This is a genomic window from Catenovulum maritimum, assembly GCF_001050375.1.
GTDB classification, from domain to species: domain Bacteria; phylum Pseudomonadota; class Gammaproteobacteria; order Enterobacterales; family Alteromonadaceae; genus Catenovulum; species Catenovulum maritimum.
Genome location: NZ_KQ130502.1, coordinates 1 through 57,671, shown reverse-complemented (window position 1 = coordinate 57,671; position 57,671 = coordinate 1). Strand labels below are relative to the sequence as shown.

42 protein-coding genes and 1 pseudogene (1 of these 43 running past the window's edge) are annotated in these 57,671 nt (G+C 37.1%); 30 read left to right on the top strand and 13 right to left on the bottom strand.

What is annotated here, in order from left to right; genetic code table 11:
* Positions 1-698 carry the 3' portion of a calcium/sodium antiporter gene (locus tag XM47_RS15950; protein ID WP_048694734.1) on the top strand. The gene continues 262 nt to the left of window position 1, outside the view, so the window shows 698 of its 960 coding nt (coding positions 263-960); its start codon lies beyond the left edge, outside the window; the stop codon is at positions 696-698.
* A 435-nt stretch (positions 699-1,133) separates the two neighbouring features.
* On the opposite strand, the gene XM47_RS15945 is transcribed toward XM47_RS15950, so the two are convergent.
* Positions 1,134-2,702 (bottom strand): sulfatase family protein, encoded by a 1,569-nt coding sequence (locus XM47_RS15945; protein WP_048694732.1) that lies wholly within the window; start codon positions 2,700-2,702, stop codon positions 1,134-1,136.
* Positions 2,703-3,190: 488 nt separating this feature from the next.
* Between XM47_RS15945 and XM47_RS15940 the strand changes: the two genes are divergently transcribed.
* Complete coding sequence (locus XM47_RS15940; RefSeq protein ID WP_048694730.1) at positions 3,191-4,201, top strand: LacI family DNA-binding transcriptional regulator; 1,011 nt, start codon at positions 3,191-3,193, stop codon at positions 4,199-4,201.
* A gap of 256 nt (positions 4,202-4,457) precedes the next feature.
* On the top strand, positions 4,458-5,852 hold the full coding sequence (locus tag XM47_RS15935; RefSeq protein WP_048694727.1) for an MFS transporter: 1,395 nt from the start codon (positions 4,458-4,460) through the stop codon (positions 5,850-5,852).
* Between the two features lie 52 nt (positions 5,853-5,904).
* Here the strand turns inward: XM47_RS15935 and XM47_RS15930 are convergent, their stop codons facing one another.
* Complete coding sequence (locus tag XM47_RS15930; protein WP_048694724.1) at positions 5,905-6,813, bottom strand: LysR family transcriptional regulator; 909 nt, start codon at positions 6,811-6,813, stop codon at positions 5,905-5,907.
* 146 nt (positions 6,814-6,959) lie between these two features.
* On the opposite strand from XM47_RS15930, the gene XM47_RS15925 reads away from it, so the two are divergent.
* The 7 genes from XM47_RS15925 (at position 6,960) to XM47_RS15895 (ending at position 12,084) form a co-directional block, all read left to right on the top strand.
* Positions 6,960-7,451 carry a DoxX family protein gene (locus tag XM47_RS15925; RefSeq protein ID WP_048694722.1) on the top strand — a complete coding sequence of 164 codons (492 nt, stop codon included), beginning with the start codon at positions 6,960-6,962 and terminating at the stop codon, positions 7,449-7,451.
* 43 nt (positions 7,452-7,494) lie between these two features.
* Positions 7,495-8,454 (top strand): glutathione S-transferase family protein, encoded by a 960-nt coding sequence (locus tag XM47_RS15920; protein ID WP_245623486.1) that lies wholly within the window; start codon positions 7,495-7,497, stop codon positions 8,452-8,454.
* A gap of 541 nt (positions 8,455-8,995) precedes the next feature.
* Positions 8,996-10,126 (top strand): serine hydrolase domain-containing protein, encoded by a 1,131-nt coding sequence (locus XM47_RS15915; RefSeq protein WP_048694718.1) that lies wholly within the window; start codon positions 8,996-8,998, stop codon positions 10,124-10,126.
* 88 nt (positions 10,127-10,214) lie between these two features.
* Positions 10,215-10,544, top strand: coding sequence for a type II toxin-antitoxin system PrlF family antitoxin (locus XM47_RS15910; RefSeq protein WP_048694715.1), 330 nt, complete (start codon positions 10,215-10,217; stop codon positions 10,542-10,544).
* 14 nt (positions 10,545-10,558) lie between these two features.
* Complete coding sequence (locus tag XM47_RS15905; protein ID WP_048694749.1) at positions 10,559-11,017, top strand: type II toxin-antitoxin system YhaV family toxin; 459 nt, start codon at positions 10,559-10,561, stop codon at positions 11,015-11,017.
* 35 nt (positions 11,018-11,052) lie between these two features.
* Positions 11,053-11,712, top strand: coding sequence for an RHS repeat-associated core domain-containing protein (locus XM47_RS19425; RefSeq protein WP_245623485.1), 660 nt, complete (start codon positions 11,053-11,055; stop codon positions 11,710-11,712).
* A 12-nt stretch (positions 11,713-11,724) separates the two neighbouring features.
* Positions 11,725-12,084, top strand: coding sequence for a hypothetical protein (locus XM47_RS15895; RefSeq protein ID WP_048694710.1), 360 nt, complete (start codon positions 11,725-11,727; stop codon positions 12,082-12,084).
* A gap of 235 nt (positions 12,085-12,319) precedes the next feature.
* Here the strand turns inward: XM47_RS15895 and XM47_RS15890 are convergent, their stop codons facing one another.
* Genes XM47_RS15890 through XM47_RS15880 form a run of 3 tightly spaced genes read right to left on the bottom strand, consistent with a single transcriptional unit; the run spans position 12,320 to position 18,598 of the window.
* Positions 12,320-13,546 carry a DUF1552 domain-containing protein gene (locus XM47_RS15890; protein WP_048694708.1) on the bottom strand — a complete coding sequence of 409 codons (1,227 nt, stop codon included), beginning with the start codon at positions 13,544-13,546 and terminating at the stop codon, positions 12,320-12,322.
* 26 nt (positions 13,547-13,572) lie between these two features.
* Complete coding sequence (locus tag XM47_RS15885; protein WP_048694707.1) at positions 13,573-16,785, bottom strand: DUF1592 domain-containing protein; 3,213 nt, start codon at positions 16,783-16,785, stop codon at positions 13,573-13,575.
* Positions 16,786-16,789: 4 nt separating this feature from the next.
* Positions 16,790-18,598 (bottom strand): cellulose binding domain-containing protein, encoded by a 1,809-nt coding sequence (locus XM47_RS15880; protein WP_053084592.1) that lies wholly within the window; start codon positions 18,596-18,598, stop codon positions 16,790-16,792.
* Positions 18,599-19,256: 658 nt separating this feature from the next.
* Here XM47_RS15880 and XM47_RS15875 point away from each other — a divergent pair.
* Positions 19,257-19,724 (top strand): hypothetical protein, encoded by a 468-nt coding sequence (locus XM47_RS15875; RefSeq protein ID WP_048694704.1) that lies wholly within the window; start codon positions 19,257-19,259, stop codon positions 19,722-19,724.
* Between the two features lie 119 nt (positions 19,725-19,843).
* Complete coding sequence (locus XM47_RS15870) at positions 19,844-20,209, top strand: hypothetical protein (protein ID WP_048694703.1); 366 nt, start codon at positions 19,844-19,846, stop codon at positions 20,207-20,209.
* 136 nt (positions 20,210-20,345) lie between these two features.
* On the opposite strand, the gene XM47_RS15865 is transcribed toward XM47_RS15870, so the two are convergent.
* A complete protein-coding gene (locus XM47_RS15865; protein WP_078061939.1) occupies positions 20,346-22,382 on the bottom strand; it encodes a methyl-accepting chemotaxis protein in 2,037 nt (678 codons plus the stop codon).
* A gap of 366 nt (positions 22,383-22,748) precedes the next feature.
* Here XM47_RS15865 and XM47_RS15860 point away from each other — a divergent pair, with 366 nt between their 5' ends.
* Positions 22,749-23,255 (top strand): GNAT family N-acetyltransferase, encoded by a 507-nt coding sequence (locus XM47_RS15860; RefSeq protein ID WP_149865538.1) that lies wholly within the window; start codon positions 22,749-22,751, stop codon positions 23,253-23,255.
* Positions 23,256-23,460: 205 nt separating this feature from the next.
* Positions 23,461-24,162, top strand: a pseudogene (locus XM47_RS19420) (class I SAM-dependent methyltransferase).
* Positions 24,163-24,288: 126 nt separating this feature from the next.
* On the opposite strand, the gene XM47_RS15850 reads toward XM47_RS19420, so the two are convergent.
* Positions 24,289-24,813: an EF-hand domain-containing protein gene (locus XM47_RS15850; protein ID WP_048694698.1), complete on the bottom strand. Its 525-nt coding sequence runs from the start codon at positions 24,811-24,813 to the stop codon at positions 24,289-24,291.
* Between the two features lie 350 nt (positions 24,814-25,163).
* Positions 25,164-26,564, bottom strand: coding sequence for a PQQ-dependent sugar dehydrogenase (locus tag XM47_RS15845; protein WP_048694696.1), 1,401 nt, complete (start codon positions 26,562-26,564; stop codon positions 25,164-25,166).
* Between the two features lie 176 nt (positions 26,565-26,740).
* Here XM47_RS15845 and XM47_RS15840 point away from each other — a divergent pair, with 176 nt between their 5' ends.
* The 3 genes from XM47_RS15840 to XM47_RS15830 are packed head-to-tail and all read left to right on the top strand — an operon-like array spanning position 26,741 to position 29,540.
* Positions 26,741-27,727 carry a sialic acid TRAP transporter substrate-binding protein SiaP gene (locus XM47_RS15840; protein WP_048694692.1) on the top strand — a complete coding sequence of 329 codons (987 nt, stop codon included), beginning with the start codon at positions 26,741-26,743 and terminating at the stop codon, positions 27,725-27,727.
* Between the two features lie 2 nt (positions 27,728-27,729).
* Complete coding sequence (locus tag XM47_RS15835; protein WP_048694690.1) at positions 27,730-28,257, top strand: TRAP transporter small permease; 528 nt, start codon at positions 27,730-27,732, stop codon at positions 28,255-28,257.
* A gap of 2 nt (positions 28,258-28,259) precedes the next feature.
* A complete protein-coding gene (locus XM47_RS15830; RefSeq protein WP_048694688.1) occupies positions 28,260-29,540 on the top strand; it encodes a TRAP transporter large permease in 1,281 nt (426 codons plus the stop codon).
* Between the two features lie 480 nt (positions 29,541-30,020).
* On the opposite strand, the gene XM47_RS15825 is transcribed toward XM47_RS15830, so the two are convergent.
* Entirely contained in the window at positions 30,021-31,547 is a 1,527-nt protein-coding gene (locus XM47_RS15825) for a UxaA family hydrolase (protein ID WP_048694685.1), read from the bottom strand.
* A 357-nt stretch (positions 31,548-31,904) separates the two neighbouring features.
* Positions 31,905-34,217, bottom strand: a complete 2,313-nt coding sequence (locus tag XM47_RS15820; protein WP_048694682.1) for a carbohydrate binding family 9 domain-containing protein — start codon at positions 34,215-34,217, stop codon at positions 31,905-31,907.
* Positions 34,218-34,511: 294 nt separating this feature from the next.
* Here XM47_RS15820 and XM47_RS15815 point away from each other — a divergent pair, with 294 nt between their 5' ends.
* The 12 genes from XM47_RS15815 (at position 34,512) to XM47_RS15760 (ending at position 53,035) form a co-directional block, all read left to right on the top strand.
* Positions 34,512-35,414 (top strand): winged helix-turn-helix domain-containing protein, encoded by a 903-nt coding sequence (locus tag XM47_RS15815; protein ID WP_048694678.1) that lies wholly within the window; start codon positions 34,512-34,514, stop codon positions 35,412-35,414.
* A 185-nt stretch (positions 35,415-35,599) separates the two neighbouring features.
* A complete protein-coding gene (locus XM47_RS15810) occupies positions 35,600-37,045 on the top strand; it encodes a carbon starvation CstA family protein (protein ID WP_048694675.1) in 1,446 nt (481 codons plus the stop codon).
* 187 nt (positions 37,046-37,232) lie between these two features.
* On the top strand, positions 37,233-38,432 hold the full coding sequence (locus tag XM47_RS15805; RefSeq protein ID WP_048694672.1) for a sugar ABC transporter substrate-binding protein: 1,200 nt from the start codon (positions 37,233-37,235) through the stop codon (positions 38,430-38,432).
* Complete coding sequence (locus tag XM47_RS15800; protein WP_048694671.1) at positions 38,422-40,353, top strand: sensor histidine kinase; 1,932 nt, start codon at positions 38,422-38,424, stop codon at positions 40,351-40,353. Before XM47_RS15805 ends, XM47_RS15800 begins: the two co-directional genes overlap by 11 nt.
* 114 nt (positions 40,354-40,467) lie before the next feature.
* Positions 40,468-42,084, top strand: a complete 1,617-nt coding sequence (locus XM47_RS15795) for a glycoside hydrolase family 43 protein (protein ID WP_048694668.1) — start codon at positions 40,468-40,470, stop codon at positions 42,082-42,084.
* 9 nt (positions 42,085-42,093) lie between these two features.
* Positions 42,094-42,837 (top strand): ThuA domain-containing protein, encoded by a 744-nt coding sequence (locus XM47_RS15790; protein WP_048694666.1) that lies wholly within the window; start codon positions 42,094-42,096, stop codon positions 42,835-42,837.
* 497 nt (positions 42,838-43,334) lie between these two features.
* On the top strand, positions 43,335-46,523 hold the full coding sequence (locus XM47_RS15785; RefSeq protein WP_048694664.1) for a TonB-dependent receptor: 3,189 nt from the start codon (positions 43,335-43,337) through the stop codon (positions 46,521-46,523).
* Positions 46,524-46,580: 57 nt separating this feature from the next.
* A complete protein-coding gene (locus XM47_RS15780; protein WP_048694661.1) occupies positions 46,581-48,131 on the top strand; it encodes a tryptophan halogenase family protein in 1,551 nt (516 codons plus the stop codon).
* Entirely contained in the window at positions 48,128-49,588 is a 1,461-nt protein-coding gene (locus tag XM47_RS15775; RefSeq protein ID WP_048694660.1) for a tryptophan 7-halogenase, read from the top strand. The genes XM47_RS15780 and XM47_RS15775 overlap by 4 nt, the downstream gene beginning before the upstream one ends.
* A gap of 8 nt (positions 49,589-49,596) precedes the next feature.
* Complete coding sequence (locus tag XM47_RS15770; RefSeq protein WP_048694658.1) at positions 49,597-51,117, top strand: tryptophan halogenase family protein; 1,521 nt, start codon at positions 49,597-49,599, stop codon at positions 51,115-51,117.
* A gap of 40 nt (positions 51,118-51,157) precedes the next feature.
* Positions 51,158-51,889: an NUDIX hydrolase gene (locus XM47_RS15765; RefSeq protein WP_412731127.1), complete on the top strand. Its 732-nt coding sequence runs from the start codon at positions 51,158-51,160 to the stop codon at positions 51,887-51,889.
* 63 nt (positions 51,890-51,952) lie between these two features.
* On the top strand, positions 51,953-53,035 hold the full coding sequence (locus XM47_RS15760; RefSeq protein ID WP_048694655.1) for a type 1 periplasmic-binding domain-containing protein: 1,083 nt from the start codon (positions 51,953-51,955) through the stop codon (positions 53,033-53,035).
* Positions 53,036-53,105: 70 nt separating this feature from the next.
* Here XM47_RS15760 and XM47_RS15755 read toward each other — a convergent pair whose 3' ends face one another.
* The 3 genes from XM47_RS15755 to XM47_RS15745 form a co-directional block, all read right to left on the bottom strand.
* On the bottom strand, positions 53,106-54,089 hold the full coding sequence (locus XM47_RS15755; protein WP_245623487.1) for a glycoside hydrolase family 43 protein: 984 nt from the start codon (positions 54,087-54,089) through the stop codon (positions 53,106-53,108).
* 213 nt (positions 54,090-54,302) lie between these two features.
* Positions 54,303-55,697 (bottom strand): glycoside-pentoside-hexuronide (GPH):cation symporter, encoded by a 1,395-nt coding sequence (locus XM47_RS15750; protein ID WP_048694650.1) that lies wholly within the window; start codon positions 55,695-55,697, stop codon positions 54,303-54,305.
* 170 nt (positions 55,698-55,867) lie between these two features.
* The gene (locus XM47_RS15745) at positions 55,868-56,755 is read right to left on the bottom strand and encodes a type 2 periplasmic-binding domain-containing protein (RefSeq protein ID WP_149865537.1); all 888 of its coding nucleotides are present in this window, start codon (positions 56,753-56,755) and stop codon (positions 55,868-55,870) included.
* Between the two features lie 253 nt (positions 56,756-57,008).
* On the opposite strand from XM47_RS15745, the gene XM47_RS15740 reads away from it, so the two are divergent.
* The coding region (locus XM47_RS15740; protein WP_048694643.1) for a carbohydrate binding domain-containing protein at positions 57,009-57,671 on the top strand (663 nt) is incomplete at its 3' end.

The following is a 57,671-nucleotide window of genomic DNA, read 5'->3' as shown; positions in this document are numbered from 1 at the left end:
CAGCTCTCATAGCTCCAATTACGGTTGCTTCTAGTATTATCCGTCGTGAGTTACCTGTCTTGTTAGTAATATCCATCCTTTTGGGGATTTTAATCTGGGATATGAGATTGGATCGCTTAGATGCATTTATATTATTAGCAGGATTTTTCGGTTTATTAGCGTGGACCATAAAAATGGCCAATCAACAGACTGAAGACCCTTTGAATTCTGAGTTTAAACAAGAATTATCGACAGCATCCTCCAGCCCCAAAATTGCGGTATTTTGGACTTTAACGGGATTAATCACGTTGATAGCCAGCTCTCAGCTGCTTGTCTGGGGGGGTACAAACATGGCTGAAGAATTTGGTGTTAGTAAGCTTGTGATAGGTTTAACTATTGTAGCGATTGGTACTTCTTTACCAGAACTGGTCACTTCTGTAACAGCGGCTTTAAAGGGTGAGCATGATGTCGCTATTGGGAATGTGATTGGCTCAAATATGTTTAATTTGCTTGCGGTAGTTGGTTTATCTGGGGTTGTGAACCCAATGGTGAACTTGAATCAAACTATATTTTGGCGCGATTGGCTTAGCATGCTATTCCTAACAGTAGTACTACTTTTTATGGCAATAGGTATTAAAGGTGTTCGTAGAATAGGAAGAGTAGAAGGCGCTGTTTTAGTTAGCTGTTATGGTCTTTATACATTTCTACTTTTTACTTAGCAGACTCAATTTTACCCGTGTTATAACTTTTAAAAAAAGGAGCATAGCCAAATAGCTATGCTCCTTCCCAATAATCTAACCACAGCAATTAGTTGTATTTGTTATTTAATTTCTTGCTGCAATTCAATGTCGGCGAATCATGTGTGACAGGCATTGTTAATACCAATAAATATCAGATTTTTAACTAGACTTTATGCTTTGCAGGCGCGAAGCTTGCCGCCTGTTCGTTAGGAACAACGAAAATCTTGAAGCGTATAAGTTAAATTAACGTTAGGGTAGGGATAATTAGAAGGGTTAGACGATTATCTTGAATTAGCTATACATCATATTTTGTTGTAGGGACAAAACTACCCTTTGCGCCATCATGACATGGACACAAAGGGAATACATCAAGGTCTAAATTCTAGAGTTGGTCAATAGTCAATAAGGTATAGATTATTGACTTCTCTTATTTTGGTTTTCAATTTGTTGTATTTTACTTTCTAGTTTTGAAACTATCTCTGGATGTTTCATAGCTAAGTCTACTAACTCAGATGGATCATCTTTTAGGTTAAATAATTGAGGCTTAACAGAAATGCCACTATCAATATTCTTGTTAGATTTAACCCAGCCTGGAACTTTCTTGGCAGGACGAATGTACTTCCAGTCGCCATCTCTGAGCGATAATGTAAACGGCGTTTCTTCTATTAAAGTATCACGAGCTGGTTTACTGGCATCAAACATAGCAGTTAGATGATCAATACTATCAATTGCTTCATTAGTCTCTAGCGGATGCTTTAATAGACTCGCCATAGAAGCATAAACATCAATTTGGCTAAACAATGTGTTGCTGACACCTGATTTTACCGCTTTAGGGTAGTGAACAATAAATGGTACTCTTGAGCCGCCTTCAAATGCACTGTATTTACCGCCGTTAAAAGCTCCATTTGGTTTATGGTCGTCAATTAATGTTAGCGCTTTATCATCATAACCATCGGTTAATACTGCGCCGTTATCACTGGTGAAAATGATTATGGTGCTATCTAATAAATTAAGCTTTTTAAGATGATCAACAACTGCACCTGTTATCCAATCCATTTGAACAATCGCATCACCCCTAACGCCCATATCGGTTGCACCTTCAAATTGTTTGTTTGGTAGTCTAGGTACGTGAATATCATGAAACGAAAAGAATAAGAAAAATGGATCATTCTTATTTTGGCTGATAAAGTCATTAGCCTTATCTGTTGTTACTTGTGGAAAATCTTCATCTACCCATTCAGCCGACTTACCACCTTGCATCCAACCAATTCGGCTAATGCCATTGATAATGGTTTTACCATGTTGATCATCAGCCCCTTGTCTTAATAACTCCGGGTTTTCATAACCCGTAGGTCTTTGTCCTATTTTATGGTCATAATTAACATAAAGCGGATCATCCTTGGTTAAATTTAACACATGATGGTTTTCTAAGTATACGGTTGGAACTCTGTCGCCTGTAGCAGGTAGAAGAAAACTATAATCGAAACCTATTTCGAGTGGTCCAGGTTTAACTGCCTCGTTCCAATCTATAGGAGTGACACCATCACCTAAACCTAAATGCCACTTGCCAACAACAGCGGTTTTGTAGCCATTTTCTTTGAGCATTTTCGGTAATGTATTTTGCTCTGGTGAGATAACCATAGCAGCATCACCTTTTAAAATCTTGACACCTTTTCTGAATGCATGCTCACCGGTTAATAAAGAGTATCGAGATGGTGTACAAGTGGCTGCAGATGAATGCCCATCTGTAAATCGAATGCCATTATTTGCTAAAGCATCTACATTAGGCGTTTGAACCTTAGTTGCGCCGTAGCTACTAAGGTCACCCCAGCCTAAATCGTCGACATAAAAGATAACTAAATTAGGTTTATCTATATCAGTTTTATCACTTGAAACGTTTTTAGGTTCCTGACTACAGGACGCAATTAAGGTCAATGAAGTGATTAGTAGGCTTGCTTTTGTAATTGTTTTAAAACTTATCATAAAGAACTCTTATTTATGCTCGTAATTTATAGTTAATAGAGAGAAAACGATCCTTTTTTATCTACGCACATGAATGCTTTGAGTCAGCCAATAAAAGGCTTGATTATTAATTATTAACAATCAGTGCCACAAATAAAAAACTCTAGGTTGTTTAAAATCAATTTGATTTGTAGGTTAATTTTGAAACAGTATATCAAGTGGAGTCTCGGTTTGCTTTGTTAATTGTACACAGTTTACATTGGTTATCCAGCAAATGGATATATAACTCCTTAACTTTGATATCTAAGACTTAATTTGATATATAAATAATAAATTCTTGTGTTCATTTTATTTTGTTGACTGTATTTTTTATTAATAAATTTGTTAGTTAAAACCATGTGCATTAAGGAGGTTTATCGGTTTCCTTTTTTCTTTCGTGTGTGGCATTATTTATGTCAAATGTTAGTGTTGGGATATTTCTCAATAAAATGAGATACAAGTAGGTAGTTATGATTACCATTAAAGAAATAGCTAAAATTGCAGGTGTTTCAGCTACCACGGTTTCGAGGGTTATTAATGGCCGAGGCAAGGTGGGTGATAAGTGTCGTAAAAAAGTACAAAAGCTAATTGATGATCTTGGTTATCGACCCAATATTAATGCCAGAGCATTAGCAGGTCAAAAAGCTGACTTTTTAGGTATAGTAACCCCAAATTTTTCTAGCCCTTTCTATGGTAATTTAGCATCTGGGATCTCTGATGCTGCTATTGATGCCAAGCATAGAGTTATGATGAGTAACTCGAACAAAACCAATACAGTGTTTGACGCGGTGGAATCTTTACGAGACTTTGGCTGTGATAACATAGTTTTACACAACAAAGACTTATCCGATGACGAAATCATTAAATTAGCAGAAGAGAATCAAGGCCTTGTCTTAATTAATCGTTTTATATCGGAAATTGCGAACAGATGTGTTTGGCTGGATAATTGTTCAGCAGGACGAGCAGCTGCAGAATTCCTCTACAAAAATGGTCACAGAAAAATTGCAATCATAAATAGTGATAGAAACATCAGCGACCCATTCGACCGATTGTTTGGCATAAAGCAATATTTTTCGGCTAAGGGAATTGAAATTATCAATGACAATATTAAATATGCCGTGCCGTCGTTACAAGGTGGGATAGATAGTGCCAGAGCGCTCGCTGAAGAAGGAGCCGATTTTACGGCCGTTATAGCATACAACGACACTATGGCCGTGGGTGCGATGAACGAGTTTCAAAACTTAGGCTTCAAAGTACCAGAGCAAATATCTGTGATGGGGTTTGATGATATCTTGATAGCTTCGACCAGCCGTCCATTTTTAACCACTATGAGATATCCAATTTACGATATGGGTCAATATGCCGCCAAATTATCGATTCAGTTAACTAAAACAGAAGCTTCATCGATTAATCAATCCCATCAATTTATGTCTACGTTAGTAGAAAGACAGTCCGTTAAAAAAATGATTGAATCGTCCTAAACTTAATTTTTGAGTTTGATATTTACTAACTCGCCTTCCAGCATTTTTGTATATGTAGAAGGCGTGTTTGTGAAAATTTTCTAGCTACGCCCCCTAAATGTTATAAAATATAAGTAAATGTCAACTTTAGTTTGCTTTAGGGTATGCACCCATCTTAACTTGGTATAAACTTTAGCTAAGTAATAGGGATTACTAATTATTGAACTAAGTTAATTATGGAGAATTATATTATCTTTTTTCTCTAGCAAGAGTACTTATGGTGCATTCTCGAATCATTTCGGCAAACTTTAAGCATAAATTCATTTTAGGTTTAGGCTTTTTTGCTATATTTTTTACCTTCCAAGGGATAAGTGTACTGGCAGTCCCATACTATCAAATGACGCTAGGTATAGATCCGTTTTTACTTGGTTTAGCTATTAAACTCCCGTTGCTCATTTTTACCTTTATGTCGCCATTTGTTGGTCAAGTATCCGACAGGTGCAAAAGCCAATTTGGCCGCAGGCGACCTTTTATCTTGTTTTTTCCTTGGCTTAGCTGTTTAGCTTTTGGTGCTATCTGGATGGTACCAGCAGTATGGACACCTCAAGCTCAGCTCATTTACTTTTCATTATTTGTCAGTGCGTTTTACTTTTTTAGTATTTGGTGGACAGTGCCAATGAAGTGCTTAGCGTATGAAGCAACGACTGATTACGATGAAAGAACTAATGTGATGGGCTTTGTATCTTATTTCTTTAAATTTGGCTCTTTAATTTATCACTGGTTATTTCCAATCAGCCAATTGGCAATATTCGGTACTGTGGCTGTTGGTATCATGTTTGTAGGTTGGGGCATTGGCATTTTTGGTATTGCCTTATTAGCCATTATTCCAGCTATATTTTTAAAAGAAAACAAGCGGGTAAACACACCCAACAAACCAGATGAAATCGGTTTGTTTAAATCGATACAACAAATCCTTAAGCACAAAAATATGCGAATATTAATGGGCATTATGTGTGCTCAAATTTTCTTTGGCGTACTGTCTGCTTCAATGGATAGCTACGTTCTGGTTTATCATATGTTCGAAGGTGACATCAAGTTAGGTACAACTTGGAAAGGCGTGTTATCAACCAGTTATGCTATTTTTGGCATAATAGCCATCGCCCTTTGGACCTATTTATCGAGTAAAATAGGCAAAGTAGCTACCTTTAAAATTGTTTGCTGGTTAACTTGTTTTGGTGGTTTGGCAAAGTGGTTTATTTACAACCCAGGCAACGAATACTGGCTAATATTAGATGCTGTATTATGTACTAGTATGTGGGTGAGCATTGGCGTTTTAATTGCGTCTATGTTGGCAGATATGATAGATAAAGATGAATTGGAGCATGCGGAAAGACGCGAAGGTTTATTTGTTTCTTTAAAAGCTTGGGCAGTGAAATGTGCAGGCTCTATTGCTGTTATTCTTGCGGGGTTGTTACTTAATTTAATTGGTTTTGATGCTTTACTTGCTGGCGATCAAAGTACGCAAACTATTATTCTTATGAAAAGTATTTTATGCATAGGGACTATTTTAGGCGCGGCAATCTCTTTATTACTGATTAACCAGTATGATTTAACTAAAGAAGAACTAATCCAAATACAAAGTTTGCTTAAGCAAGGTAAAGCCGAGAGCTAAATTAAGTTAAGCTCGCACTATTGGTTATCAAACTTGCATGTAGTTTGACGAATTAGAATTGGTCCCAACTGGGTACTTCACCGTAATAACCACTAATAAAGTCGATAAAGGCTCTTAACTTAGTTGCCATTAATTTTCTATGTGGATAAACGGCATACAAGGCCATAGGCTCAGGTTCGAAATCTGTTAGAAACCGTTTTAATTTACCTTGTTTTATTGCTTCACCAACGATAAATGTGGGTTGTAGTGCATAACCTTCGCCCGCAATTGCTGCCTCCATTAAAATGTCGCCATTGTTGCATGATATGCCTGACTCTAAGTCTTTTGCTGAACGTTTCAGTGACTGCATCAATTCGTTTTGCTCTTGCATGATTGATAAATAGCTATAGTGTAAAAAGTGAGACGGAATTAGTTGTTTAGGGTGAGTGGGTATGCCATGTGTTTTTAAATAAACAGGTGAGGCGACTAATGCTAGTCTGATTGGACTAATACGCTTTGCAATTAAAGCGGAATTTTTTAAATGACCAATGCGTAAAGCTAGATCAAAACCTTCTTCAACCACATCAACTTTTCTGTCGTTGAGCTGCAGGTTAATGCCTACATCGGGATACTGTTTTTTGAAATCACGAATAAGAGGAGACAGTTGTCTAGTTGAAAAAGAAACCGGCGCATTAATTTTTAATAAGCCTTGTGCCTTATTATTTAGTTGGCCAAGTCCACCTTCCATATCATGAATACTTTCCAGTATGTGCCGGACGTGCTCAACACATTGTTCTCCAGCTTCGGTTAGCCTAACGGAGCGGGTTGTTCGGTCAAATAGTCTTACGCCTAAATAAGTTTCTAAATCAGAAACATATTTGCTAATCAATTGATTCGAGTTTTCTAATTTTTCGGCTGCACGAGTAAATCCGCCTTCTTCTGCAACGGTAATAAAAGCTCGCATTGTTTCTATTCTATCCATATAAACCGCCTAAATAATGATTACCAATATTATGTTGGTAATCATTCAATAAATACAGTCTTTATTGAATTAAAATATAAAAGTAATCTTATTACCAAGCTGAAATGAACGGCTAACAGATTAGACAATTTTAAAAGGAAACGACAATGAACAAACTAACTTTAAATAATTTATTACAATCTAACGCGGGTTTAGGTTCACTTATGTTAAGAATTCCGGTTGGCATTATTTTAGCTGCACACGGTGGTCAAAAACTATTCGCTTGGTTTGGTGGCTATGGGCTCGAAGGTACAGGGCAATGGATGACTAGCATTGGTTTAGAGCCCGGCTACTTAATGGCTTTATTGGCGGGGAGCGCAGAGTTTTTTGGTGGCTTGGCATTAATATTAGGATTGTTGACACGACCAGCTGCGGCGCTGAGCGCATTTACCATGTTAGTTGCTATATTCAGTGTACATATTAGTCACGGTTTGTTTATGAGCAATAACGGTTACGAATTTGCGCTTAGCTTATTAGCTGCAACACTAGCGCTTACAGTCCAAGGAGGCGGTCTCTTCTCACTAGATAATAAGTTAGCAGATTTACTGGGTAAAAATAAATCGCAGCATAGTTACGCTAACACTACAAAATTAGCTTAATGATTTAAATAAAGCCTCTTGATTGCAAATTAAGAGGCTATTAATGCTAGAGGATGACATTATGTTAGTGAAAGGTGAGTGGAAAAGTAAGTGGCATCCAGTTCAAGATAAAGACAGCCAAGGCCGTTTTATCCGCCAATCGAGCGCATTTACCAAGCGTATTACAGATGTCAATTTAGCAGTAGAGCAGGGTTTGAGATTATATGTTGCTTACATATGTCCATGGGCTAATCGTACCTTAATTGCTCGCTCATTACTTGGTTTAGAAGAGACTGTTGATGTTAAAGTCGTTGACCCTCAATTATCTGATTATGGCTGGCAATTTGGTTCATCACTAGGAGCAACACCTAGTGGGGTTGAGGGAGTAGAATATGCTCACCAACTTTATACCATGACGGAACCTGAATATACTGGCCGTGCAACTGTACCCGTGCTTTGGAATATTAATAAAAATAAGATAATCAATAACGAGTCGTCACATATATTACGTATTTTAAATGATGACTTACGACCCATACATGATTCAGCTATTAATTTGTATCCTACAGAGCTGCAGTTAGAGATTGATGCTTTTAATCAAAGTATTTACGACAGCCTAAACAATGGCGTTTACCGTGCTGGTTTTGCATCAAGCCAATCTGCCTATAACGAAGCTGTTATTGCGATATTTAAGCGTTTAGATGAATTAGAAGCGCATTTTGAAGTTAATGGTTACGCTGTTGGCGGCAAACTGACAGAAAGTGATATTAGATTATTCGTGACGCTAACACGTTTTGACATTGCCTATTACGGTTTGTTTAAAACCAACCTTAAATTGATTGCTGATTATCCTGCCCTTTCACATTACTTAAAACGTTTGTTACAAATAGACGCTTTCGCAAAAAACACCAGAGTAGACCATATAAAAGCGGGTTATTATTCTATTAAAGCATTGAACCCATCAAATATAATTCCACAAGGTCCTAAGTTAGATTGGTTTGAGTATTTAACTCATGGAGTGTGAGGGGATGTAATTTGATTTACAGACGATTTTTAATTTTGGCTCTGATTGACCAGGTGTTTTATGTAAGGTTCTGATGTCAAATTATTTGTTAATTTACATAATAGGCCTGAGGTAGCTCGGATAATTCGAGTATTGGTTTCTAAGGCATATTTATGGTGAAAATAGCTGCGAGCTTTTGAATATGTTTAACTAACCAAAACTTTATAAGTTAAAATTCTTTTAAGTGGTTTTATCATAGCCATGCAAATAACTACGCCTGACACAACGAGCGACACAATTATATAAGGAGTATCTGATAGCCATAAGTTAGCTATGTTTATAGCCATTCGTGGTTACTTACATAGTTCAGTTTGGGCTGGATTGTTGGTTTCTCAAATTACGGAAAGAAATAAATAGACATGAGTTGTAATTTATTTTTTAACGATGCCAGTCATGTAGTAAGTACCTCCAAAAAAACGCACGTTTCTTGTTCACTAATAAAAACATTAGCCTGTTATGCGGTCGTAAGCCATACTCATCTTTTATGGAGAAGAATTCAAAGATGAAAATGTATAAATACATAGGCTTGATTTTATTAATATTAATTCAGACTGCATCCGCTAAAGATAAATCGCCGTTTAAAGACTGGCGAGATACTGTTAACGAGTCAAATTTTTCAGGTGTTGTGTTGGTTGCTGCAGAGAAAAAGGTTTTGTTTAAAGAGGCTTTCGGGTTAGCCAATAGAGAAGAAAATATACCTTTTAGAGAAGATACAATTTTTGATATTGGCTCACTTACAAAACAATTTACAGCAGCGGCAATTTTAAAACTACAGGAATTTAATAAGCTGTCTGTCAACGACTCACTATCTAAGTTCTTTGATAATGTTCCTGATGATAAGAAAAACATTACAGTGCATCACCTATTAACTCATACTGCCGGTTTTATTGCTACTCGAGGAGGAGGAAGTTCAAATTTGTATGATGTTGTAACAAGAAAGGAGTTAATTGAAACTGCTTTCAAATCAAAATTACTCAGTCTTCCTGGAGAAGAATATAGTTACTCTAATATTGGTTATAATTTACTCGCGATAATTATCGAAAAAATCACAGCAGATAACTATGAAAATTTTTATTATGAAAATCTTTTTGAACCTGCAGGTTTAACTGAAACTGGCTATCGTCTACCTAAAAGGGCTGCAAATAGAGTTGCTATAAATTACGGTGCAGATCAAACTGCTTTTCAACGGCTATTTTCGATTGAAGCGAAAAGCCTCCCCGTGGGAAGCCCTTTTCAGCATTTAAAGCTTAAGGAAGGTCCGCGTTTTAATATGGAGGGCGCTGGTGGTATGTCATCTACAATAGAAGACTTATTCCGTTGGTATATAGCTTTGAATTCAAATTTGATACTTTCTGAAAAATCTAAAAAACAATTATTTTTACCACACAATGAATCGTTAGATAAAAACTCTAAATCACATTATGGTTATGGCTGGGATATAAAGTCTACAGATAGAGGAACATTGCATGCTCAACATAATGGCTCAAATGGATACTCTTTTGCAGATATGCATTATTTTGTTGATGAAAATATTTTTATTGTACTAGCGACAAATGACATAGACGTATATCCACAAGCTGTAATGGGTGAGCTCTTATCACTAGTGGAAATAGGTATGGCCAATCAGCGCTAAGCCAGAGGCGGATATTTTTATAGTGCAAGTTGACGTGGTAATGCAATTGCATTACCATTTATTCATAAAGTAAAGCGAGGAGGTTGTTATGTTACAAGCTGCTGTAGAAACAGAATCAACATTAACAGACAGATTTCAAACAACGGTTCCAAGTGTGGTGCGCCAGGCATTACACTTAGAAAAGAAAGATAAAATTAAATTCACGATTCAACCTGATGGAAGTGTATTGCTGTCTCGTTCGGTTGAAACTCAGGAAGATCCGATTGTTGAATCATTTTTAGCTTTCGTCGCGAGCGATATGCAAAACCATCCTGAAAAGATACAGCCACTGAGCGCGAGCATGCGAGAGCGCATTGAAATGTTAACTGCTGGTATCGAACTAGATTTAGATGCGCCATTGGCAGATGAGGACGAATAAACTTGTCTGATGGAATGATTGTACATGGGTGGACCTTGTATGCCCACCCATTGTTTATAGAGCAAGTTGAAACACTTGAGCAAAAAGTCAAAGCGCTCAAGGCAAAAGACCCAAGTGGTTACCTTAAAAAAAATAACACTAAAAGACTCGCCGCAATTAATAAGCTTGCTTACGAGATTATTCCTCAAGACCCAACTCTGCCTGAATATAGACAAGGTAAAACTCTGGGAGACGACAATAAACACTGGTTTAGAGTCAAGTTTTTTCAACAATACCGGCTATTTTTTCGTTTCCATCTTGAGTCTAAAGTGATCATTTATGCTTGGGTGAATGATGAAAATAATAAGCGAGCCTACGACAGCAAGAGTGACGCTTACAAAGTTTTTGCTAAAATGTTAAAGTCCGGTAACCCACCAGATGATTGGGATGCTCTTTTAAAAGCCGCCAGCAAAGCCAGACCTAATAAGATGTAACATTCTCATCGTGAAATGTCGATGGTGGATCTTGTTTGCAATTACTTTATATGCAGGCACGATATTATGATCCAGTCATTGGGCGGTTTTATTCGAATGATCCTGTGGGCTCTGTTGAGTTTTTAGCTAAAGGGAATATTCAAGGCTTTAATCGGTATGCATACGCCAATAATAATCCATATAAATATGTTGACCCTGATGGAAGGGCTGCTGGAACTGTCAATGAAATGAGAGAAGTTATAGGAGGGGTTTTAACCGTGGGTCCAATTGATGCTTATCAAGCCGCATTTGGTAAACATAATGACTTTGCTAGGGGGCTTGCAAGTGAACTTCTTTCTGAGCAGCCTGGAGTTGAAAATATGACAACCACTCAAAGGATGGAATTTAAAAATGGTGTAAGACATGTTGCTTGGCAAGCATCTCTAACTATAGAGGAAGGGCTTGATCAAGCTAAAACTATAGGTAACTTACATGAGTTAGGTGAAGAAAAAAGCCAAGACAGCCAAATAGATCAATTTAATAATAAAGTTGGCCAGTCAATCGGCTCATCAGTTAAAGGTGTTAGTGATATAAAAGGTAGTATACAAAATGCACTTAAAGCTGGAAATATTATCATTAGTTCAAGTGATTCGAGAGTGAATCAAAATTTACCTAAATACATTAATGATGACGATGTAAAATCGTCTGGCTATTAAGAGATGTAAATTGTGAAAAAACTTTATTTAAGTCTAATTATTTTCATATTTTCATTAATTATTTATGCGTTCTTTGTGCCTTATGAAAACTGGTCTTCCCAATCTGTCCAAGAATCCATGAAAAGAGGTGATGATATAGTCAAACATTTAGAAGAATATAAAAAGAAAAATGGTTTTTACCCAATTAATTTACAGGATCTTGGGAAAAAAATATTTAGTAATATCCCCGCCCCTATAGCGGGTGATAAAACTTGGCAATATCAGCAAGAACTTTCTGGTAAGAGTTTTAATTTAAGGGTCGGAACAAAAAACTTAGAAGATGGGCATATTTTAATGAGGGATCATAGGTATTGGATTCATGATACTCAATAATAAATTAACCAAGCTAATAAGCCATCCATGTGATAAGCGAAAGCGAATCCCAACAATATTTCTTCACGGTTGTCTAGGCAGCCGTTTTTAGTCGCCAATTCTGAGCGGAAAGCTTGCAGATTTGAAACGGAAGCGGTGCAGATTTCGTTCGGAAAGGCTGCGGATTTAGAGTGGAATATACATTTACCAATAAAAGGGCTTTTCAGCCCTTTTTGAATTTTGGATTAGTATAGGTTTAAGCGATTACACCCGGAATTTCTTTACCAAAGCCAATATCGACACCACATGCTTGAGCTGCTGTATACAGCACATCGTGATGATCATAACCAGTACCAGCGTTTGTTACTACGCCACGGTTAATTCTTGTCCCACCTCCGGCAATGGTATAAGCCACTGGGCTTGCTGAATGGGTATCAGCGTGGCCCATGTCTGTGGTTTCCAGCACTACTGTGCTGTCCAAAATACCAGCTGTTTTAAGCTTTTGGATTAAATACGCGTTATAACTCGCCATATGGCTACGCATTTCAGTGTAATACGGGTAATTTGCTTTACCACCGCTACCACCATGTATCGACTGATGATATACGCCTTGATAGCTTAGTTCTGGAATTCTGAAGTCGCATTGACTATTGCCATACGCCAAAGAAACCGAACGGGTTAATCCGCATTGTAATGCTGCAACCGCAATATCTGCTTGCATTCGAGCTTGCAGGGAGAAATTATCATGGGTTAGTGCGAATTCGGTATTGCTAGGTGCTATGCTACAACTTGTGCCACCGGATAATTCATCCAAACGACGTTGAGTGTCAGCGATAGCATCTAAATGGTCATCCATTCTTTGCACTTCATAACCTGCTAATTTACTACGAATGGCATTTGCCGCAGATACATGAGCATTCATGATTGGCGTTTTTGCGCTGCTGCCTTGGCTAGAACCAAAAACTAAATCGAACACAGTAAAAGGGTTATCCTGAAATGGTATCCGGTTTTTATTATCTTTAGTCATGTAGTTAGCACCGTTACTATGCACACCTAAGTTGATGTAACGAAATGGCATATCCGGTCCTAATGCATTACCCATAATGACGTCGTAACTGTCACTATTCCATTCTTTTGCGCAAATGATAGGCATACGACCGTGACCCGCATTGCCGTGTGACATGTTCACCAAGAAGTTACATTCGTTTTTTACCGAATTGTAGCCATGTGACATTGCCCCCATTACCATATCATCGCCGGTTCCTGTTGGATTCCATAGGTCGGCAATCGCGCCACCTGGCGTAAAAATGCTAATGGTTTTATTCGGTAACCCAGCCTCTTGGGCGTCTGCATGTCGCGAGAACAACATACCTGAAACAAGCGGGGAAGTGCGAATTAACGTACTTGATATGCCAGAGGCTGCAACCATTCTTAACAAGCTGCGACGTGACATTGCTAATTTATTTAATTGATCTTTATTCATGATAATTTCCTTTGCAGCTCAAACGGTTATTCATCTCTTGACCAAGCTTTGCGATATCTAACTGATTTTAGATAACCAAAGTTCTCTAGCATGGCTCTTGGACTTTCGTTTGCCATCTTGTCTTTTAGCGTGTCGATTTCACATAAATAACCCGCATGTTCTGTTTCCGATAAGCTTGCATCCTCTGGATTATTAGGATCAATTTCATTATGTCCTACTCCGATTGCATAACGGAACATTTGTTGTGTTAAACAAGTTTGAGATGAATCTAATCCTGCCATCAGGTTAGCTAATCCCTGAGTACCGTAAAAGCTAAAGACAGAATCAAGATCAGCGTAGCTTTCTGGTGCGTACAAAGCGCCCGAAGCGTCAATCTGGTTACCCTTGATGTCGCTGCTACGAATATTACCTACTGCATCAAAGTCTTCCATACCAAACCCAAGTGGATTTATGTACTCAGCATGACAACTGCTACAAGGACTTTCTACTGTTAACGCGTGATATTTAGCACGGTTGGTGGTTGTTGGCTGTTGCAAGAACTCAGACAACTCGGCAAGTTTTTCGTCGCGAGCAGCAAACGTACCAGCTGGTGGATCGGGTTGATCTTGACACAACATTCGACGACGAACACGCACTGAACGAATGACTGGGTGTGATTCGGCGGCTTCGGCCCAGCGCGCCATAAACGCGCCGTTAGCTAAAATACCACCACGGTTTGATGTATCAATTTTTTGCATTTCTTGCCCTGTCACACCAGCGATACCATAGTGATTTGCAAGTGTTTCATTTAAGAAAGTGTAATTAGCCGTATAGAGAGACTCAAAACGTTCATCCTGTTGCATCATGATCCAAGCGAAAGTTTTATTTAGTTCTGCTTTCATATGCGGTACTAATTCTTGATAATTTGGATATAAAGTTTCGTCTTTTGCTGCAACTTCTAAATCCGCTGTACCTAGCCAGCTGCCAATAAAGTCAGCTAAAACACCTTCAGCGCTCGAAGCTAATCTAGCTGCGTGTTGCATTATCTTGTCTTCATCTCGAAGTTCATCATTGGCGGCAGCTGCTAGCAATTCATCGTCGGGCGTGGTGCCTGTAAAGGTATAAGCTAAAAATGTCGCCATTTCGTAAGACGTTAACTCAAAGGCATCGTTGTCCAGCTCTGGATTATCAAGATTAGCTTCACCTAACTCATGACGATAAATAAACTGTGGCGAAGATAATAAACCCTCTAACGCCAACTGCATGCCTGCGGCAATATCGCCACCATTGAATGTACCTAATGCTATTGATTCATAGGTACTTTGTTCATCTGGCGTTAATGGACGTCTAAATATCTTTGGTGCGACATCAGTGATGAGCGCTGAAGCACAACTTTCATCGATAGCTGCACATGATAAGAGGTTGGAGAAACTCTGATTAGCCGACCATTGTGCAAGTTCTTCTGCCACCAACAAATAATTGTTATATGTGGTGGACAATACACTTGTGTGAGTATTGTTTGTGAAAAAGCCCACTTGGCTGTCTGGCGACAGGCCATCGGCAACGTGATAATCCACATTCAACAAATCTTCAACTGTATTTTGGTACTCACGTTGAGTCAGGATCTTGAGTTGTCTTGCCCCATAGGCAACAGGCGTAACACCGACATCACAAGTTAATGTGGTAGGCCATAAAGTTTGGATATATGCAGCAATGTCTTCTGCACATTGCTGATCACAAGATGCTGGATTGCTATATGGCATTGTCCGGGCGATAGTTTCAATCATGGCGTCGACATTTCGTTCGGTATTTAACGCAGGGAAACTGCCTAAACCGCCGCCCTCTGAACCATGACATCCGGCACAGTTGGCGTTGAATTGTTCCATTCCTCTGGCGATAGCATTGGTTTCAGTCACTGTTACTGTGACTGCTTCTGTTGGTAAAGAAGGTACACTTTGGTTAAGCGCAATGACTTTATAGTTAAATTCGCCGGTATCAGGTAAACCTTCGGACATTAAAGTTGCACTGGCTGCAAGCTCAGCCACTGTGTGCCAATCACCACCTAGGGCTTGGCGCCTAACAAGATAAGATGTTTCATTATTACTGTTGTCGCGCCAATTTAAGTGCGCTTGATTGTCCGATGGTTCATACTGCACCACTAGACTGTCTGGTGCGATAGGCGCTTCTGCTTTCTTAGTTTGAACAAAATCATTCGTATTCACAGATGTAAATTGTAAGTCGAAATAAACGGGAACTGTTTCACCAATTCCAGATAATCCTGCAACCACACGCAAAGCTTCAATACCATAAGCCATATCGAAACTATTACTGTTAACTACCAGTGGGCGTAATGTTGATACTTTAACTGTGCCAACCCCGAGTTTAGTCACTAATAAGTCTAATGAAATCGGCTGACTGACACCGTGAATAGTTAAATCACCGGTCACTGTTTGAGTCGCAATATCGCCTGTTGGCATGGCAGAGATTTGAGACGTGTCTATTTGCGTGGTGAAATAGGCAGTAGGCAAAAGCTCGGTGGCGAATAATAAATCCACGACTCGACTGTTACGAATATCAACGCCGGTTTCTATGTTATTTAAGTTAACCGCTAACACCACATTACCATCCAGATCAATACTACCCGATAATGCATGGCCGTTTACGTCATTCCCTTGAAATTCATTGACTTCTGCTGTGTGTAACTTTTTCACAGATACGTAAGTGAGTAATGAAGTGTCTCCATTTAACGACCACAAGCCTGTGTCGATTTGGTTGTCCTCGCTATTATTGCCATCATTAGCGTTATCTGAACCTGGTGATGTGCCTGTAACGCCATCGCAAATATCACCGCTTAGTGTCAGTTCAATTTCACCATTGTAACCATTTCTACTGGCGACAAAACCAAGCCCTAATCTTTCATTTGGGTTTAGGATGGAATTGGTATTTTGCTTGGTAATCGTACATCCAGTATCCGTGCAACTATATGTTGCATTCCAACCATTATTAATTGAAACGCCTTCTGGCCAAGTAAGGTTGAGTGTCCAGTCGTTTTTGGCTGTATCGTCATTTTGAATGATAATTTCCGTTTTAAATCCAGTGTTCCAATTATCTGGTATGGAAAATTCACAGCTTGCTGCATACAGGTTCTGCGATAGTAATCCGATTCCAGTCAGTAATAGAACAGGTAAACGAGCCGACTTAATATTCGCTGTATTATTTGTTTCGCGGCAAAACAAGTTTTGAAGGTTAATTAATCTCATTGTTTTACTCCTCGCCTGCTTGTACTGGTTCTTGTGTTTGGAACACTAAATTAAAGTTCACTGGCACGGCATAACTTATCGAAGTTAAATTTGCTAAGGTTCTTAAGGTTTCGATACCTGCTTCGAGGCCAAAATCTGTTGCATTTAATAAGATAGGTTGAATGTTTTGTACCAAAATACGTGATGAAGACAAACGGCTTACTTGCACTTGAGTATCGATTTGGATATCAACGCCATACAAATTTAACGTCGCACTAATCTCCATTTCTTGCGTTGTACCTGCTGGAACCGCTTTAACCGTATCGTAATCTAACGACAAACTAACTTGCGCTAGCGGATAAGTATTGATGTCAAATAAATGTTCCTTCATGCGACCATCGCGAGTTTCAACGCCGGTATCAACACTACTTAAGTCAATTGATAGCCTAGCATCACCATCGAGTGAAATATCGCCAGATAAAGTGCGGAATGTGTGAGTTTCAACCGTGTGTTCTTTTTTGGTAGAAACAAAATAAAGCGATGAGTTATTGCTATCTAATACATATGGCAGACTTATTTGTGGCTCTGATACAGAAATGGTTAACGGTTCGGTGCTTGAACTGACCGCACCATCGTTGACCGTTAAGTTAACTACATAATTACCTTGTGCTGGGTAAATGTGAGTAGGCTGCATCTCTGTTGACGAGTTACCATCGCCAAAATCCCAAAGATAAGTTAATTCATCACCGTCAATATCCGTTGATTGATTAGCATTGAAGGTGACACTTAACGGCCCTTCGCCAGAAGTCACAGAAGCGGTCGAAACTGCCCTTGGTGCATTATTTATGGTGCCGTCAAACGAACATAGTCCGCCTAACGCTGGAATTGTTGGTACTGTGTCAGGAACCGGTTTTGCAGCATTAAAACCAAAATTAATGGTTTGTCCTGCTGCTATAGTCGGGTTGTACTGTTCGTTAACGATAGTATATGGATTACTGCCTGTATGATTACCATGCCAAACGCCGGTAATTTTAGTTGAATCTTCAAACTGCATTAACACTTGCCAGCCATCGATGGTTTGATTAGCCGTATTGCTAATATCAACTCGTGCTCTAAAACCCGAGTTCCACTCTTGCTCAATGGTTAGTTGACACTGGGCTGATTCAGGCTGCGGCTCTTCAACTTCTATGGTTAGTTGTGACTCTAGTGCTTGCTCACCACTTGAGGCAATATGAGTAACTATATATATCCCAGCAGTATCAAAGGTGTGTTGTGCATTTTTCGTAACTGCGATTGATTCATCAGCAATACGCCAAAGGTACTCGACTCCATCATCGCTCGCACCTGCAACTTGCGAAGTAAAATCAACAGTTAAAGGCGCTACACCGGATAATGTTGAAGCATTAATTTCAATAGAAAAAGGGGTATCGTCGTTGTCACCACCAGTACTATCACACACACCACGTAACTCAGGCTGAGAGACAATTGATCCATTGATTTTTGTTCCGTTAAACCCAAAGGATTTGGACTCGCCGGGGTTGATCTTTGCATTCCAACTTTTGTTGGTGAAAAAATACGGATTACTGCCAGTTAAGTTAGAACTCCATGAACTGCCAATCGTTTCGTTTTGACTAAATGCTAATTCAACTTGCCAACCTTCAATCACATCATTGCTGTCGTTGGTGATGACTAGTTTACCTGTGTATCCATTTTGCCATTCATTCGCAACAGAAAACTCACATTGTGCTGCTTGCGATTGATAAGCCCACAGTGGACTTGTGATCAGCAAAAATATTTTCGATTTTTGCCAACGAGGGTAGGGACAACTGCTCATACGTATATCCTTATTTTAATGTATTCAACATAGTTAGGCACTATAGTCAGAAATTGTGCAAGAATTGTGTAAATTGACTAAAACAACAAAAATATTACAAAGCAATATAGATGTTTAATTGAATCAATTATTTAGTAGATATTTTGGGACTCGCTCTGGCGAACGGCGAAAATTTGAATCTATTAAATCTAGATTAACTCTAGATTTTTGAATGTTGTTAGATCTAATCAAATAGTAAGAACGTCACCGGTTATTTTATAAGCTTAAAAGGAACAAGTTTTATGTTGATATGGTCACTAAACTTAGAAAACGATAAAGAAAATGAGTTTGAGAAATCGGATGATTAGAAAAAAGAATGTAATAACAAAAGGCGAAACTGATAAAAAATAGCGGAAGTGGAATTTGCACATAAGGATCCTGATTTAACACCTCAAGAGTTTAATTAAATACTTAACACATATGAGCCAGCCAGAATTGAATAGGTAATAGAACAAACTAACAGGGGAGGCATTTATGGAAAACCATTAAATCAATTGGTTATGAGTTATATTATTTAAACTACTATTGTTTGTTTATGTGTTTTGATTGATACCTTAGCTTCGCTCTGTATTATAGCCTCATTATTAAAGCCTATTTTGTTTATTTGAATGGTACTGGAATGAAGAAATTATTTATCTTATCGCTAATTATGTTTGCTACAGGATGTGTGTCTACGTATAAAATGGCCGATAGTTCAAATGCCGCTCTTGTTGAAGTTCCTAGTCAGGAATTTGATTTCCAATTGCTTGGTGGAACTTCAAGTCGGTATGTCTTTATTGGTGATATTGACGAAAGTGGCTGTTTATCCAACAAGGCTAGAGTGGAGCCAGAATCGTTGAGGCAGGATGGTAAATTAGCCATAGCAACAGATAAAGAGGTTGGAATTATGGTTGCAGCTAATATTGGTAACTCTATATGTTCGATTGGTGTGGCGGTTAAACTTAAACCTAATGGTCAGTACAAAGCTAATTTCGGAATGGGATCTAAGTTGTGCGGGTTTGACTTGTATAAGCTTGAAGGAACTAAAACATCAAAGGTCGAACTGACACAGCTTTATCAAGGTTCGCTGTCAATGTGCAAAAAATAAATATGAACCTGCAGGGCAGGCACTTATAGAAAACAGTAAGCCAGAGCCATTTTAGAAAACTTATCTGGCTTTTTTATTCGTGGGTTCGATATTATGCAAAATAAGATTTGGAGAAGAATATGTCAGATTGCATTAAAACCTTTTTTGAAGCATGGCAAGTTGAGGACGCTGATCTTCGACTTACACAAATAAATAGTTGTGTTACAGAAGCAATACAGTACAACGATCCTCGCACGCCCGAAACGGTAACTGGTATTCCAGCATTGAATAACTATGTCGGTATGTTTAGCGCAAATGCACCAGGTTGGTCTGCGAAAGTTATTAAAAGTGATGCGGTCGCTGGCGTCACTCGTGTCACAGTCGCTTTCGCTGGTGTGGGGCCTGATGGGGCTGAACAAGTTCAACTGGGTCAATATTTTGTAGAAAAAGACGCAGAGCTAGTTTCCCGTATGGTCGGGTTTGTTGGTATTGGTGAGCCGAATTAAATTTACGAATCAATGCATTAATCACAAGCCGTTGGAGGCTGGCAGTTAGTCCAGGTTTTTGCCCTTCTTACCCGCACTACAACGTATTAGGCTGGATGTGCAGGTAAGTGGCATGTTTTTTAGTGGTTAATGAAAGCTAGAGTTTAAATTCATGGATAAGCTCATTTAAACGAACGCCAGTGTCACCAATTTCACGAGCTTTATTAACCGTATTTGAGGTTTGATGCGTAATATTGTCGCTATCTCCTTTTATCGTTAAGATTCGCTGATTGATTTCGTTTGATACGCTGCTTTGCTCTTCTGCTGCGGTTGCAATTTGAACGGCCATTTGAGTTACGCTATCTAGTTCGGTTTTAATGCTTTCAAACGCTTCAACGCTTTCAATAACACTTTCAACAGCATGCTCTCCTTCATTTTGCAAGTTATTCATACTTTTTGCAGCTGAAAGAGCACCCTGTTGCAAGGTTTCTATTTGCTGATGTATTTGTTCAGTTGACTCTCGAGTTCTAGAAGCAAGGGTTCTAACTTCATCAGCAACGACGGCGAAACCTCTTCCTTGTTCGCCAGCTCTTGCGGCTTCAATTGCGGCATTTAAAGCGAGAAGGTTTGTTTGCTCAGCAATACCTTGAATCACATTCAAAATACTTCCAATTTCCTCTGAATCTTGATTTAAACGCTCAATCAATGTTGCTGTATTACCAACTTCTTGAGTAAGCTGTTCCATTGCTTTTTTACTGTTTTTCGCATTTTCTGCACTTGAAATTGATAATTCAAACGTTTTTTGCACACTGTCAGAAGTCATAGTCGCCATATTAGCGACTTCTTCAATTGTGGTTGTCATTTGATTAATCGCTACAGATATACTATCAGTTGAAGATTGCTGACTGGTCAACAAATCAGATGTATCTGCCATAGATTTGCTTACAATTTGGGTAGCATCTTGAATATGACCTGTTTCATCTTGTACCCCTATCAAGGTTTTTCTAAAACTTAAAATTAAAGTGTTGAAGGCTTTGCTAAGCTCAGATAATTCATCATCGCCTTGTTCATTCAGCTTAGTCGACATATCCTTTTGCGTAGCCAGTTCAGAAAAGAGGTAAACCATACGTTTCAACGGTTGAACAATACTGTTCGCGACCAGATAAGAAAACAAGCCAATAACGACTAAAACTACGGATAAAAGAATAATCGTATTGACCACTTGAAATTGCGCTTCACTAATAAGATTTTCTTTAGTTTCAATGATTTGAGAAAGTACTTGCTCCATCATTTTATCGTAGAGTTGGACGACGCTATTGTTTATTTGATTCCAATCAACAGCTTCTTGCAAAGGTATTTTCTTATTTACATTTTGATATATATTCGTTCTAACTTGCAGCGCAATATCGTTCCATTTTTTGTAATCAGGATGATTTATCATCTCGTTAAATGACATTTTAGATTCATTAGATGCAAAGCTGTTAAATAACTCGTGTGCTCTGGTCACAGAAGTTGCACCTCGAAAAATCTCTCCAAAGATATACACGTCTATTTGCTTATTAATTGATGTGTAAGCATATGCGTTATGGAAAGAGGTTTCAGCTAGGGCTGAAACTAGGTTGAAGTATGCGTTCGACATCCGACTGAGCGTTTCATTTTGGCTAGAGATAACTGCTATCTCGTTTAAGGTTAATACTAGCTTTCTAGCTGTAAGGTTAAACTGCCACATTACATGCGTTTTTTTACCGCTTTCATCATGGGTGTGAGTTTTATTTTTAGCACCTTTTCGAACATAAACCATAGTATCTAACAAAGCTTTTACTTGTGTTATTTGATCTGATAAGACTTCAAATCGAGCCAATTTATCTGAATTTGTATTGATGAAATTGGAATAATCAGCCTGAGCTTTAAGTGCTCTTTTGTTATAAGTTTGCATTTTCTGCAGGCTATTTTGCACTTCGTTATCAAGGCTATCGATATATTGACGACTGTAATAAGATTCGTTTAACAGTGTTGAAATTAATGGATAAGTTACATTTCCGTACTCTAATACAATTTCTAACTCGTGAATTTTATCTTGCTTGGCATAAGCTTGCTCAAGCTTTTCTAACGCAAACATAAATGTAACAGCGAGAGGTACTATTGATAGGGCGATCATTCGTGTTTTTATTTTAAATTTATTTAGTATCTGCATTATCAAACCGTGATAGTAAAGAAAAGGTCATTCAATCAATATAGTACATGTTTTGATTAAAGCCGTTAGATTTCGACAAAAAAGTATAAAGGACAGTTACATATAGAAATTAAATCTAAAGTTAAATCTTATATACTCTGCATTTTTTGCTATTTAGCTCATCCATTTTCGACAGCTAGCTAAGTGAAGTTAGTGCTTATGATTACAATAACAAGTTTTTTGTAAATAAATGGAATAAATTAAGTGATAGGTGATTTTATAATAAACAAAATAAGTAGGTTGATTTTTATTTTTGTCTCTAGATTTTGTTGGCATTATGAATAAACTACTCAGCATGGTATCACCTATCTTTGTAAGGCGTAATAAATGATTCATAAAATAAATATTAGACCAGAGTGTTATCATGATGTAGCTATCATTGAAACTGTCACAATAGCGGCTTTTAAAAACCATCCTCACAGTAATCAGACTGAGCATAAAATCGTCTCTGGATTGCGTACTGGTAGTGCACTTTCTATTTCTCTAGTTGCAGAGTTTAATGGCACTGTAATTGGCCATATTGCGTTTTCTAAAGTAAAAATAAATAATGAATTTATTGACTGGTATGGGTTAGCTCCTGTTTCGGTTATACCGGAATTTCAAAACCAAGGTATTGGTTCACAGCTTATAAATGCTGGGTTAAAAGCACTTCAAGAGTTAGGTGCACTAGGATGCGTGCTCTTAGGTGAACCTGAATACTATACTCGATTTGGCTTTAAATCTGAACCGCAGTTAATACTGAATGAGGTTCCGCCAGAGTATTTCCTATCCTTAGTTATTAGTGGTGACATGCCAAGCGGAGTTGTTAGTTACCATCAGGCTTTTAGTTTATAGCTAAACTGCATTCGAATTGTTGATTTACAACAAGTGGCAGGTATGGAGAAGTTCAAATCAAAACCGAGCTGATTAAACCTTACAGATTCTGTTATATTCATAAATTAAACAGCCTGTGACTTAAAAATAATGCAAATTTCTACACGCCCTTGATACTATAGCTGCAACTCAGTGCCTTTACTCGAGTTGTTATAAATCACAAGGAATGTCAATGGACAAATTACTCGCAGATAATAGTGAAGAAATATATAGCTATGTGCTCAATAATTCGTTGAGAGAATCCGAAATTTTAAATAAATTGCGGTTAGAAACGCAAAAAGACCCAGCTGCAATCATGCAGATCCCACCAGAGCAAGGGCAGTTAATGTCATTGCTAATAAAGCTAATTTCAGCGAAAAGAGTGATTGAAATCGGTGTATATACTGGCTATAGCGCTTTATGTGTTGCACAAGCTTTACCAGATGATGGCTAAATGATCGCGTGTGATATTAACGAAGAATGGTTAAGTGTTGCTCAAAAATATTGGGCGCAAGCTGGTGTTAGTCACAAGATTGATCTAAGAGTTTGCCCTGCAGTGCAAACATTAAATTCTTTGTTGGATGATGGACAGGCGGAAACATTTGATTTCATTTTTGTTGATGCAGATAAACAAAATTATGATCAGTATTATGAGTTGTCACTTAAGTTACTTAAACCTGGTGGGCTAATGGCAATCGACAATACTTTGTTATTTGGTTCAGTTGTAAATGTGGCATTATTACCTGAAGAGTTAAAAGCGATATTGTCTGAATCAGACATAGAAATGGTTAAACAATTAAATCTCAAGATCAAAAAAGATATTAGGGTAGACATTAGCATGCTACAAGTTGCTGATGGCATTACTTTAATTCGGAAAAATGATCTTTAGCTGAATCAGTGCATGGCTTTTGAGTTTCCTCAAAAAATTCTCTGACCCTAAAATCACTAGAGTCAGAGAATTCGGCAGGGAAGGCTGCGTCTATCCCATTCCAATATTAGTCACCTGAGCTAAAGGTTATTCAGCTTTGCGGCTTTCCATTTTTGCTTTAATCGTTTGTTTAATTTCAGTTTTACTTACTAAACCATCTTGGTCAGTGTCAAAACGCTCGATGAATTTTTCATCGACTTCTGAGCTGTCAAGCATGCCATCTTTGTTAACGTCTTTACTATCAAATTTTACGTGTTTGCCTGCAAATTTACCATGCTTACCACCTTTACAATGCTTTTTTGCAAATCTGTGTTTACCTGGTTTTTTGGTTTCACCATTTTCAGCACGTTTTGCTTTTTTCTCTTCTTTTATTAATTTGAAGTCTTCTTTATCGATTTGACCATCTTGGTTTTTGTCTAATTTATCTAATGAAGTGCCCGCATTTTGGATTTCGCTCGAATCAATTACGCCGTCTTGATTAGTATCAAATAAATGATGAAGTGGGTTTTTGTGTTGTCGTTTTTTAGATTCGATATCATTAGCTGCATTTGCAAATGTGTTAGCGCCCATGGCTAGTAAAGAAACTAAGATAGCTGAGTGTAATGTTTTCATTTGAGTCACCTTTAAACTTAATTGACATATTTTGTTTTGGTTAAGTTATGGTTTGTTATCGACTTTCCCTTAACCTTGAAGCTATATTAGCTATGTCAATATGAGCGAAAGATGAGGAAATAAATATAATTTGAATTTTTTAAGTTAAATTTTAGTTTGTTTATTTTAGTTTTTGGCTGAGTCGATAAATACAATGAGTTATGTGCTTAGCTTTAATTTAAGAGCGGGTTGTAATATTAGATGTAGTTAATGAAAAAGTAGTATCTGGATTATGAGGTTTGAGTTGCAGGTGTTGTTTTAGTTTTATAGGCGCGAAGCTTGTTCACGCCTATATTAGGTAAGCGAGTTGATTAGTTTCTTTGTTCCAGTTTATACATATGGCCTTTATGATCACGTGTGATCATAATGTAAATATCACCTGATGGGCTAACTGCTACATCTCGCACTCGGCCGAAGTCTTTCACTAATAGTTCTTCTTCAACGACTTGTTTATTTACTATTTTTACGCGACGTAACTCTTGAGCGCCCATACCCGTTACAAGCATGTTATTTTGCCATTTTGACCACTTTTCTCCGTGGTAAAAATCGATTCCGCCAGTTGCGATTGATGGTACATAATAGCGTATTGGTTGTTCCATTCCCGGCATATGTGTTTTATCTGTCATTGAGGTGCCGTCGTAATTTAAACCATAGGTAATCACAGGCCAGCCATAATTTAAACCTTTAGAAATTAGATTAATTTCATCTCCGCCTTTAGGTCCATGTTCGGTAGACCATATTTCACCTGTACTTGGATGTCTGGCTAAACCTTGTGGGTTACGGTTGCCATAAGTCCAAATGCTTTTATATGCGTTAGCTCGGTCGAACGGGTTGTCAGATGGTATTGAACCATCTAAATGTATGCGATGAATTTTACCATTGGGCTTAGTTAGATCTTGTGCATCAGGGCGCACGCCTCTCTCACCGATTGAAAAGTATAGGTATTTATCATCCACAACGATACGCGAACCAAAATGGCGGCCAGATGGGAGGGCGAAAGCATCATCTACGCTGAAGATTTCCTGTTTATCAACTAACTTATCGCCTTCAATTCGAGCTTTAAGTATTGCTGTCATGCCTTTTGGCTGTTGCCAATTGTCATTTACATTTTCTTTCGCGTAAGCTAAATATATGGTTTGGTTTTCAGCAAAGTTTACGTCTAGTGCAATATCAAGCATTCCGCCTTGATCGTTATTCCAAACCTGAGGTGTACCTTTAATGGTGCGATAAGTACCATTAATATTAGCGTAATAAAGATTACCTGTATCTCGCTCGGTAGCTAGATATTCTTGATCATTGATAAAAGTGATCGCCCAAGTCAGGCTGTCAAATACAGTTAGTAATTTTAAATCAAACTGGTAGTGTTCGCTGGTCACGGATTTATTTTGTTCAGCTAATTTACCTGAACTCGGCGTGTCATTCTGCGATTTAATAAATTGTGCGACCAATTTAATTTGCTCTGGCGCTAAGCCAGCTGAAAATGCAGGCATACCTTTGTCTAAAACACCGTTTTTGATTGTTTTGATAATGGCGCCTTCGCTATCACCGTGTAACCAAGTGTCGTCAACTAAGTTTGCACCTAATCCACCTTGTAACTGGGCTCCATGGCAACCAGCACAATATTGTCGGTAAACTTGCTCACCACTTGGCGGCGCAGCAAAGCTTATTTGCGACCAACCAAGACTAATTAATATCAGGCTTAAATATTTCATTATTGTCCTTAAAACGTCTAGATTTAAAAGGTTACTAAATGTATAGGGTTTTGAAATTATTGTTAACATTTAACTATTGTGTAGTAGCATTGGTTAAAAATACTGTAAACGCTTGGTTTTAAATAAGCGTTAGCCTTATTAATTTACCTGAAAATTTAAAAATGTGGTGACTATATATGAGAAAAGTAATTCTTATTTTGTCGATGCTGCTATGCATACCCCTGAGTACTGCAACCGAACGTTTGTTGTGGGGACATGTATATGAAACCAGCGAACCTTTGCATAAATGGGCTGTGTGGGCTGCTGACGAAGTACAGCGAAGAACAAATGGGCGCGTTGAAATAGACATTTTTCCGATTTCGATTTTAGGTAAAGAAGCTGAGCTAAACGAAAGTTTAAGTTTAGGTGTGGTTGATATTATCTATACCGGAACAAGTTTTGCTGCGCAGCTGTCACCATCGTTAGCCATTGCCGATTTACCCTATGTATTTGACGGCTATGAGCATTGGCAAGCCTTTAACAATAGTGAATTACTATTAAGCTTAGCGGATGATTACGCTAGTGCTACAAGAGGCAATAAAATACTGGGTAATAGTTATTACGGCCAGAGACATGTAACTTCAAATACAGCAATTGTTGATTTGGCTGGTATGAAAAATTTAAAAATACGTGTACCCAATGCCAGTATTTTTAAAGAGTTTCCGCTAGCGGTGGGTGCTAATCCTACCCCTATTGCCTTTTCAGAAGTTTATATGGCACTGCAACAAGGTGTGGTGGACGCACAAGAAAACCCTTTGCCGACGATTAAAGCCAAAAAACTTTATGAAGTTCAGAAACATATTAACCTAACAGGGCATTTAATGGGTTCAATTCTGACGATCGTAAGCAGTTATCGTTGGGATAAATTGCAAGCGCAAGACAGAGAGGTATTACAAACAGTATTGCAGCAAGCTGCGGTTAAAGTGAGCGAAGAAACTCGACATAATGAACTCGCACTGATTGACTGGTTTCAACAAAATGGCATTAGTGTTAATCAATTTGATACTCAAAGCTTTCGCCAAGCTACCCTTAAACGCCATGCACCTTATGTAGAAAAAGTTGGGCGTGAGAACTATCAAAAACTTATTTCGCTTAACCCCGACAATGCTGAAGGAGTGAATTAGTAATGGATAATTTAGAAGCTCATCATCAACCAATTCAATTAAAAAACCTGCACGTCGAAGACTGGGTATGTTTAATTGTGTTTTGGGGATTAGCCCTTATTTTGTTTGCACAGTTTTTTAGTCGTTATGTATTTAATTATCCGCTAGGTTGGTCTGAAGAGGTGAGTCGCTATTTGCTCATTTTATTGGCATTTGCTGGTGCGAGCATCGCTAGTCGTAATCAAGCGCATATCGCCATGACACTATTTCATCGCTGGGTACCTAAAAGAATGCTCGGTATGCTAGAAATAGTTATTGAATGTTTTAACTTTGTCGTGATTTGTGTATTGGCATATTTCTGTCTGCAAATTATACCACTGATTGCGCCTCATTCATTAGCATCTATACCCTTATCTCTGACCTGGGTATATCAAATTTTGTTTGTTTTTTTACTGGCTATGTTAGTTAGGACGATTCGTGTTTTGCTTAGTAAACGTCAAAACCTCACAAACAAATCCAATCCACTTAACAATCAAAGTCAAGGACTATAAATATGGTTATTGCCGTTTTATTTATCTCATTACTTGTGCTGATTATTCTGGGCGTTCCAGTTGCTTTCGCGCTAATAGCTTCGTCATTATTAGCAATCATGGTTGATGGCTTATTGCCAGAGCTTGTTGTGTTGCACCGTATGGTTGCTGGCATTAATAGTTTTCCATTGTTGTCTATCCCATTTTTTGTATTTGCAGGGGCGTTAATGAACGCATCTGGCATTACTCAGCGTATTTTTGATTTTGCGAACTCTTTAGTTGGTTGGTTAAGGGGCGGTTTAGGGCATGTAAACGTTGGTGCTTCAGTATTATTTGCTGGTATGTCAGGCGCTGCTGTTGCAGATGCTGGCGGTTTAGGCGCAATAGAAGTAAAAGCAATGCGTGATAAAGGCTACGATGCTGGTTTTGCAGTTGGCATAACAGCAGCATCATCTACCATAGGACCGATAATTCCGCCAAGTTTACCTATTATCATTTATGGTGTCATGGCATCGGCTTCAATTGGCCAGTTATTTGCTGCAGGTTTAATCCCAGGTTTATTAATGGCACTAGGTTTAATGGCTATGATTGCCTGGTATGCCAGAAAAAGAAATTATCCAAAAGACGCTGGATTTTCAGTAACTAAAACTTTAGTGACTTTTAAGTCTGCATTTTTGTCGTTAATGACGCCCGTAATAATTATTGGTGGCATTTTGTTTGGTGTATTTACTGCTACTGAAGCAGCGGTTGCTGCTAGTGCTTATGCTCTGGTACTGAGTTCAGTCGTATATAAAACGCTGACGTTTAAACAGTTAGTCGCAATCAGTCTTGAAACGATAGAAACAAGCAGTATTATTTTGCTGATTATTGCAGGTGCTTCAATTTTTTCTTGGGTGTTAACGACACAGCAAATTACTGAAGTATTTACTCAGTGGATGCTAGGTTTTACTGAAAACAAAACCATACTATTACTCCTTATGGTTCTGATTTTGTTTATCGTTGGCTGTTTTATGGAAACCATAGCCGCAATCACTATTTTAACGCCAATCTTATTACCCATCGCGATTGGTTTGGGGATAAATCCTGTGCATTTTGGTATCATCATGGTACTAAATTTAATGATAGGGTTATTAACACCACCCGTTGGAATGGTTTTATACGTCTTGTCTCGTGTCACTAAAGTGCCATTTGAAACTTGTACCAAAGCAACACTACCATTCTTAATCCCATTGGTGTTTGTCTTAGGTTTAGTCACATTTATTCCAGAATTATCTTTGTGGCTACCTTCAATTTTGTATAAGTAATATGGCAAGTAGGATGGCAGGTGTTTATTGATAAGTATTAAACACCTTGCATTAGATTAACTCGTGGGTGCTTAAATTTGGTTTAACTAATATAGCTTTAACAATTAAAAAATCTCTGAATTTTACATCAGAGATTTTTTATATGTAAGGTTGCGTCTATCCCATTTCTTAATCCTGTTACTGTCTTTAATATTATTCTGTTTTACGGCTTTCGACTTTGGTTTATGTTTTTTCTTTGATTTAATCTTTATTATCAAACTGCCTCTTTTCCTTTCTTAGCTCGTTTCAGCGAGTTGTGCTTTTCTTTCTTATTTTATTAATTCGAGTTCAGCCTTATCAATTTGTCAGTCTTGGTTTTTGTCTAAATTATAGAATGTTGTGCAATCGCTATTGATTTCGCTCGAATCTAGGCAGCCATCTGAACTCGTGTCGAAAATATGGTCAGAACACAAACTTCAATAGACTGAGTTTAAGCAAAGATTACAATGTGACGCCTTTTTTCCAAATTGCGATTTCACGATTATCGTGAATTTCATTATTCGTTTTTTCCCCTGATGCCACTTTCAAAATATATTCAAATAACTCATCTGCGCATTGGTCAATATCCATATTTTCATCAAGAATTTTGCCTGCATTGAAGTCAATCCAGTGCGGTTTTCGCTTGGCAATATTTGAATTACTTGAAATTTTAATGGTAGGAACAGGAAAACCCAGAGGAGTCCCTCGTCCTGTCGTAAATAAGATGATATGTGCGCCTGCTGCAGTCAATGCCGTAGATGAAACTGCATCGTTACCAGGTGCTTGTAGTAGGGTTAATCCAGCTGATTGGCTTGCTTTTTCGCCATAATCTATCACTTGGTTTATGATGGCTTGTCCGCCTTTTTGAATTGCACCTAATGACTTTTCTTCAAGTGTGGTTAAACCGCCTGATTTATTACCAGGGGATGGATTTTCGTATATAGGTTGATTATTGTTTATAAAATACTGTTTGAAATCACTGACAAGTTTTACGATTTGATTAAAGATATTTTTGGTTGCCGATCTATCCATTAATACTTGTTCTGCACCAAACATTTCTGGTGTTTCGGTTAAGATGACTCTGCCACCATATCGAGTTAACTTATCCGTAATACGACCAACAATTGAATTAGCGCTTAAGCCACTAAAGCCATCAGAACCGCCACATTTCATACCCAAAGTTAACTTTGTTACCGATTGTTTGCTTCTAGTATCTTGTTGCATCTCTTTTAGTAATAATTCGATACATTCAACACCAGACTCAATTTCATTGTCTACTTCTTGTGAATTAAAATAATAAACTCTGGATTCATCAAGACCAGTAATATCTGCAATTAATTGTGTTAATTGGTTATTTTCACAGCCCAAACCTATTACTAAAACACCGCCAGCATTTGAATGTTGGATCAAGCTAGAAAGTAAATTTTTAGTATTGCTTAAATCATCTCCTAGTTGAGAACAGCCGTAAGGGTGAGTAATGGCTAAAAAATCATCTGCCTTACCTGCAAATTTATGTTTGCATATATCTATTATGCGTTTAGCGGATTGGTTAACACAGCCTACGGTATTAATCACCCAAACTTCATTTCGAATGCCGACCGATCCATTTTTACGTAAGTAGCCTAAAAAGTGGGGGACTTCTTGCTGCTTAGGTTCAAATTTGTTCTCATGTTTAAATTGGTAGGTTTCAGATCCATTTAATTTGGTTTTTAAATTATGGCTATGGACGTGTTGACCAGGGGAAATATCACAACTGACTTCACCTATGGCAAAGCCATATTTAACAATGACATCACCTGCTTTAAGTTGATTTAAACTGATTTTATGACCCGCAGGAATGTCTTCTTGTAGTAACACTGAGCCATAGCAAGGATCGAGTAGGCTACCTTTAGTTAAAGGGGCGATAGCCACAACAACATTATCGTCATTATGAACTTTGATCACTTTTCTTGACTGGTTAGTGTGAGCGATAGATAATTTTTTATTCATAAAAAAACCATTTAGATACAGATCAATTATAAGCTAGTTTGTATTAGCTAGTTAAGCTGACAGTAAAGCTTTTAACTAATCTGTATGGTGAATCTTTAATTTAGAATATAAATCATATCGTATAATCACTTCTAAATGAAATTTTATCAATCCTTGTCTTGGAAGGGTCAAGATAACCTTTTTGATTATTTTAATCTGTGGCTGTGGTGGGAAAATTTAATCAGATGAATTGGGATAAGCAGTTTGCTAGCTTTTAAAATGTTTAGGCTTAAACGGTTGTTCTAGGGACATTTCTTCTAACAAAGCAAATTCGCTAGTAAACGACTAGCGAATTTAACCAAGCACTCCAAATTTAACTTAATTGCGCCAAGCGTAACTGAATTTTGAAAATATTCTACGCTCACGCGTTTCTAAATGCCCTAGCTCTGGGTTGTGGGCACCTTGATCCGAGTAGCCCAAATAAAACAAACTATCCGCATTGAGTTTATAAGAAAAAACGATCTGATTATTGATATTTCTGGTTAATGCAGCGATGTCATTACTAGGGTTATTATCGCGATTAGCACGATGTAGCTCAGTATTGCGTTTAATGTGGGTATACTGACTAATCAGTTTTAGCTGAGCTTTAGTGTTAAACTGGTAGCTTATACGCAAGTCATTCTGTTTAGCTTGAAAAATATTACCTGCGTCAAACTGTTGTAATTGACCATCAATAACATGTTGAGTTTTATCTGAGTCTATTGAACGATACTCATGAGAAAATTTGATATTGAGTCTTTGTCCAAGGTATAAATTGGCTTCTGATTTAAATCGTTTAAATGCACCCAATTGACCATTTTGATAATCAATAGCATCACCTCTAGTTGCGATAAAATTTAGTTTTACGCTCGAAATGGGCTGGAATTTTGAATCTAGATGGATTTGATTTAATTTAAAGTAAGTTTCAGAATCATCAAATCTATCTTTAAATAATCGAGTTTCGTCATCTAAAGTTAGCGTAGCAGAAGCATGGTAGATACCTTCCATATTGGCGGATAATGACATTTTTTCTGAGAGTAATTGCCCTTGGCGATCTGCTTTATGATGATAGTTTGCAGAAGTTGAACCACGCTTAAACCAAGAATTGTTTTCGCCATAAAACTTAAGGCTACCATTTAATTTTTTTCGGATATAATCAGCTTCGGTTATGAAACCTAAATCAGCCCTAAAGCCTTGCCCTATATTTTCATAAGCTGCTCCTAATGTGTATCTATATAAATCACGATTATAATTTAATGATAAAGCATTACCTTTTTGGTTTTGCGTTAGGTCGTGTGCGCTTTGTATGTCGAAGGGGTTTTTGCTATCACTGTGTGCCCATTGAAAATGCAATAAATCAGATCCAGTTAATGCAAGTTTCCCATCTATTGAAATCAAAGAATTTCTGTATTTTGTATTACTACGCTGAGTATATAACGCACCTATACTTGTTTTTTCACCTAAGTCTTGATTATATCTAGCAATTAATAAGTCACTTGGCGAACTAGTTGATAATTCAGTAATGCTAGAACTTTGATTATTAGGGAGTACAAACCGCGTTTCTTGATCATTTGCGATTAAAACACCATAGCTTTGTGAGCCGCTTTTACCACTGTACTTAAGCCCGTATTCTGGTGCAACTATGCTACGGGTATGAACCAAGTTTAATAAATCAGTTGTTAGATATTCGGTACCCTCAAGGAAGAAAGTTCGTTTTTCTGCGACAGATAACGCGTGCGGGCTATTAATGTCGAGTTGGGCTGTGTCTGCTTCAACTTGAGAAAAATCAGGATTAATGGTGGCATTAAGTGTGCTATTTTCATTAGGTGCCCAACTAATGTTAACACTTGCGGCCAGCTCTTTTTCTTCTACCCATGCTTCACTCGAATTTAGTCTGTGCCTTTTTTGGCTATATGTGACACCCGGGATAACCTGTAGGTTATTGCTTTGTTTAACGTTACGAAATCCAGTTATTTTAGAAAATTGACATAAGTTACAATTTTGCTTGTTGTCACGTTTAAAATTAGTAAGCCATCGTTGTGATTTACCTTGATGGGAACGATAAACTGCGATACCCCAAGTTTGTTGTTCTTTTGTGTTCGCGAAACGTAGGATACTTAATGGGATACTCAGTTCAGCGCGCCAACCGTCAGGGGTCATTGTTGCTGCACTTTGCCAACTGGCATTCCAACTGTCGTTGGTTTTCCAACCGCGTTTGTCTGTCATGCGGGCATCAATTTGAACACCTAGCGGATTGACGAAAAATTCGTAACCGTTGCGTTCGTCATTAAAAGTGTCTATGACTATCCCAAGTAAATCATCCGCTCTAGCTTGATCGCGATCAGATAAATGAGCTCTAATTTGTTCTGGGTTCGGTGTGAATGCATGTAGTGCAACATGCAAACTTTTACCATCTTCGTATAAATATGCAATTGTTTTAACTGGTGCTGGTGCACCTTTGCCTGGTACATCATCATAATCAAGTGACATTGTTGTGGCTTGTTGCCACTGGGGTTCGTCTATTACACCATCAATTGTAGGCGCAATGGTTTGGTGACTTAATTGATATTCAGTACTTGCCCGAATACTACTGGGTAATAGGGTTAATAATAAAATGAAAAATGTAATTGATGAATAGTAACGATACAACATAGTAACTCCGGATATAGTCTAATTGCCTGAATATATTGTGATTTTTTATTTTCAGCACAGTAGACGAATATTATTATGTTGGTGGTTCATTTTGGTAATTATGAACTAATTTTTAGTTAATGATTATCTAATATTTAGATAATCTAGTTTGTTTCCATGCTAATTGAATGATATTTAACCAAGGATTAAACTTGTTGAGTCGTAAGGTTAAATGTTAACAAAGTATCTTGGCTGAGGTATTATTAGCGAGCTTTTATTTCCCTTATTTAAAGATAACTGAGCATGGCTGATTAAATGATCTATCAATTTAATACTTATGAGTTAGATACTGACAATTTTTGTCTAAAAAATTCGGGTCTTAATGTACCGATTGAACCTCAAGTATTTAACTTGATCGTTTACCTAATTAATAATCGCGATAAAGTGGTTACAAGGGATGAATTATTCGAAAAAATTTGGTTAGGACGAGTCGTTTCAGATGCCACCTTAAGTAATCACATTAATAGTGCCAGAACTTTGCTTGGTGATGATGGTGTCAAACAAGCTGTTATTAAAACGATACGAGGAAGAGGGTATCAGTTTGTTGCCCAATTGACGCCATGTTCAAGTAATGATATCTCAAATGATGCAGCAGAACGAGAAGGTGAGTCTAAGCTAAAACAGTCAACTAATCGATTTTTAGTGCCAAGCTTTATTATATGCTTAGTAACTGTCTGTATTGGAGGGGGTTACTTCTTATCGCAAATTCAGAAACAGCCACTTATACAATCAAATTTAGATAATATATCAAGTCAGCAGACAATCGCAGTTATCCCTTTTAGAGTTGTCAGTGAAGTTGAAAACGATAACATTTTTATAGAAGGTTTTTGTGGCGAATTAACCGCTAAATTATCCAAAATATCAGATATAAAAATTATCTCACATTTATCTGTTGGCGTTTATTTACAGCAAAATAAAAACAGCGACAAAATCGGCTCTGAATTAAATGCAAGCCACTTATTAATCGGTTCAATGCAACGCGCTAGTGATCAAGTAAAAATCAGTATTCAACTGATTGAAGTAAATAGTAATGAGCACGTGTGGGCAGAAAGCTATACCAGAGATTTAAATTTAGAAAACATGTTCTCAGTACAGTCAGATATTACGACTTCAATTACTGAGCATTTGAGCTTAGTGCTGAAAAATAAGCATAAGTGATTCATGTTTCATTACCCAAATGAAACATGAATTTTATTGAGTCATGAATTTGGATTCTTGCTGTTTAATTAAAGTACCAGATATATTTCATGGTCATATAATATTGAGATTCATACCCAAATAAGTGTCAAATTCAGGTTTTAAAACATTTATATATTATCTTGTTTTGAAATTAGGAGTTAAGGGTGCTGTATTTTTTTATTTGTGTAGGTTTGCTTATTCTAGGTTATTTTATTTATGGCAAATCAGTTGAGTCAATTTTTGGTATAAATACCAAGCGTGATACACCTGCTATTAGCCAAAATGATGGTATTGATTTTGTCCCCATGTCAAAGTTTAAAATCTACCTCATTCAACTTTTAAATATATCTGGAATAGGGCCTATATTTGGTCCTATTTTAGGCGCTTTATATGGTCCAGCCGCTATGCTTTGGATTGTATTTGGTTGTATATTCGCTGGTGCAGTACATGATTATTTTTCAGGTATGTTGTCTATCCGAAATGGCGGTAACTCAATTCCAAACTTAGCGGGTAAATATTTAGGCTTAAGTATGAAGCACTTAACTAATATATTTGCGACTATATTGTTACTGCTAGTGGGGGTTGTATTTATATCTGCGCCTGCTAATTTGCTTGAAAAATTAACCAGTATTAATGCCATTTACTTTTTGATTGCGATATTTATTTACTACTTAATCGCTACCGTATTACCCATAAATAAAATTATTGGAAAGTTATATCCAATATTTGGTGCACTGTTACTCTTCATGTCTGTCGGGTTAACCATTGCCATTGTATTATCTTCAGAGCATACCTTACTACCAAATACCCAAGTTTCAGATTTTTTCACTAATTTGAACCCTAATGATATGCCACTGTGGCCTGCTTTATTTATTACGATTGCGTGTGGAGCCGTTTCTGGGTTTCATGCGACACAATCTCCACTAATGGCTAGATGTGTACAAAACGAAAGGAATGGTCGCTTTGTTTTTTATGGTGCCATGATAGGTGAGGGTGTCATTGCTTTAATATGGTGTGCCATTGCTTTATCTTTCTTTGGCGGTATTGAGCAACTAAACCAAGGCATGGCGGGCAATCCTGCCAACTTAGTTTATTCGGCTTCTACTGAATTACTAGGTGTTATAGGTGGGTTTGCAGCTGTTTTGGGCGTAATAATTCTGCCTATTACTTCTGGCGATACTGCTTTTCGTTCAGCGCGTTTAATTTTATCCGAGTTATTTAAAATGCCACAAATCAAATTAAATCATAGACTGATTTTGGCTATTCCATTATTTATCTTAGGTGGGGTTCTAACCCAAATCGATTTTGGTCTCGTATGGCGCTATTTTGGTTTAGCTAACCAAGCTACAGCTGTCATTATGTTATGGACTGCTGCATCTTATCTGTTTATTCATCGTAAATTTCATTGGATATGCACTGTACCAGCAATGTTTATGACAACAGTCGTTTTCACCTTTGTCTTTTCCTCTAAAGAGCTTGGTGCAGGTATCCAAATTGAGCTTGCGACTATCATAGCTATTATGTTGACATTTGTGGTGACACTAACGGTTTTAGGGAAAGCTAATTCTCGACGCAAACTCGATGGCGATATATTGCCGGAAGTAACTTAGTAACATACGTCAATTTCAAGTTTGATATTTAGGCTTGAAGCTTAGCTTTTTAGTATATTTTTTATATTGAGCAAAGCAGCGAATGCTTAATATTAATCTATACTTAGCTATGTACTTGGTATTGGCACATATGTTCGTAGTTTTTATGTGCTTGATTATCTATTCTGGCATTTCTGGAAGATAGTTAATGAAATTTAAAAGCTGGCTTTTATATATTGTATTGTGTGTAACGAGTTTCAACTTATGGGCAAAAACCGAGCTTAGATTATGGCATAGCCAAGGCTACACCAAATCATTTTGGCAAGCCATAGCAGATGATTTTTCGCAGCAACACCCAGATATTAAAATTCAAATTTCAATTATTCCATGGAAAAGTTTAAATCCGTCACTATCTCAAGCTGTATTTTCTAATAAAGCACCTGAAATGGTGCTTTTCCAGTCTGATAATTTAGGTATTAAAAATATTTTTAAATTATCTTCAGTCCCTTCTAGCTTACTTTCAGATTCATTGTTACCTGAACTAGATTTTTTTGTTTACCAAAATGGGGTTCCTTACGGGATCCCACTAACGCATGGTAACCACTTAGTACTTTATTACAATAAACGAATTGTAGAAAAGCCTGCTGCTTCGTGGCAGGAATTAACAGAACAGTCAAAGATGCTTGATAAGCAATATAAATTTTTGGCTTTTGATTATTATTCTGCTTATGGATTTGTTAGCTTTCTCAACGCTTTTGACCCTAAATTTGCGATAAGTAATAATCTAAGTTTAGATACTCCCGAAATGATTAAAACTTTAGAATTTTTTAAGAAAAATACTGACAATCGAGTTTTTGATATTAACTGTGGTTATATCTGTGCTCGTGAGGCATTTTTAACCGGTGAATATGCATACGCAATAAACGGTGATTGGGAATATAGCCGTATATATCAAGAGTTAGGTGATGATCTCGGGGTTGCTCTGCTACCTTCTATTAGTGGTAAACCTATAGTTTCAATGAAATCAGCTTTGTTACTTGTTTTTCCTAACCAGTCATTAACTTCTAATAAGCGTGATGCTTTAATTAAATTTTCTGAGTATGTCCAATCAAAAGCAGTTGCTAAAAGGGTATACCATGAAACTCAATCCATGCCGACACATTCAGAGGCGATGCAAGACTTAGTTGAAAATGGGGGGAACAACTTCAAATGGTTCATACAGCAACTTAAAATGAGTAAACCTATGCCATCCTCTTCAGAGATGGCTTCAGTTTGGGACAGTATTGAAAAAGGCTTAGAATTATATATAACTGGAGAATTAAGTGCGGAAAATGCAGCTAAATATATGAATAAAAAAGCTCAGTATGAAAAACGTAAGATCACTGCTAAGGCAAAAAATGATAACTAACCCTTTAGCAAGTTTAAGAGCTTCATTGATTCTGGCATTATTTTTATTATCTGTCGTGCCAGCCTTGGTTGTTAGCTTTTATCTGGTTGGTGAGTTTAGTGAAATACAAGGTAAAGAGAGATTAGCTAAGCTAAATGTTGAAACAACCAACGTGACGCAATTAATTAACTTTAAGTTATCTTCTTTCCATACTAAATTTCAGCAAGCCGCGAAAGATAATTTGATTAGTTTAGCTGCGATGACAGGTACCTTTAGTAACAAAGCGAGAGAAAAATTATCCGTCATATTAGATGAACAAGATATGATTAGTGCCATGGTCTTAGTCGATCAAGATAATTGGACTGTCACAGCAACACCACTCTATGCTGAACTACTTGAAATAGAGTCACTGTTCCCTTATTTTTCTGCTCTATATCAGCAAGGGTACCAAGCTCGAACTCAAACCCATATTCTAGAATCACCTAGTTTGGTTAAAGACCTAGGTGAAAAGAATCTGGCGCCAAAGCAATACCAAAGTGATCATTTAATCGTATTTGTTGCCCCTTTATTTTTGAGTGATCTTGCCAAAGCGGATGAATTTGCCGAATTCACTGGGCTTTTAATCGCCTTATTACCGATGGAGAACTTACTCAGTGAGATTAAGTTTTCTCAAAACGAAGCCTATTTAGCAAATGCCAGTATTAATAACCAAGCAATACTGACTAATCAACAAGTCATAACCGACGATGCTTTAACTTTGATTGGTCAGTTAGAAATTCCAGAATACCCAAGTGAGCTTGTGTTGGCATTTGATTTCAAAAGAGAGTTAGTGTTTCAACCGGTGACAGAGTTAACTCAAGGCTTTTTATCACTAACTGGCATTTTTCTCGCTGTTTTTATGGTCATTGCTTGGGGGATCGCTTTAATTTTTTTAAAACCATTGAAGCAGTTACAAGATTTAGTTCAAGCATACTTTTCTGGTGAGGATAAACCTAAGTCACCAAAAGCTTATTTCTCCGAAATTGAGCAAATTATAACTCTATTGGCTACTATGGCCGGAAAAATTGAACTTGAGCATGAGAATTTAGAGCGAAGAGTTCATGAAAGAACACAAGAGTTAATTACAGCTAATAATGAATTATCAGAAGCAATGGAGCAATTAACTCTAGCCCAGCAACATATAATAGAAACTGAAAAAATGTCATTGTTAGGGCAATTAGTTGCAGGTGTTGCACATGAAATAAACACGCCATTAGGGATATGTTTAACGGCAGGTACCTGTTTACAAAGTGATTTGGTTGTAATGGAGAAAGCTTATAAAGATAACAAAATGACCAGAAAGTCTCTTGAAGCTTATTTCAGTAAAGTCGATGAAGGTTTCAGTATTATTTTAAATAATATCCAAAGGGCTTCATCTTTAATACAACATTTTAAGGAAATAGCGGTTGACTCCACAAGTGAGCAGTTACGCAGATTCAAGCTAAAAGAATATATTGAAGAAATTTTACATAGCCTTCAACCTGAAACTAAGAAATATAACTTGTTGATCGAAATTAATGGCGATGATAGTTTGCAGTTGGATAGCTACCCAGGCGCGTATGCCCAAATCATTTCAAACATGGTGATTAATTCTTTACGTCATGGATTTAGTCAAAATGATTCAGGCAGCATAACAATAGATTTTACCGTTGAAGGTGAAAAACTCATTTTTACTTATAAAGACTCAGGAAAAGGTGTAAATGAAGAAGACTTAGATAAAATCTTTGCGCCTTTTTATACCACTTTGCGTAACAAAGGTGGTTCAGGTTTAGGCTTAAACATCATCTTTAATTTAGTTACTCAAACACTGCAAGGTAAAGTTAAAACAAACAGCAAACTAGGCCACGGACTAACCTTTATTTTTACTTTACCGCTTAAATTAAAGCCCCTTCCAACTGAATGATATATTAATTGACCTGTTAACAACAATCTAATTGTCTATTTGACAATTAGATTGTTTCTGGTGGTATAATCCCTAACATAGATTTAGATGAATATAAATTATAGGCAATAGAGCATGCTGAGTAATCCTATTTTGAGAGGGTTTAATCCAGACCCTTCGATTATATGTGTTGATGAAAATTATTATATCGCGACTTCTACTTTTGAATGGTTTCCAGGTGTTCAAATTCATCATTCGACAGACTTAGTGAATTGGCATCTTATTACCCATCCACTAAATAATAACCAGCTACTCGATTTAAAAGGAATTCCTGATTCTTGTGGGGTTTGGGCACCTTGTTTGTCATATTCTAATGGTATTTATTATTTGGTTTATACCATAGTAAAAAGTTTTGATGGTCCTTGGAAAGATTTAACAAACTATTTAATCACAGCTTCTGATATAACAGGCCCTTGGTCAAGCCCAATAAAGCTTAACCATTCAGGGTTTGACCCTTCGTTATTTCATGACGATGACAAAAAATGGCTGGTTAATATGAAAGTTGATCATCGCAATAATAAATTGTTTGGCGGAATAGTGCTGCAGGAATATTGCCCAGAACGTCAATCGCTAATTGGTGATGAAGTGCTAATTACAAAGGGCTCAGAGCTTGGATTATCAGAAGGTCCTCATTTATACAAAAGAGGAGAGTTTTATTATTTAATCCTAGCTGAAGGTGGGACTAGTTATGATCATGCTGTGAGTATAGCGAGATCCAAGTCATTAACAGGCCCATACGAATTTCACCCGAATAATCCAATTTTAACCGCAAAAGCTAACACTGAAAATTTATTGCAAAAAACAGGACATGCTGATATCTGCCAAGGTGCAGATGGTAACTGGTACATGGTATTTTTAACTAGTCGACCAGTAGGTGAAAATAGAAGATGTGTTTTAGGAAGAGAAACCGCTATTGAGCAAGTTTATTGGGGAGATGATGCTTGGCTGCATCTTAAATCAAACAATAAATTGGCGCGTGAAGTAATCCCACAGATTGGCACAGTAGAGACTAAATATCAGCCAATTGATTGGTGTGACAATTTTGATAACCAAAACCTAGACATTAATTTAAGTTCGCTGCGCCAACCCATCACTAGTCAATGGGCTGATTTAAAGGCGCGTGATAATTGGTTACGACTTTATGGGCGCGACTCTTTGGCTTCAACTTTCGAGCAAAGCTTGTTAGCAAGAAGGGTGCAAAACCATGAATTTTTCGCGCAAACTAAAATAGATTTTACCCCAACGTGCTATCAGCAAAGTGCAGGTTTGGTATGTTATTACAACACGACTCATTGGCACTATTTAGCGATTCAAGGTAGAGAAGATGGCAAGCGTGAACTCGTTTGTTTAACTTATAATAATAGAGTTTTAACTCAGTACCCTACACAAGCTATTGAATTACCAGATAATGTCTTCGTTTACCTTAGGTGTGAAGTGGTTGGCACTGAACTAGTTTATGCTTATTCATTGGATGCAGTTGATTGGATTAATATGCCACATGTATTGAATATGTCGATTCTCTCTGACGATTATGTTTGTTCAAATAGCAATGCTTATAAAGCTGCTTTTACCGGTGCTTTTATCGGAATTTGTTGCCAAGATCTATCTCATTCAAACCATTATGCTGATTTTGAGTACTTCTCTTATACCGAATTGAATCAAAATCTATTGGCTTCAAAGACAAGCTGTTAAAGAGAATTTATGAAATTAGTATTAGCTATATTTATCAATTTAACTTTCATGGGGGAGCTAATGGCCAAACAATTTAATGTGATGTTATTTACTAAAACGAATGCTTGGCATCATGAATCTATTTTAGACGGCGTAACGGCAATTAAAAAGCTAGCTGAAAAGCATCATTTTGATCTTGAGTGGCATGAAGACCCAAACCAGTTTAACGAAGAAAATTTAAATCGATTTGATGCAATCGTTTTTTTATCTACCAGTGGGGATGTTTTTAACCATACTCAAAAGCAGGCCTTTAAGCAATTTATTCAAAGAGGTAAGGGATTTGTGGGTATTCATAGTGCATCAGATACTGAACACAATTGGACTTGGTACACTAAACTGGTTGGCCGGCGCTTTATTGTTCACCCTGAAATTCAAACCGCTAAATTGGACTTAGTCAATCATGACTTTCCGGGTTTATCTTGGTTTCCCAAAAATCAATTATGGACAGATGAATGGTATGAGTTTGGACCTGAGTTATCTAATAAGTTAAATTATTTATTAGCTGTTGATGAGACGAGCTACGAGCCTAGAGCTAACATGGGCGATGTTATTGGCCATGGAATGGGAAATTTTCATCCAATTGCTTGGTACCAATATTATGATGGTGGTAGATCCTTTTACACCGCATTAGGGCATACCTCAGCTGTCTATCGTAACTCTTATTTTCTAGATCATTTATTCGGTGGTATTTATTGGGCTGCTACGGCTAAATAAATTTACTCAGTCGTTCACATCAAAACTATCAAGATAAGGTGGCAATTACTCACTTTATCTTGCTTTCATCTGTAACAGATAAACTATAGTAAATAACCTGATTGAGTTAGTTAACCTCTAATCTCGAGTAAGGTTAAATATAATATTTTTCAATTTACGCCAACATTAATGTATCTTTGACATTAAGGTTCGTATTTAAAGTTTTATCTACTAATATCTAAAGCAAGAACAATTAAAAAAATAAAAATTAAAGTTAACTATCTGATTTTAAACTTAATAAATGAAATGTTAGGATGGTTTTTCGTTCAGGATAAAAATATATAAATTTGAAATTCTAGCTTTATGGACTAAATTCTATCTATTATCTTAAAAAATAACTTAATGGTCAGTTTGACTATAAATATTAATTGTTTTAATATTGTAAACAGGTTTTTGGGTAAAACTAGAATCTATGTAAATAATAAATTTAATTAACTAGAAGATACATGGGGTTTAAAATGCCACAGAATGTAAAAACAACGGCACCTGTTTTCAAAAAGAGTTTGCTCGCACTAACGATTTTAGGTTTAAGCACTCCTGCTTTTACTGCAGAACAAACAGACGAAGAAGTTGAAGTAATATCAGTTAAAGGTTTACGCGGAAGCTTAATGAAAGCACAAGATATTAAGCGCGAGTCATCTACATTTGTTGATGCGATATCAGCAGAAGATATAGGTGCTTTACCAGATAGAAGTGTATTAGAAGCAATGTCTCGTGTTCCGGGTGTCTCAATTGAGCGTTTTGCGGCAGCAAATGACCCTGACCATTTTGGGATAGAAGGGAGTGGTGCTGTTATTCGTGGTATGACTCAAACAAGAAGTGAATTTAACGGTAGAGATACTTTTAGTGCTAACTCAAATCGGGGTTTAAGCTTTCAAGATGTGCCACCTGAATTAATGGGTTCGGTTAAAGTTTATAAAAACCAATCAGCTGATATGATCGAAGGCGGTATAGGTGGCACGGTAAATTTAAATACGCGTTTACCTTTTGATCAAGCGGACAGAGTTGTCGCAATTTCTGCTGATTATACCTATACAGATATGGCCGAAGAGTGGTCACCAAGTTTGTCAGCTATGTTTAGTGACCGCTGGCAAACTGATATTGGTGAATTCGGTTTTTTAGTCAATTTAGCTCAATCAGATTTAACTAGCAGATCAGATGGACTTCAATCAGAAATCGTATTAGAAAGAACGGACTTAGTTGAAGGTCAAACCGTTTATGCCCCTAATGGGGGTAACATGAATACCCAGATTCAAGATCGACAACGTGATGGTTTAGGTTTAGCCGCACAGTGGGAAAATAACGATCGCACTATGTTAGTCACAGCACAGTTCTTGCGCTCGGACGCTAGCTTAGGATGGAATGAAAGAACCATAAGCTTTCAAACCAATATGTGGGAAGACGATGGGGTTACAATTCGAGACGAATCCTATCCGTTAGACGGTTACCCTAGTTATGATTATGACCAAAATGGTGTTTTCCAATCAGGATACATAACACATGTAGCACTTGGTGGTTGGCGTTCTAACGGTAATGATGCTGAGCGTGTGCCTCAAGCTGCTGACTGGTCAGGTAATCCTGTGCCACAATTTGGTAATGTTTTTCAAACCACGACTCGTCGTAAACAACAATCGACACTGGTAGAAGATGCTTCGCTTAATTTCAAATTTAGGCCAAATGATACTTGGTCCCATGAGCTTGATATCCAATTTGTCGATGCAGAAACAAAAGATGATGATGCAACTTTATACTTAAGCTTTTTTGCTAATCAGTTCTTAGATCTTTCAGGTGATGCGCCAAAAATCAGATTTGGTGAACCTTGGAATGGCCATGCTGGTGGCAACGGCCGTGAAGGGAATGAAGCATTTCTACAAGATAAATCATCTTATCATTGGCGCTCAGCAATGGACCACTATGAAAGAAGTGAAGGTGAGGAAAGTGCGTTTCAATGGGATACTAAATACGTAACAGATTCTGGCTTTATTACTTCGATAAAAGCGGGTGTGAGGTATGCCGAGCGTGAGCAAACGGTTAAATTTACTGAATACAATTGGCAAACTTTAGGTGCTTTACACTCTGCCGATCATAATGGTGATGGCTATGCTGCTGCTTGGATGGATATCCCCGCCAGTGCTGACTTAGTTAATGATGTTGAAAATGTTAGTTGGGATGATCATTTTGGTGGTGGCCATGTCAGTATTCCTGGAGATGGTACAACGATTCATCCTTCATTTGAGATAGTGAATGATTATCAAAACTGGGGCACTAGGTTAGCGCCTGTTGCGAGTGACTGGGAACCTGCGGCTGATAGACCTAGAAATCAATTAGGTGTAGATAGCAATGGCAACCCTGTATATGAAGAATTTGATAGCCACTTTAGGCCAAACGAAATCAATGACTTTGTAGAAACGAATAAAGCGGCTTATGTACGTTTCGACTTTGCTTATGATGATAGTCCAATTCCTTTTACTGGTAATTTTGGTGGTCGTTATGTGAAACTTGAGCGAGAGACTAGTGGTTACATCTCATTTCCTTACCTAGAAGTTAAACCATTAGAGTCATTTCAAATTGATGGTGTAACAGCAGAAGAAGCGCAAGCAGCGTTTGAAAATCAGGTTAACTATCACTTGCCTCAAGATGATTTAGATTTTGCAAATGATGGTGTAGCACCGATTTCAGCTTCAACATCTGATAGTTATTTCTTACCGAGTTTGAATCTTAAATTCGAATTAGATGATGATTTAATTGCCCGTTTTGCGGCATCAAAAGCCATTGCATATCCAAATACAGGTGATATGAAAAGTTTTGTTTCACTATCAGATGATCTAAGACCTGCAGTAGTACGTGAAGGTGATGGTGAAGATTCTAAAATTGTGAGTGCTGATGTAATTCGTTGGACAGGTAATTCTGGTAATGCTCAGCTTAAACCTATGCAATCAATCCAATATGATTTTTCATTAGAATGGTATTTCGGCGAAGATAGTTCATTAACCGGGACGCTTTTTTATAAAGATTTAAAAGACTTTTGGGTAACGGGTGGTGTTGACGAAACCTTTACCAATAATGGCGTTACCAACACAGTTACTATACAAAAGCCTGTCAATACGGATGAAGGTAAAATGAAAGGTTTAGAGCTTGCTTATCAGCAGTTTTATCGCTTTTTACCTGCACCTTTTGATGGTTTAGGCATACAAGCAAACTATAGTTATATAGAGGCTTCAGGCGTGCCCAATTCAAACTTGTTTACGACCGATCCTGAAGGTAAACCAAAAGATGGACCGACTCAATTAGCTTTTGATGAGTTGCCTTTGGCTGGACAATCTAAGCATACTGCGAATTTTGTCACTATGTATGAGAAAAATGATTTCTCAGCTCGATTAGCTTATAACTGGCGTTCGTCTTACATGATTACTGCGCGCGATGTTATTGCACCACATAGACCTGTTTATGGTGAAGCGGCCGGTTACCTAGATGCCTCTATGTTTTATAATTTAACCGATCAAATCAAGATTGGTATACAAGGTGTTAATTTACTGAATACGATCACAAAAACGAGTATGCAGGTAGATGAAGCCGGTACTCGCTATGGGCGTTCTTGGTTCTTAAATGACAGACGTTACTCTGTTGTATTACAGGCTAAATTTTAACTAACCCTAAGGCGCATTATGTATTAATGCGCCTTAATTTTTTAAGATCTTTTTCATATGCACTTAGTTAAAAATATTGTCATTGTGGGTGGTGGTACAGCTGGTTGGATGACAGCAGCGGCTTTATCTAAATTAGTAATGCCTCATGGTTTTCAAGTTACTCTGATTGAGTCAGATAAAATTGGGACTGTTGGCGTTGGTGAAGCGACATTACCGCATTTGAGATATTTTAATCAGTTACTGGGTATAGATGAAAAAGAGTTTATGCAGGCAACTTCAGCAACTTTTAAGCTAGGGATCAAACTTAAAAATTGGAAAAATTTAAACCAAGATTACATCCACCCGTTTGGAGACTTTGGCCAGTCTATTCAAGGTGCCAATTTTATTCATGCTTGGCTAAAAGCAACTCAAGCTGGACTCAACTCTGATATTTCTGATTTTTCAGTTGGCGTTCAAGTTGCGCAAAATAATAAGTTTAAATTCCCTGAATCCAACCCAAACTCGGTTCTATCTTCCTATTCGTATGCTTATCATTTAGACGCAGGTTTATATGCAAAATTCCTAACTGATTTCTCGATAGAGAATGGTGTAAAGCGTATAGCAGGCGAGATAGAAAAAGTTGAGCTGAACAATCAAGGCGATGTTTTCCAGTTGATATTGCAGTCAGGAGAATCGATTACAGGCGACTTATTTATTGACTGTTCTGGCTTTAGAGGTTTATTAATAAACCAAGCTTTAAACGTAGAATTTGATAATTGGCAACACTGGTTACCTTGTGATAGTGCGGTGGCCATAGCATCAGAAAAAACAGACGAGTTATTACCTTATTCAACAGCAACAGCTAAAACCGCTGGTTGGCAGTGGAAAATCCCGCTACAAACTAGAGTAGGAAATGGTTTAGTTTATTGCAGTCAGTACATGAATAAAGGACAAGCTGAAGATGAGGTTTTAGCTGGGTTAGAATCAAAGCCAATTAGCACATTTAATCATCTAAATTTTAAAACAGGAAAGCGAAAACAAACTTGGCACAAAAACGTGGTTGCCATTGGCTTATCATCAGGCTTTCTGGAACCGTTAGAATCAACCAGTATTTATTTAATTCAAGATTCAATAGAAAAGCTGATTGAGTTCTTTCCCCATAATGGGCTGCTACAAGTTCATATTGATGAATTTAACCGTTTAGTCGATAACGAGTATCTTAGAATAAGAGATTTTTTGATTATGCATTACCATGTCAATCAAAGGTCAGATAGTCAATTTTGGTTAGATATGCAAAACATGGCTATACCAGAATCGCTTGAAGAAAAATTAACCTTATTTAAAAAATATGCACATGTGCCTTATTACGGCCAAGGGTTGTTTCTAGAGCCTAGTTGGGTTGCTGTACTTGTTGGACAAGGTATGCTGCCTGAAAATTACAGTCCAAAATTAACGAATTTGAATCAAGCCGATTTAATCCAAATGCTAGAGAAAATGAAAGATTTAATTAAACAAGCGAGTCTTTCTTTACCTGAGCATAGTGATTTTCTTACAAACTTTCTGGCCAACGAAAATCGACTTAGCAATAGTAAATTAGCGAGTAAAAGTTTGTATGGGAGTCGAAATTGAATTCGATAAAAAAGCTGAATCAAATTGCGGTTTTAGGTAACTCGTGTACAGCTTGGTTGAGTGCTTATACGCTCGCATATAAATTTAAAGGCATATTTGAAGTGTTACTCATAACAGATGAAGAACCACTGCAAGATTCAATTTTGTCATTATCACCTAAAACAAGAAAATTTAATGAATTAATCGGCTTAGATACGACTGATTTGATTAACGCCTACAAAGCTAGTTATCATTTTGCTTATGAGTTTTGTCATAATGCGAGTGACTCAACTGCTAATAAATTTTTGTTAGGATATGGTCAATATGGCATTCAATTCGATAATGCTAGTTTTTTTCAAGCCTTTAATTATATAAAGCATCAAGATAAACATTTTTCACGACTAAAGAGTACAAAGCTAGAAAATTATTGCATAACAAACCATTTGGCTCGTCATGGGCAAGATATTTTACCCTCGAATAATCCAAATTCTCCATTAAGCACCCATGACTATGGTTTGCAGGTATCTGAACTTAGCTTGCGAAATTATATTATTTCTAAAGCTTGCAAGCTTGGTTTAACTCAATATAACAATAAGGTTAGTAGTTTGGACAAGGCAGGTTGTGAAATTAAAAGTATATTGCTGGATAGTAATAAATTGCTTAAGCCTGATTTGGTGATTGATTGTTTAACTCAAAATGAAGAGGCAAGTGATTTTGAAGCCTGGAAAGAACTGACACCATATAATCATAAAATTAACGACTTAAACCCAGCTCAATCTCAAGGTCAGTCTCAAGTACAGACAAAAGTTCAAAGTCCATGCTTAATCGCTCAGGTTGTTGTAAATCCGGACACTATTAGACTAATCTCTAATAGCCAATCTACACAGCAGATAACTAAACACTCAGCTGATCAAAGTTTAGAAAATCTAGATAATATAACTAAACAAAATCAAGAAAGTTTAATCTATAAGCCAGGGCTTTATAAATACGCTTGGCAGTCTAATGTAGTTAAATTAAACAATTGCCAACCATTATTAGACAATTTTGTATGTTCCAAAATAGATTTAATTCAACTTAATTTAAATCGTTTAATAGATATGCTGCCAAGTCATACTGATTTTGAGTCGATTGCAAAAGAATATAATCGAATTAGTATTGAAGAAGCTAATCACTTAAGAGATTTTCATCTTTTATTAATACATAGCAAGCAGATAGACAATTTAGCTAATCAAAATCTACCACATTCTTTTTTGCATAAGATCAAGTTATTTTTGGAGCAGGGTAAATACCCCAAGTATGACACTGACTGTGTTGGCTATGAAATATGGCAGGCTTATTTGCTGAGTTTAGGTATTTGGCCAAAATATCCTGATAGCCTTAGTCTAAACTTAAACTCTGAAAAGCTATTAACGGCTTTAAATCAAATATATACAGTGTTTAGTAAAATAAACACTGATCTGTCTCTAGCAAATAATTAGGTGTATATATGACACAAGATCAATCAATAGAAAAAATCGTCATTGTTGGCGGCGGTACGGCAGGTTGGATGACAGCTGCAGCAATGGCAAAATTGATTAAAAAACCTAATTGCACTATTACCCTAATTGAATCGGCAGACATACCGACAGTCGGTGTTGGTGAAGCGACTATACCGCAAATTCAGTTATTTAACGCTTTACTGGGTATTGACGAAAATGAGTTTGTAAAAGCGACTCAAGCGACTTTTAAACACGGGATAGAGTTTGTTAATTGGAAGCAAAATAACCATAAGTATATGCACCCATTTGGCACCATAGGCTTAAATTTTGAAGGAGTCGATTTTCATCATTATTGGAACAAGCTCAATCAAACTAATCAAGCAGGATCAATCGAGGATTATGCCTTTAACTGTGTTGCTGCTTATAATCATAAAATGATGCGGTCTATTAATGTACCTAATTCGCCACTGAATAATATCGCTTATGCTTTTCACTTTGATGCTGGTTTATATGCAAAGTGGTTAAGAAATTTTGCCGAAAAAAATGGTGTTATTCGTATTGAAAATACAGTGCAAGAAGTAAAACTCGATTCAAAATCAGGCTTTATTAATTCAGTCGAATTAGCGGATGGTCAAGTAGTAGAAGGTGAGTTATTCATTGATTGTTCAGGCTTTAAAGGGCTGTTAATTGAAGAGGCATTGAATACAGGTTACGAACATTGGGGACATTGGTTACCTTGTGATAGAGCAGTTGTAGCGCCTAGTAAAAATGTTGCTGACCCCGTACCTTATACGCGCTCGACTGCGCATGGCGCAGGATGGCAATGGCGTATCCCTTTACAGCATAGAACTGGCAACGGCCATGTATATTCAAGTCGGTTTATGTCAGATGACGAAGCGAAACAGACTTTACTAGACAATATTGAAGGCCAAGTATTAACCGAACCTAGAGTGGTTAAATTCACCACAGGTACGCGAAGAAAACATTGGAATAAAAATTGTGTTGCCATTGGGTTATCGAGTGGCTTTATTGAGCCATTAGAATCAACCTCAATACATTTAATTCAAAGTAGCATTTCTCGTTTAATGAGTTTATTTCCGGATAAAAGCTTTGAAAAAAGTGTCATAGATACTTTTAACTCACAGACAAAGTTAGAAGTGGAAAGAATTCGAGATTTTATTATTCTTCACTACAAAGTGACTGAAAGAGAAGATACAGAATTTTGGCGATACTGTAAAAATATGGAAGTGCCAGCGTATTTAGAACAAAAGATAAAGTTGTTTAGCCAAACTGGTCGTATATTTCGCCAAGACGATGAATTATTTAACCAATCCAGTTGGTTAGCTGTTATGTTAGGTCAAGGCATTACGCCCGAGGCATATCATCCGTTAGTTGATAATTTATCACTTGAAGAAATACGCCATCGTTGTGACAATATAAAAAAGGTCATCAAAGAGTCTGTTGAACGCATGCCTAAACAATCTGAATTTATTAATAAATTTTGTCGTGCGAATTTAGAATCTGTTTAGCCATATTTGATGAGTACTAAGTTTAATTTGAGAGAATGCAATGACAGGTGAACCAAAAATGCTTGCCCCAGAAATGGATGATGCTGAATTAATACCAAAAGACTGTATGTCGAATCTATCAGTCGATAGTCTTATTTTTGCTATGGATGAAGGTCGACTTAAGATTTTATTAGTTAAATATAATCAAGGTTTAGCAGCAGGTAAGTGGGGCTTAATAGGTCATTGGGTCAAATGGGATGAAGATATAGAAAGCGCTGCTTATCGTGTTGTTAATACAACAACAGGCGTTAAAGATTTTCATCTAGATCAGCTCTCAGCTTTTGGTAATGTAAATCGTTACCCTATTAGACGTATTGTAACTGTCGCTTATTATGCACTCGTTAGATTAGAAGAGACTCAAATCATACGTGGTGAAAACACACACGAAATCCAGTGGTTTGATGTTAGAAATTTACCTGAGCTTATCTTTGACCATAAAGATATTATTGAATCTTGCTTAGAACATTTTAAATACAAAGTAAGACATGAGCCGATAGGTTTTAGTTTACTGCCTGAAAAATTCACCTTGCTGCAACTGCAAGAGCTATACGAAGCTATGCTAGAGGTGACTCTAGATAAGCCGAATTTTAGACGTAAGATTAATAAAATGAATTTGCTGATTGATTGCAAAGAAAAACAAAAAGGCGTTGCGCATCGTGCAGCCTCTTTATATAGGTTTGATATTAATGTCTATGAAAAATTAAGGGAATTTGGCTTTAGCTTTGAATATTAACTTATGTGCTTAGATGTATATGGGCGTATATGCTACAGTTAATTTAATCGTTAACAGAACACCATGCCTATGTACTCTTTGTGTAAAGCTTTAATCGTAATTATTTTACCATTTACCAGTTTATTCGCGCTCGCGGAAAAGGTTAAAGTCGCTTATTTTATTCCAGCCGCTGAGTCTCAAGTTTTTTGGGATTCAACAATCCCCATAGCTAAAGAGTCTGCGAAACAATTTGAAATCGATCTCAGTATAATTTTAGCAGGATACGATAGATTTAATTATATCGAGAATGTGAACAAGGCAGTTAACTTAACCCAATTTGATTACGCGATTGTTAGGCCGCTTGGCGGTAACACGAAAAAGTTGTTCGATTTACTTGAAAGCAAAAACATTCGCTATATTAGCTTTGAAGCAGAACCTAAAGAACTTGGGTTAAATTCACTTGAATCCATTCGTAAATCCTATCCAAATTGGCGACAAAATATTTATTACGACAATATAGAAGCCAGTGAAAGTATCACTCAATATGCAATTAACCGGGCTAAAAAGCTTGATGTAAACTGCAATATTATTGCATTGTCAGGGTCTTGGGATAATGTAACTCAGGCTCGAGAGTTAGGATTGAAAAATATAGTTAATCTTGACCCTGAATGTGAGATAAAGTCACTTGCAAAAACGCATTGGGAAGTAAGCCGGACAGAGCAACAACTCTCACTTAACTCATTAAAGCAAGCTGAAACCTCTATTTATTGGACTGCAGGTAGTGAATTAGCGATAGCCGTTACTAATAAGGTAATGATAGATGAAGAAAAGACTGTACTTGTTACTTTCGATTTTATTACAGATGCACTTGAGCTAGTCGAAAACAAAAAAATAGCAGCCAGTATTGGTGGGCATTTTATTTTCCCCTACCTTGCTATGATACAGATAAATCAAGATCTCATAAAAAAAGACTCAATGGATTTTAGAGAAGATAAGATCAAGTTGGGCTTAGTCGACTTAAAAAATGTTGGTGTTGTACTCCAAAAATTAAAAGCATCCCAATGGGATAAAATCGATTTGGTTAGTTATTCTCAATATTTGAGACAAACAAACAATAACGCGACATTTGATGCACTAAAGTTAATTAACAAATTACCGCTAAACTAACCTCGCGTTGAGGGCGTTTCATTAAAGCATTTGTCTGCTGTAATGAAACACTCTGCAAAACATATTTTATTTATTCGTAAGGTTCTATTGTCTGAATTGTGCCATCTGGATTATGGATTAATTCTGTCATTTTTATACTTCGTAAATGGGTTTGACCACCCGATAAAGAACTATCATGGTAAAAAAGATACCATTTACCATCGTATTGTGTGATTGAATGATGGGTTGTCCAACCTAACACAGGATTTAAAATAACGCCTTGATATTTAAATGGTCCGTAGGGTGAGTCACTCGTTGCATACACAATTTTATGTGTATCACCAGTTGAGTAAGACAAATAGTATTGCTTATTAAATTTGTGCACCCAAGGGCCTTCAAAAAACCTTCTATCAGTATCACCCGCAACTAATAGCTCACCATTTTCATCTAAGATGTCTATCTCTTTTACTGTTTCACTGAGTGAAATCATATCCGTTGATAATTTAGCGACTCTAGGCTTAATTGCCGTTTCATTATCAGCTGGGTACATATCCTCAGTGTAGCTGCCGGATTGCCAACGTTGTAATTGGCCGCCCCAAATACCACCAAAGTATAAGTAATATTCGCCATTATCATTATAAACAGCCGGGTCTATACTGAATGTACCCTGAATAAAATCAGGTTCAGCGGTAAATGGACCTTCTGGACAGTCTCCTGAAGCCACACCAATTCTAAAAATACCTGATTGATCCCTGGCAGGAAAATACAAATAATATTGCCCATCTTTCTCTGCAGCGTCGGGTGCCCACATTTGTTTTGATGCCCAAGGTACATTGTCAATATCCAGAGCAACACCATGATCATTAATTTTTCCATTTGGGCGATCAAGAGAGAAAACATGATAATCACGCATCGCAAAGTGATCACCATCATCATTCATAGGTTCACTGGTTTCTATATCATGCGATGGGTAAATATAGAGTTTACCGTTAAATACATGCGCAGAAGGATCAGCTGTATAAATATGAGTGACTAAAGGCGGCGAAACTGCTTTGATATTTTCTGCCCTTTGCATATCACGTTGTGTCACAGCTTCGGCATCGCTCTGCACCTCATGTGCTTCTACTAAACTTGACTCAGGAATTGTGAGAGTTACTGATGATGTCATATTAATCCACTTTTTATCTATAATATGGTTACTAAATAAAAAAATATGATTATAGTTTTTAAGACTATAATCTTGGTAACCAAAAATTTTTGATCGAAATATATGAAACTGCGTTTTTATTTATGCGGTTTCACAAGCGTTTTCATTTTTAATTGAGCACGATTTAATCGTTTGATTGTTATTTGTTTTTAAATTGATATCCGCTAAGTATTCTTCAGACAATTTATATTTTCTGATTAAAATTAAACTTGCGAATAGGAGTAAAACAGGCGCGCCAGCAAAGGCAAATGTAATACCAAATATAGCATCGCTTGTTTGTTCTTGGTTAGGCACATAATTATAGGCAGCTAGTAACCAGCCAGCCGAAGCACCGCCAATTGCAAAACCCATTTTTATCGCTAATAAGTGGCCAGAAAAGGTCATTGCTGTGATACGTCTACCTATTTTAAGCACACCATAGTCAACTGTATCAGCGACCATGCTAAATAAAATCGGAGTAACTAGCATATGAGCAAAATTAGCGACAATAAAAATAAGGTAAATTAAAGTAATTTGATTAACCGGCATGATGAATAACAAGGCATGAGCAGCGATACCTACACTCAAACCGATTTGAAACAGTTTTTTATTCGTTATTATTTTGGATAAATATATGGTTGATACCGCACCTAACACAGATGCAATTCCACCAAGTGTCATAAAACTAGCGGTTAAGGTTTCATCACCTAAGACATATTTTACGTAATGAGGTGTAACAGAGCCTCTTAGTGCGACTAGTGTTAAAATAAACACACTGATAATGGAAATAATAACCCATTGATCATTTTTAAACAGGCTAAAGAAGTCGCCAGATATAGATTGATTTGGATCTCTTGGCGGTGGTGTTTGCTTTTCTTTTGTTAAAGCAAAGCAACCTAAAAAGCAGATGACAGCTAATAATGCCAGAACACTCATAGCATACTGGTAGCCCTTCGCTTTATCACCTTGTCCAAACCAATCAACCAAAATAGGTAAAGCTGAAACCACTATCAATAATCCCGTCATTGCCATGGCAAATCGGTAAGATTGTAATGAAGCTCTTTCTTTGGTGTTACTTGTCATTACTCCACCTAATGCAGAGTAGGGAATATTAATACTGGTATAAAGCATCATTAAAACTGCGTAAGTAATATAGGCATAGATTAGCTTACCGTCTTCACTAAACTCTGGAATGGTAAAGGCGACTATAGCCATGATGCCGTAAGGAATTGCCATAAATAAGAGATAAGGGCGGTAAACGCCCCATTTTGTTCGAGTTCTATCGGCTACTCCACCCATAATAGGGTCGGTAAAAGCATCAAATACCCGAACAACTAACATCAGTGTGCCAGCAGCAGCTGCGCCAATCCCAAAGACATCGGTATAGAAAATCAGCATGAAATTAGCAACAACTTGAAACACTATGTTGCTTGCTGTATCTCCTAAACCATAGCCAATTTTTTCTTTGAACGTTAGCTTAACACTAGTGTTCGACATATTATGCTCCAGATTTTTATTATAGTTAGAACACGCTTTAAACTTGTTTCTAACTTTTCTATATTGAATGATAGTGTCTACTTGACTATATTGCAATTGAAGTATCTAAATACAATATTCATTTTAGACAGACGAAATATATAAGGCTAAGCCTTTAGCTAACATTTAGCCTAATGTACCAGACTTTGGTTAGGGTCAAACCACAACTCTGCTCTGTCGGTTGGGGTTGCACTTGTTAGTTCTGGATTCTTCAGGTGAATGACATTTCTTTGTTTTAAGTTTGCTTTATTTAAGGCACTTTTAATATCTGGGTGTGAGTAAAACATTTTGTTGTACTCACCTGAACTGATAAGCGAATTTAAACTTGCCGTTAAGTAGCTAGCTAATTTTTTGTTTGATTTATTAACAAAGAAATAAAAAGGCGCTGTGTATCTAATCATAATATTGGATTCGACGACTAGATCTAATGCTTGCTCACGCTCTATTTCAGCCCAAGGTTCAGGAATACCTCTAGGGAAGTAATCAAATCTATCGCCTTCGAGCATATGAAATAGATTAATGTATTTAAGCTCCTTCACGACAGGTAGATTATTCGCTTGCAATATTTTAGTATCAGCCCAAAAAGAACCTTGGCCTGCTTTAAATTTTTTCAAGTCATCTAATGTTTTTACACCATGGAAAATATTTTGGTTTTGTTTTGTCACTATCGGGATCCGCATGCCGTACATACCTCGATAAATGGGTATGTAAATAGCTTGAAATTTTTCTTCGTGGGATTTACTTGTTAATGTCCAGATGATGTGGATTTTATCGTTTAACAGATCGTTATGTAATTTTGCTTCGCTTAACTGAATACCAGTTCCATCATCCATAAAATTAAGTTGGTATTTATTGTCTCTATTAATAAGGCTTTTTAACAATACGACAGCGAACCTTTGATCAGTAGATTTACCTTGTACATTCAATTGGATGGGAAGCCTTTCCTTAGCACAGACTGAATGTATAAAAATAATAGGAATGATTAATAAAAAAGTAATGCTTAGTAATCTATTTTTCATGTCAGCCTCTGTGTCTAATTACACTGTATTTACAATCCATTCTAATTTTATTGGAACATTAAAGTCAAGTGGACAATAAGTGTGTTTTTAAAGAGATCAAAATTTATTTTATAAGCCACTGTATTTAAAGGATTGTTTTATCATTAATTTTATAGCTATACATTTATGACTAAAAAAAATTCAAAACTAACTTGTAGTCATTATTACAATAATATAGATTTGTGTGTACAAGATGTTAACGGTGAATGTGTATATGAGAATTAATTTAAAAGCAAAAACCTTTATATTTGGTCTCTCTGGTTTACTAATTTCTGCATGCTCAGATCAGAATAAAACAGAAATTCCAAGTTTTTCGGCTGAAAATAAACAGCCAGAATCAGGATTAACAATTCAGACTTTGGACTTTGAATCTAATGATTTATCTGCATGGCAGTTTGAGTCCACTTCAAATTTAAATGTGTCGACCGAGGCTTACAAAACAGGTAACACTAGTTTGAAAGTGAGCGGGCTGAATGAGTCAGCTGTTATGCTTGATACGAGTAACAGTTTTACTAATGGTTATGAGTACACAATTTCAGCATGGGTTAAGGCTTCATCTACAGAAATAGATGAAATTAATTTAGCTTTAAACCTGATAGATGAAGCTGGTCCAAGAGAAAAATTAATTGCTCAGCATGTATTCGATCAAGTTTCAGCTAAGCCTTTAACACTGACCGCAGTTAATTCACAAAATAGCGGAAATGAATGGGTTTTAATTCAAGGCCATTATCAACACTTATTATTTGGACAGCTTAAATCTAGTGAAATTGTATTTAAGGTTTTGGGAGGTGATGGACAAAATTTAGAGTACTTTATTGATGACCTTAGTTTTACCGCAGGAAAAGTGAGCATTTCAGACGATTCCTCAGGTGGAGAC

Bases quoted from the DNA above. Each gene is read 5' to 3' on its own strand.
- XM47_RS15860 (WP_149865538.1), top strand. From the start codon at position 22,749: ATGATTCATAAAATAAATATTAGACCAGAGTGTTATCATGATGTAGCT.
- XM47_RS15935 (WP_048694727.1), top strand. From the start codon at position 4,458: ATGGTGCATTCTCGAATCATTTCGGCAAACTTTAAGCATAAATTCATT.
- XM47_RS15755 (WP_245623487.1), bottom strand. From the start codon at position 54,089: ATGCAAAGGGCAGAAAATATCAAAGCAGTTTCGCCGCCTTTAGTCACT.
- XM47_RS15750 (WP_048694650.1), bottom strand. From the start codon at position 55,697: ATGTCGAACACTAGTGTTAAGCTAACGTTCAAAGAAAAAATTGGCTAT.
- XM47_RS15780 (WP_048694661.1), top strand. From the start codon at position 46,581: ATGCACTTAGTTAAAAATATTGTCATTGTGGGTGGTGGTACAGCTGGT.
- XM47_RS15840 (WP_048694692.1), top strand. From the start codon at position 26,741: ATGAGAAAAGTAATTCTTATTTTGTCGATGCTGCTATGCATACCCCTG.
- XM47_RS15820 (WP_048694682.1), bottom strand. From the start codon at position 34,217: ATGTTGTATCGTTACTATTCATCAATTACATTTTTCATTTTATTATTA.
- XM47_RS15760 (WP_048694655.1), top strand. From the start codon at position 51,953: ATGCCTATGTACTCTTTGTGTAAAGCTTTAATCGTAATTATTTTACCA.
- XM47_RS15910 (WP_048694715.1), top strand. From the start codon at position 10,215: ATGTTACAAGCTGCTGTAGAAACAGAATCAACATTAACAGACAGATTT.
- XM47_RS15905 (WP_048694749.1), top strand. From the start codon at position 10,559: ATGATTGTACATGGGTGGACCTTGTATGCCCACCCATTGTTTATAGAG.
- XM47_RS15765 (WP_412731127.1), top strand. From the start codon at position 51,158: ATGACAGGTGAACCAAAAATGCTTGCCCCAGAAATGGATGATGCTGAA.
- XM47_RS15945 (WP_048694732.1), bottom strand. From the start codon at position 2,702: ATGATAAGTTTTAAAACAATTACAAAAGCAAGCCTACTAATCACTTCA.
- XM47_RS15885 (WP_048694707.1), bottom strand. From the start codon at position 16,785: ATGAGATTAATTAACCTTCAAAACTTGTTTTGCCGCGAAACAAATAAT.
- XM47_RS15815 (WP_048694678.1), top strand. From the start codon at position 34,512: ATGATCTATCAATTTAATACTTATGAGTTAGATACTGACAATTTTTGT.
- XM47_RS15830 (WP_048694688.1), top strand. From the start codon at position 28,260: ATGGTTATTGCCGTTTTATTTATCTCATTACTTGTGCTGATTATTCTG.
- XM47_RS15790 (WP_048694666.1), top strand. From the start codon at position 42,094: ATGAAATTAGTATTAGCTATATTTATCAATTTAACTTTCATGGGGGAG.
- XM47_RS15800 (WP_048694671.1), top strand. From the start codon at position 38,422: ATGATAACTAACCCTTTAGCAAGTTTAAGAGCTTCATTGATTCTGGCA.
- XM47_RS15915 (WP_048694718.1), top strand. From the start codon at position 8,996: ATGAAAATGTATAAATACATAGGCTTGATTTTATTAATATTAATTCAG.
- XM47_RS15870 (WP_048694703.1), top strand. From the start codon at position 19,844: ATGTCAGATTGCATTAAAACCTTTTTTGAAGCATGGCAAGTTGAGGAC.
- XM47_RS15880 (WP_053084592.1), bottom strand. From the start codon at position 18,598: ATGAGCAGTTGTCCCTACCCTCGTTGGCAAAAATCGAAAATATTTTTG.
- XM47_RS15930 (WP_048694724.1), bottom strand. From the start codon at position 6,813: ATGGATAGAATAGAAACAATGCGAGCTTTTATTACCGTTGCAGAAGAA.
- XM47_RS15770 (WP_048694658.1), top strand. From the start codon at position 49,597: ATGACACAAGATCAATCAATAGAAAAAATCGTCATTGTTGGCGGCGGT.
- XM47_RS15845 (WP_048694696.1), bottom strand. From the start codon at position 26,564: ATGAAATATTTAAGCCTGATATTAATTAGTCTTGGTTGGTCGCAAATA.
- XM47_RS15785 (WP_048694664.1), top strand. From the start codon at position 43,335: ATGCCACAGAATGTAAAAACAACGGCACCTGTTTTCAAAAAGAGTTTG.
- XM47_RS15835 (WP_048694690.1), top strand. From the start codon at position 27,730: ATGGATAATTTAGAAGCTCATCATCAACCAATTCAATTAAAAAACCTG.
- XM47_RS15865 (WP_078061939.1), bottom strand. From the start codon at position 22,382: ATGCAGATACTAAATAAATTTAAAATAAAAACACGAATGATCGCCCTA.
- XM47_RS15745 (WP_149865537.1), bottom strand. From the start codon at position 56,755: ATGAAAAATAGATTACTAAGCATTACTTTTTTATTAATCATTCCTATT.
- XM47_RS15875 (WP_048694704.1), top strand. From the start codon at position 19,257: ATGAAGAAATTATTTATCTTATCGCTAATTATGTTTGCTACAGGATGT.
- XM47_RS15925 (WP_048694722.1), top strand. From the start codon at position 6,960: ATGAACAAACTAACTTTAAATAATTTATTACAATCTAACGCGGGTTTA.
- XM47_RS15890 (WP_048694708.1), bottom strand. From the start codon at position 13,546: ATGAATAAAGATCAATTAAATAAATTAGCAATGTCACGTCGCAGCTTG.
- XM47_RS15920 (WP_245623486.1), top strand. From the start codon at position 7,495: ATGCTAGAGGATGACATTATGTTAGTGAAAGGTGAGTGGAAAAGTAAG.
- XM47_RS15805 (WP_048694672.1), top strand. From the start codon at position 37,233: ATGAAATTTAAAAGCTGGCTTTTATATATTGTATTGTGTGTAACGAGT.
- XM47_RS15825 (WP_048694685.1), bottom strand. From the start codon at position 31,547: ATGAATAAAAAATTATCTATCGCTCACACTAACCAGTCAAGAAAAGTG.
- XM47_RS15795 (WP_048694668.1), top strand. From the start codon at position 40,468: ATGCTGAGTAATCCTATTTTGAGAGGGTTTAATCCAGACCCTTCGATT.
- XM47_RS15940 (WP_048694730.1), top strand. From the start codon at position 3,191: ATGATTACCATTAAAGAAATAGCTAAAATTGCAGGTGTTTCAGCTACC.
- XM47_RS15850 (WP_048694698.1), bottom strand. From the start codon at position 24,813: ATGAAAACATTACACTCAGCTATCTTAGTTTCTTTACTAGCCATGGGC.